Genomic DNA, 55,969 nt, shown 5'->3' on the forward strand with positions numbered 1-55,969 from the left:
GGTGGGTGATGACGGGATCGAACCGCCGACATTCTGCTTGTAAGGCAGACGCTCTCCCAGCTGAGCTAATCACCCTTCACGTTCGGTGTGGCGCGCATTCTACGGAGCAGCCCTACCTCTGGCAAGCACTTTTTAAAATAATTTTTTCAGGCCTTCCAAAGGCTTAGCTGAGGGTTGGCCTATGGCGCTGCGCGGAGAATAATGCCCCCCTTTGCATAAAGGAGAGACTCACCCCATGTGGTTCAAAAACCTGCTTATCTATCGCCTGACCCAAGATCTGCCTTTTGATGCTGAGGCGTTGGAAACTGCACTGGCCACCAAACTGGCGCGTCCATGTGCAAGCCAGGAGTTGACCACCTACGGTTTCGTCGCGCCGTTTGGCAAAGGCGAAGATGCGCCCCTGGTGCATGTCAGCGGAGACTTCCTGCTGATCGCCGCACGTAAGGAAGAACGCATTCTGCCGGGCAGCGTCGTACGTGACGCACTCAAGGAAAAGGTCGAAGAGATCGAAGCCGAACAGATGCGCAAGGTCTATAAGAAGGAGCGTGATCAGCTCAAGGATGAAATCATCCAGGCTTTCCTACCTCGCGCCTTTATCCGCCGCTCGTCGACCTTTGCCGCCATCGCACCGAAACAGGGCTTGATCCTGGTCAACTCCGCGAGCCCGAAACGCGCCGAAGACCTGCTCTCCACCCTGCGCGAAGTGATCGGCACGCTGCCGGTACGTCCGCTGACTGTAAAAATGTCCCCGACCGCCACCATGACGGAGTGGGTCACTACCCAGAAAGCCGCTGACGACTTCTTCGTCCTCGACGAATGCGAACTGCGCGACACCCACGAAGACGGCGGCATCGTCCGTTGCAAGCGTCAGGACCTGACCAGCGAAGAAATCCAGTTGCACCTGAGCACGGGCAAAGTGGTCACCCAACTGTCCCTGGCCTGGCAAGACAAGCTGTCTTTCGTCCTCGACGACAAAATGGTGGTCAAGCGCCTGAAGTTCGAAGACCTGCTGCAGGATCAGGCAGAACAGGACGGTGGTGATGAAGCCCTCGGCCAACTGGATGCCAGCTTCACGCTGATGATGCTGACCTTCGGCGAATTCCTCCCGGCGCTGGTTGAGGCACTGGGCGGCGAAGAGACTCCGCAAGGTATCTAAAGTAAAGTCGAAAGTTGCCCCTGTGGGAGCGAGCTTGCTCGCGATAGCGGAGTTTCAGTCAACATCATTGTTGAATGTCAGTCCCTCATCGCGAGCAAGCTCGCTCCCACATTGGTTTTAAGGCTTCATTTGAATAACAAGGAACAGGTCATGCGTGCACTGGCAGCACTGAGTCGCTTTGTCGGCAACACCTTCGCTTACTGGGTCTTGATCTTCGCGGTGGTGGCCTTCCTGCAACCTGCGTGGTTCATCGGTTTGAAAGGCGCGATCGTACCGCTGCTGGGGCTGGTGATGTTCGGCATGGGCCTGACCCTCAAACTCGAAGACTTCGCTGAAGTTGCCCGCCATCCGTGGCGCGTGGCGCTGGGCGTGGTCGCACATTTCGTGATCATGCCCGGTGTGGCATGGTTACTCTGCCAGGCGTTCCACCTGCCGCCGGAAATCGCCGTCGGGGTGATTCTGGTCGGTTGCTGCCCGAGCGGCACCTCCTCGAACGTGATGACCTGGCTGGCCCGCGGTGACCTGGCACTGTCGGTGGCGATTGCCGCCGTCACTACCCTGCTCGCCCCATTGCTGACGCCGGCGCTGATCTGGCTTCTGGCCTCGGCCTGGTTGCCGGTATCGTTCATGGAATTGTTCTGGTCGATTCTGCAAGTGGTGTTGCTGCCAATCGTGCTCGGCGTGATCTCCCAGCGTCTGCTGGGAGATCGGGTGCGCCACGCGGTGGAGGTGCTGCCACTGGTTTCGGTGGTGAGCATCGTGATCATTGTCGCCGCCGTTGTCGCCGCGAGTCAGGCCAAGATTGCCGAGTCCGGCCTACTGATCATGGCCGTGGTGATGTTGCATAACAGCTTTGGCTTCCTGCTGGGTTACTTCACCGGACGCATGTTCAAGCTACCGCTGGCGCAACGCAAATCCCTGGCCCTGGAAGTCGGCATGCAGAACTCCGGCCTGGGTGCAGCGCTGGCCAGTGCCCACTTCTCGCCACTGGCGGCGGTGCCGAGCGCACTGTTCAGCGTTTGGCACAATATTTCCGGGGCGTTGCTCTCGACGTATTTGCGCAGGATGAGCGAGAGGCAGGACCGCGAACTGGCCGCCCGACAAGCAACCGACTGACTGCCCCTGGAACTTGATCCTCAGGTTAATAATGGGCACTATAGTGCGCATCGTGAGGACGACCTCACGGCTCGATCGAGTTATTCATCTGGGGACGACCCCGTCAATCGATGGAGGTCTTCATGCCTTGGATCATTCTGTTTTTCGCGGGTCTGTTTGAAGTCGGCTGGGCCGTCGGCCTGAAATACACCGACGGCTTCAGCCGCCCTCTTCCCACCGTCCTGACTATCGGCGCCATGTTGATCAGCCTGGGGCTGCTGGGTCTGGCCATGAAGGATCTGCCGCTGGGCACTGCCTACGCGATCTGGACCGGCGTCGGCGCAGTCGGCACAGTCATCGCCGGAATCATCCTGTTTGGTGAATCCATGGCGCTGTTCCGCCTGGCCAGCGTTGCGCTGATCATTGCCGGATTGGTTGGGCTCAAAGTCAGCGCTTAGGCCTCTACCGTTATCGCGAGCAGGCTCGCTCCCACATTGGTTCTGTGTCGTTCACAGATCAAGTGTGGGAGCGAGCCTGCTCGCGATAATTACCTAACGGTGCCACGCAACTCGCCGACCAACACTTGCAACTGCGCCGGCTGCGCGACCTCAACCGCCACCGCCGGTCCGGCCACCACAGTCACTCGCGACCAGAGGCGGTGGAAGAAACCCTTGTCCGGATCGCGACTGAAGAAGCTGCCCCACAACCCTTGCAAGGCCAATGGAATCACCGGCACCGGTGTCTCTTCCAGTATCCGCGTCAGCCCGCCCTTGAACTCATTCATTTCGCCATCGGCGGTCAACTTGCCTTCCGGGAAGATGCACACCAGTTCGCCATCCTTCAGGTACTGGGCGATTCGCTTGAAGGCCCTTTCGTAGATCTGGATGTCTTCCTGGCGTCCGGCAATCGGAATCGTCCCGGCGGTACGGAAGATGAAGTTCAGCACCGGCAGGTTGTAGATCTTGTAATACATCACAAAGCGAATCGGCCGACGCACTGCGCCACCAATCAGCAAGGCGTCGACGAACGACACGTGATTGCAGACCAACAGTGCCGCGCCTTCATCGGGAATCAGCTCCAGGTTGCGGTGCTGCACGCGGTACATGGAATGGCTGAGCAGCCAGATCATGAAGCGCATGCTGAACTCGGGCACGATGCTGAAGATGTAGGCGTTTACACCGATGTTCAGCAGCGACACCACCAGGAACAACTGGGGAATCGACAGTTTGACGATGCTCAACAGCACAATCGAGACAATCGCCGAAACCACCATAAACAGCGCGTTGAGAATGTTGTTGGCCGCGATCACCCGCGCCCGCTCGTTTTCGGCGGTGCGCGACTGAATCAACGCGTACAGCGGCACAATGTAGAAGCCGCCGAAGATCCCCAGCCCGAGAATATCGAACAGCACCCACCATGTGTGGCCAAAGCCAAGTACTTCGATCCAGCCATGGCCTTCAAGACTTTCCGGAATACCGCCGGAGTGCCACCAGAGCAGCAGCCCAAACACCGTCAAACCGAAAGAGCCAAACGGCACGAGGCCGATCTCGACTTTGCGTCCGGAAAGTTTCTCGCAGAGCATCGAACCCAGCGCAATACCGACCGAGAACACCGTCAGAATCAGCGTCACTACGGTCTCGTCACCGTGCATCCACTCTTTGGCGTAGGCCGGGATCTGCGTCAGATAAATCGCCCCGACGAACCAGAACCACGAGTTGCCGACAATCGAACGTGAGACTGCCGGCGTTTGCCCCAGGCCCAGACGCAAGGTCGCCCAGGACTGACTGAAGATATTCCAGTTCAGCCGCAGCTCAGGCGTGGACGCCGCAGCGCGCGGAATGCCGCGGCTGGCCAAATAGCCCAACACCGCAACACCGATGATCGCCGTGGAGACGATCGGTGCGTAGTGACTGGACGACATCATGATCCCGGCGCCGATGGTCCCGGCCAGAATCGCCAGGAAAGTGCCCATTTCCACCAGCCCGTTGCCGCCCACCAGTTCTTCTTCGCGCAAGGCCTGCGGCAGGATCGAGTACTTCACCGGGCCGAACAGCGCCGAGTGAGTGCCCATGGCGAACAACGCCACCAGCATCAGCGACAGGTGATCGAACAGGAAGCCGACTGCGCCAACCGACATGATCGCGATTTCACCGAGCTTGATCAGACGAATCAGCGCGTCCTTGGCGAACTTTTCACCGAACTGGCCGGCCAGCGCCGAGAACAGAAAGAACGGCAAAATGAACAGCAGCGCACACAGGTTGACCCAGATCGAGCGGTCGCCCTCGATCGTCAGCTTGTACAAAATGGCGAGGATCAACGACTGCTTGAAGATGTTGTCGTTGAACGCCCCGAGGGACTGCGTAACAAAAAACGGCAGAAATCGCCGCTTGTGAAGCAAGGTGAACTGCGAAGGGTGGCTCATCTTCCATGTCCCTGAGTGGCTTGGATGCTGTTATTGGAATGTCGCACAGCGATCCAGGCCACAACCTTACCTAAACTTTGCGAATTATTTCGTTAATCCGGCAATACACGGCGAAACAAACAACTCACCGCGCCAGGCGCCTTGAACGGTGCGCTTGGAGACAATCAGCCACATGATCGCCAGCGCGACGACCAATACGCTGCCAAAGAGGCTGAAAAAGGTCAGGTTCAAGGTGCTCGCCAGCTTCAGCGTGGCCAGCGAGTAAACACCCAGCGGGAAGGTAAACCCCCACCAGCCGAGGTTGAAGGGAATCCCGCCACGCAGGTAACGCAGGGTGATCAGCACCGCCATCAACATCCACCACAAGCCGAAGCCCCACAGCGTGATCCCGGAGACCAGGCCCAGCCCGGCGGCGATTTCACCGATACCCGGCAAGCCGTTGGCGGCGAAAATCGCGGGGGCGTCGCTCCCCAGCAGCAACATGCCCAGCGCACCGGTGCCGATCGGCCCCAGCGCCAGCCAGCTCGACGCGGCCATGTTTTCGTGGGGCAGTTTGTGCAGGGCCATGCGCAGCAGCAGGATGGTCAGGATGCTGAACGCCACCGGCAGCGAGAATGCCCACAACACGTAACTGGTCACCAGCACCACCAGTTGCGAGTGGGCATCGGTCAAGTGCGGTGCGAGCAAACCACCGCTGGCCGCCGCGACTTCCGCAGCCACCACCGGCAGCAGCCAGACAGCGGTCATCTGGTCGATACTGTGTTCCTGGCGAGTGAACATCATGTACGGGATCAAGATGCCGCAGGCCAACGACATGGCAACATCCAGCCACCACAACACCTCAGCCACGTGCACGACGCCCTCCCCCCACCGCGGTAAACCGAACAGCAAGAAGCCATTGATGATGGTCGCCAGGCCCATGGGAATGGTGCCGAAAAACATTGAAACCGTGGAGTGGCCGAAAATCCGTCGCGCCTCATCGAAGAAAAACGCCCAACGTGCGGCGTACAACCCGCTGAACAACAGGAACAGGAAAATATTGAACATCCACAGGCCTTCGGCAAAGGCGTGCCTGCCTGGGATCGTCACCGGCAATTGAGCGAGCGCGAGGGCCAGGACCCCAGTGCCCATGGTCGCGGCGAACCAGTTCGGGGTGAACTGGCGAATCGCTTCGCGAGGGTGCTGCAAATGGCTCAAAGGCCGATTAGCGGTTTTGTTGCTGTTGGGGCATTGCATCGCGAACTCCTGTCCTCGGGTGAGGTGGAACTCATGGTAGAACCGAATCGAATATCTATATAACGGGTAATATCTCTAACTATTATCTGTTTTGCAGATATAGGCATTAAACACTGCTTCCCGTATCAATTTGCACGGAAGTATCTCTGCCGCACTAGGATTTACCCGCTGCCCCACAGAGCTTGGCCGGTCGCTGACGCATCACCCCCACCAACGCCCCCAGCGACAACACTATCAACACCACGCCATAGCCATCGGTGGTAGCGATCAGGCCAAAGGTCCGGGTCAGGTTCCCTGCCAACAGCGACGGCAGGCAGAACGCCAGGTAGCTCAGCACATAGAACGCCGACATCAACCCCGCACGCTCATGAGGCAAGGCCAGCGGTACCACACTGCGCAAGGCACCGAGAAAACCGGCGCCAAAACCACTGCCGGCTACCAGAGTTGCGAAGAAAAACAGCGGCAGGCTGGCGCTGTGCACGGCTATCAGAATCAGGGCGATGCCGATCGCCAACAAGCTCGCGCCCAAGCGCAGGACTTTGTCTGCCGGACGATTGCGCAAGGAGAAGATCATCAGCGCGCCGCTGACCGTCAACACGGCCACCAGAGTTCCGCCGATCAGGTTCGAGGTCGAACCGGTCGCCGCACGAACCAGGGACGGTGCCAGCGACAGAAAGAACCCACCCACCGCCCAAACCGCCACATCCACCGGCAGCGCCAACCAAAGCGCCCGTCGCGCCTGAGATGGCACATGCAAGGTGGGACGCAGCGACGCCCAGGCACCGGGTTGCCGACTGACGCTTTCGGGCAGACGCCAGACATACAGGGCTTGCAGCAGGAACAACCCGAACAGAATCCAATAGGCCAACCGCAACGGTTGTGGTGCGTATTCCGCCAGCATCCCGCTGCCCAATGCCCCGCACGCCATGCCCAACAGCGGTGCAACGCTGTTCACCAGCGGTCCTTGCTGCCGGTCAGTATCGAGCAATGCCGCGCCAAGTACGCTGGTGGCCATGCCGGTGGCGAAACCCTGAAGCACACGCGCGGCAATCAGCCAGGCCACACTGTCAGCGTTGATAAACAGCAGCATCGCCAGCATATCCAGCAATAACGCAGCGAAGATCACCGGTTTGCGCCCCAGATGATCCGACAGCGAGCCAACCGTCAGCAGCGCCGCCAGCAGGCTCAAGGCATACACGCCGAAAATCAGCGTCAGGGTCGCCGGAGAAAACTGCAGCGCCTCCTGGTACAGATGATAAAGCGGCGTTGGCGCACTGGAAGCGGCGAGAAAACTCAACAAGGTGATCGCCAGGAACACCAGACTGGAACGATTTGAGACAGAATTGGACATGGACACACTCCACAAAAGCTAACTTTTTGCTTTTGCGGAGTGTGCGACTGGCTTCGGCTTAAAGCAAATTCTTTGTGTTAAGGTCCGCTGCATGGCTATTAAAGAAGCGTTACGCCCCGGCGGCCGAAGTGCCCGGGTGCAGGAATCAATTCACACGGCAGTGCGTGAACTCCTCGAAGAGCAGGAGCGTTCAAGCGTGACCGTGCCGCAAATCGCCACCCGCGCAGGCGTTACACCGTCGACGATCTACCGACGTTGGGGCGATTTGTCGGCACTGCTGGCGGACGTCGCGCTGGCACGCATGCGTCCCGACAGCGAACCGACCAACACCGGCAGCCTGCGTGGCGATTTGCGCGCCTGGGCCGAGCAGTATCTGGACGAGATAAGTTCGGAGCCCGGACGCAACATGATGCGCGACGTGCAATCGAGCGCCACGCCGGGGTATTGCGTGAGTATTCTCAGCGGTCAACTGCAGACAGTTCTGGAGCGTTATCCGGATGAGCCGAAGCCGAGTGTCGACCGACTGATCAACATGCTGGTGGCGCCAACGGTGTTCCGCATCCTGTTCGCGTCCGCGGCGCTTGAAGCGGAAGAACTGCACCAACTGATCGACATCGCGCTGGCCCCGTAGCTACCGAAGGCTGCGATCTTTGCAATCGTCGCAACCGCAAGATCAAAAGATCGCAGCCTTCGGCAGCTCCGGGGGAGATTACGATCTACCGCGAAAACACGTGCGTATCCCCCTGCGACACCCCACCACGCCACGACCTTAGTCGACGCTGACTAACCGAGAGGGTCGTGCGAGACTGTCAGATCGGGCTTGCGTCCCGGATGTCTTTTGCCTGGAGTTCCCATGTCGCTGTCCAGCGGGCTGATTGCCGCCGTCGCCCTGGCCTATATGGCCGTCATGTTCGCCATCGCCTTTTACGGCGACCGCCGCAGCGCGCCGCTGCCGCCGCGAATGCGTGCCTGGGTGTACAGCCTGTCGCTGGCGGTCTATTGCACCAGCTGGACATTCTTTGGCGCCGTTGGTCAGGCGGCCGAACAACTCTGGTCGTTTTTGCCGATTTATCTGGGACCGATCCTGCTGCTGGTGTGCGCGCCGTGGGTCCTGCAAAAAATGGTGATGATCAGCAAGCAGGAAAACATCACCTCGATTGCCGACTTCATCGCCGCCCGCTACGGCAAATCGCAGTCGCTGGCGGTGGTGGTGGCGCTGATCTGTCTGGTGGGTGTATTGCCCTACATCGCCTTGCAGCTTAAAGGCATCGTCCTCGGGGTAAACCTGTTGATCGGCGCCGGTCCTGACGCCATGGGCACCCGTGCCCAGGACACGGCGCTGATCGTGTCGCTGATTCTGGCGCTGTTCACCATCGTCTTCGGTACCCGCAACCTCGACGCTACGGAACACCACCGAGGCATGGTGCTGGCGATTGCCTTCGAGTCGCTGGTCAAGCTGTTCGCCTTTCTCGCAGTCGGCGCCTTCGTCACTTATGGTTTGTACGACGGTTTCGACGACCTGTTCGATCAGGCCATGCTCGCACCACGCCTGGAGGAATACTGGAAAGAAACCGTCAACTGGCCATCGATGGTGGTGCAGACCGGCGTTGCGATGATGGCGATCATCTGCCTGCCCCGGCAGTTCCATGTGACCGTGGTGGAGAACATCGAGCCACAGGATTTGCGCCTGGCCAAATGGGTGTTTCCCGTTTACCTCGCACTCGCCGCACTGTTCGTGGTGCCGATTGCGCTGGCCGGGCAAATGCTGCTGCCGAGCTCGGTACTGCCCGACTCCTTCGTCATCAGCCTGCCACTGGCCCAAGCCCATCCGGCGCTGGCGTTGCTGGCGTTCATCGGCGGTGCATCGGCCGCTACCGGCATGGTCATCGTCGCCAGCGTGGCGTTGTCGACCATGGTCTCCAACGACATGCTGCTGCCTTGGCTGCTACGCCGGAAAAACGCCGAGCGGCCGTTCGAGGTGTTCCGCTATTGGATGCTATCGGTGCGTCGGGTGAGCATCGTGGCGATTCTGCTGCTGGCCTATGTCGCCTATCGCCTGCTCGGTTCGACCGCCAGTCTGGCGACCATCGGGCAGATCGCTTTCGCCGCCGTGACCCAACTGGCGCCGGCAATGCTCGGCGCGCTGTACTGGAAACAGGCTAACCGCCGCGGGGTATTCGCCGGTCTCGCCGCCGGGACGTTCCTCTGGTTCTACACCTTGATTCTGCCGATCGCCGCCAACAGCCTGGGCTGGTCGCTGCACAGCTTCCCAGGGCTGGGCTGGCTGCACGGCAACCCGCTGAACCTGCCGATTACCCCGCTGACCCAAGGCGTGGTGCTGTCGCTGGCCGGTAACTTCACCTTGTTCGCCTGGGTGTCGGTATTGTCCCGTACGCGGGTCTCGGAACACTGGCAGGCCGGGCGCTTCATTGGTCAGGAGATCAGCGCACGGCCGAGCGCCCGTTCGCTGCTGGCGGTGCAAATCGACGATCTGCTGCAACTTGCGGCGCGTTTTGTCGGCGAAGAACGGGCACGCCAGAGCTTCATCCGCTTCGCCTACCGCCAGGGCAAAGGCTTCAACCCGAACCAGAATGCCGACGGTGAATGGATCGCTCACACCGAGCGTTTGCTCGCCGGTGTACTGGGGGCTTCATCGACCCGCGCCGTAGTAAAAGCGGCCATTGAAGGTCGGGAAATGCAGCTCGAGGACGTGGTGCGAATCGCCGACGAAGCCTCGGAAGTGCTGCAATTCAACCGTGCCTTGCTGCAGGGCGCTATCGAGAACATCACCCAAGGCATCAGCGTGGTCGACCAGTCGCTGAAACTGGTGGCCTGGAATCGTCGCTACCTGGAGCTGTTCAACTACCCTGACGGCTTGATCAGCGTCGGCCGGCCGATTGCCGACATCATTCGCTACAACGCCGAACGTGGCCTGTGTGGCCCTGGCGAAGCGGAAGTCCACGTTGCCCGGCGTCTGCACTGGATGCGTCAGGGACGCGCCCACACCTCAGAGCGGTTGTTTCCCAATGGTCGGGTGATCGAGCTGATCGGCAATCCAATGCCGGGTGGCGGGTTTGTCATGAGTTTCACCGACATTACCGCGTTTCGCGAAGCCGAGCAGGCGCTGACCGAGGCCAACGAGGGCCTGGAGCGACGCGTCACCGAGCGCACCCATGAACTGTCGCAGTTGAACGTCGCGCTGACCGAAGCCAAAGGCACCGCCGAGTCGGCCAACCAGTCGAAAACCCGCTTCCTCGCAGCCGTCAGCCACGACCTGATGCAGCCATTGAACGCCGCACGCCTATTCTCCGCGGCCCTCTCCCACCGGGACGACGATCTCTCCAGTGAGACCCGGCAACTGGTGCAACATCTGGACAGTTCACTGCGCTCGGCCGAGGACTTGATCAGCGACCTGCTCGACATCTCGCGCCTGGAGAACGGCAAGATCAACCCGGATCGCAAGCCGTTTGTGCTTAACGATTTGTTCGACACCCTCGGCGCCGAATTCAAGGCTTTGGCGCAGGAGCAAGGGCTGAAATTTCGCCTGCGCGGCAGCCACTTGCGGGTCGACAGCGATATCAAACTGCTGCGGCGGATACTGCAAAACTTCCTGACCAACGCCTTTCGCTACGCCAAAGGTCCCGTGCTGCTGGGCGTGCGGCGCAAGGGCGATCACCTGTGTCTGGAGGTCTGGGACCGTGGCCCGGGGATTCCGGAAGACAAACGCCAAGTGATCTTCGAGGAATTCCAGCGCCTCGACAGCCACCAGACCCGCGCCGAAAAAGGTCTGGGCCTGGGCCTGGCGATTGCCGACGGCTTGTGCCGGGTGCTCGGCCATCAACTGCAAGTGCGTTCCTGGCCAGGCAAAGGCAGTGTGTTCAGTGTTAGCGTGCCACTGGCCCACGCGCAAACCAGTGCGTCGAGTAAAGTTGCCGAGCTCAATGGCCGACTGCCGACGGGTGCGCAGGTGCTGTGTATCGATAACGAGGACAGCATTCTGATTGGCATGAACAGCCTGCTCTCGCGCTGGGGCTGTCAGGTGTATACCGCGCGCAACCGCGATGAATGTGCCGTGCTGCTCGGCGACGGCATGCGCCCGCAATTGGCGCTGGTGGATTACCACCTCGACAATGGCGAAACCGGCACCGAGTTGATGGCCTGGCTACGCACCCAACTGGGTAAGCCGGTACCAGGTGTAGTGATCAGCGCTGACGGGCGACCGGAGATGGTTGCCCAAGTGCATGCGGCGGGCCTGGAATACTTGCCGAAACCGGTGAAACCGGCGGCGTTGCGGGCGTTGTTGAGTCGGCATTTGCCTTTGTAATGGCCGCCTCGATATTTACTCTGGCAACTCCGCCAACCCATCGACATCGGTCATCGCCCGCTCCAGCAGATCTGCCGGCAAACTTTTGCTGGCCCGTGCGCCGAGCAATTTGAGCTGTTCGCTGCGGCTGACCAGATTGCCGCGGCCTTCCGTCAGTTTGTTACGTGCAGCACTGTAGGCTTTGTCCAACTGCTGCAAGCGATTGCCGACCTCGTCCAGATCCTGAATAAACAGCACGAACTTGTCGTACAGCCAACCTGCGCGCTCGGCGATTTCCCGGGCGTTCTGACTCTGACGCTCCTGCTTCCACAGGCTGTCGATGACGCGCAATGTGGCCAGCAAGGTGGTCGGGCTGACGATGACGATATGGCGGTCAAAGGCTTCCTGAAACAGATTCGGCTCGGCCTGTAATGCGGCGGAAAAAGCCGCCTCGATGGGCACGAAGAGCAAGACGAAATCCAGGCTGTGCAGACCGTCCAACCGCTTATAGTCCTTATCGGACAGGCCTTTGACGTGATTACGCAACGACAGCACATGCTGTTTTAGCGCCGCCTGGCCGATTGCGTCGTCGTCAGCCGCCACGTATTGCTGATAGGCCGTCAGGCTGACCTTGGAGTCGACCACCACCTGCTTGTCGCCCGGCAGATAAATCAGCACGTCGGGTTGGAAGCGCTCGCCATCCGGGCCTTTGAGACTGACTTGAGTCTGGTACTCGCGACCCTTCTCCAGGCCTGCGTGTTCCAGCACTCGTTCGAGAATCAATTCGCCCCAATTGCCCTGGGTTTTCTGTCCTTTGAGCGCGCGTGTGAGGTTGGTCGCCTCGTCGCTCAAGCGCAGGTTCAGTTGTTGCAGACGCTCCAGCTCCTTGGCCAGCGAGAAGCGCTCGCGGGCTTCAGCCTGATAGCTTTCCTCGACGCGTTTCTCGAAAGATTGAATGCGTTCTTTCAACGGATCGAGTAACTGACCCAGGCGCTGCTGGCTGGTTTCGGCAAAGCGCTGCTCGCGCTCATCGAAAATTTTCCCGGCCAGCTCGGCAAACTGCGCCCGCAGCTCGTCCCGCGAGCCTTGCAGGTCGCTCAGGCGTTGCTGATGGCTTTCTTGCTGCTCACGCAGCTCGGCATTGAGTGATGCTGCCTGAGCGTCCAGCCGCCGCAACTCGGCTTCTTTGCTGCTGCGCTCCAGGTTCCAGGCATGGGCCGCGTCACGGGCGTTGTCGCGCTCGATCTGCAACAGCTCGACTTCACGGCGCACGGCAGCCAGATCGGCTTGCTTGGCGGCATTGGCCTGGCTCAGGTCACTGATTTCATCGCGGCAGGCATCGAGTTGCGCATTAAGACCGTCCTGCGCCAATTGCGCAGTACTCAGGCGCTCTTCAAGCAGCGCCAGCTCGGACTGCCCGGTGCTCAGGCGCCGCTGCAGTTGCCACGCCAGCACCAACAACGGCAGCGCAGCACCCGCCAGGCCGAACAATACACTGGTCAAGTCCATAGCCATGACGACTCCTGCCGATGAATTAAGGCTCGAAGGTTAACCAAGCCGTAAGGGCTTGGACAGCTCAGTCTTCGATCTGACCAAGTTCCCGCTGGGCGCGCCGGTCGCCGGCACGCGCGGCCTGGCGCAGCAGGTCCTGACCAATGCGTCGATCGCGGGCATTACCGCATTCGCGGCACATCAATTGCCCCAGACGACTTTGCGCAGCCACCACTCCTTCACGGGCAGGAGCCTTGAGCAAACGCCCGGCGAGATGTTTGACGTTGGGATTTTCGCCCAGGCGTGGATTGTCGAGCAGCCATTCGGCGATTCGCATCGAAAAACGCTTGGGTGGAGTAACACCTGAGGGTGTGGAGGTAGCAGAGGTTGATACTGGGCGAAACTTCATAAAGTACTGTGGGGCAGATCGGAAGGCGCGCCACTCTACTCCTTTTTTCGTACGGGTAAAGTCGAAAAAAAGCCTGCACGCCCGTCCTAGAGCAAGCGCTTGGGACAATCCACAGAAGCTGTGGATAACTCAGTGGACAACCCATCCGGAACTCGCCAGAAGCCCTGTGGAATGGGGCCCGCAGTCAAACTGACGATTTTTTCACCAGTAAAAAAAAGCGATGTTTTTCATTGACTTAAATTTCCACTACAGGCACCCACTGCACTTGAAGATGAAATGACAGGCGGGTGACAGCGCGCGCAACTAATGTGCACAAGTACCTTTGAGGTGGCTATATCACCGCCCTTTTTTCGTGCGCTTCGTAGGAAATCAGTCACAACGAGCCTCACCGCACCAGCGTTTCAAGCGAGGTGATGGCTGACGCCACCGGACACTTGGCGACCCAATTGTGTGCTTTACTGTTGCCGCGATGTTTTACCCGCGACTGCGGATGCTCCAGGTACGACACATTCCCGCCAACGAGCAGAGCGATTCAAGCACGAACAAAAGTTTTTTGCCCAACACACTTCCTTTCCTGGATTCAATCCGTTAGTATCCGCGGCGTTAGTACCAAGCTGAAAGTCAATTCTGGTCGAACAACTCCTGCGGTATACCTTCCCTAAAGAGAAGCCTCTACCGACATCACGGGACCGACCACCTCGATGGTTTCCAGGTAACGCTTGCGACAACACTGCCTTTGAATCGAATGCAAAGGGTGTTGCGAAGCTCACTTACTCTGACCGAACCAACCTGCAAATTGATCAGGATCTTCACCCCGGGCCCAGAACCTTTGCCCTTGATGTGTTGCCTGCCCTCCTAAGTACCTACCTGCCGGCCCAAACGCGCAAAAATCATAGCGCTTCAACTGGCTGCTTTGTTCCAGTCGGGTTCTTCGTTCGATCAATGGTGATCGACGTTACTGGAACGCTTTAACGTTGCACGGTTCTTATCCGTGTCATTTGTAGGAACACCCAATAACCATGTCTACTCAAATCCATACTCAGGATGCCATTCGCACCCTAACCAACGCTTTTGCACCAATGAACTGCCTGATCATGGCTGCTCGCAAAGGCTGCTTCAGCTTCACTCTGGTCAATGAACACGGCATCGCTCGTCACAGCGAACGCCTGTACCCCGATCAATACTCCAGCGCCGAGCCGCTGCAGGCCGTGATCGAGCGTACCCGTCAGGCACTGGTTGCCTGAAACGCCAGAAAAGCTGAAAACTTCGAAAGCCCTGCCCAAAAAGCAGGGTTTTTTATTGCCTGATATTTCTCCATTCGCTGTACCGGCTTAAGCACCAAGCGATATAACGGTTATAACTCGAAGCCAGAAATATTTTAAAAACAGAACTTTACAGCGCGAATATGACACTACACTTCAACTCAAGCGGCTTGATCCGCTTCCGGCGATCCTGAACCGATCCAACGCTGCCAAGCTCCCTGTCAGGAATCGCCGCCCACTTCACGTTTCGAGGGCTTTATGGGTATCGCCGCCAGCGAACTGTGCCGTTATGTGATCCGTCCGACGTTGATATACCTCGGACGCCACAGCACGATAGCCGAATCCCTGCTACTGGGCGTCGCCGCCAGTCAGTCCGCTCTCGGCTCCGCCCTGCATGACCGCCGCGGACATGGCCTGTACCGGATTGCCGAACCTCGCCACCAGGCGCTTTGGGATCACTACCTGGCGCTGGACCCGGAACGCGCCAGCCTGGTTCGCGGCCTTGCCAGCCAGCATGCATTTCTCAGCGGCCCGCACCTCGAACTGACCGTCAACCTGCGCTACGCCACGGCCATCGCCTGGCTGTTAATAGAAGAACAAAACACCCCGCTCCCCGAAGCAGATGACCTGCTGGGCATGGCCCGAATCTGGCGCCAGACCTTCCAGCCGCAAGGTCGTCTGCGCGACTTCACCTGTGCCTGGCAAACCTGTGTGTCACCGCTGAATCAGATCGCCTGTTAACCGGGCAATTTGCAAGATCGCGCATATAGACGCGAATTTGGTCTGATTGTCCTACAAAAGCGCTCTATCTCAAGCCATACAGCCTATAGCGCTGGAACGAAAATGTTGGTAATTTTCGCCCCGGTGATCACCAGGAGTTCTAATAATGAAAAAAGTAATACTCAAAACCACCCTTAGCCTCGCCGTTACCTTGGCATCCACCCAGATCTTCGCAAGTGGCTTTGCCCTCAACGAACAGAGCATCAGTGGGATGGGGACTGGTTTTGCGGGACGCTCTTCATCTGCCGATGATGCAAGTACTGTATTTGGTAACCCTGCCGGCATGTCGCGAATCAAGCGCCAGGAAGTCACTGGCGGACTGGCAGCTATCGATGCCTCGTCTGATATCACGGACGCCCAAGGCGCCCATCCGGGCACCAACAAAGGCGACATGGTGCCACTCACAGCCGTTCCGATGGGCTATTACGTCAAGCCGATAGATGATCACTGGGCATTCGGCCTCGGCGTCTATGCACCTTTTGGTCTGATTACCAACTATGAAAGTGGCTTCCAGGGTGGCGGCTTCGGCAGCAAGAGTGAAGTCAAGGTTGTCACCTTCCAGCCGACCGTCAGCTACGCCTTTAACGATAAAGTATCGATCGGTTTCGGCCCGACCATTAACCGCATTGGCGGCACTCTCGAGTCGGATGTACCTCTTTTTGGCGACACACACGTCAAAATCAAAGGGGACGATACCGCTCTGGGCTACAACTTCGGGGTCTTGGTACAAGCTACCGACACAACTCGCGTCGGCCTGACCTATCACTCGAAAGTGAAATACAATCTCGAAGGTCATACCGATATCACCGCAGGCGCAAATGCTCCTTCCGCCTTCCTGAAAAGCAATCGATACGATGCTTCGCTGAAAATCGAAACACCTGAATCGGTCGACTTCTCCGTGACACAACAGCTGACGGATGCGTGGACTCTGTATGCAGGTTCCACCTGGACTCGCTGGAGCCGTCTGAAAGACATCACCGTCGACAACGATGGCGTAACCGCGGCACAAGGTGGTGCATTGTCCCCAGCCCTGTTCGGCACCATCAAGGAAGAGCAGAACTGGCACAATACCTGGGCCTACGCCATCGGTACGTCCTACCAGTTGAACAAGCAGTGGGTATTGCGCACTGGCCTGACCTTTGACCAGTCGCCTACCAACAATACTGACCGCTCCCCACGCATTCCTGTTGGTGACCGCACGATCTTCAGCCTTGGCGCTGGCTACAACGTCACCGATGATCTGACCATCGACGTCGCCTACTCCTACCTCAAGGAAGAAGCTGTCACGGTGAATCGCACCAACCAGGTAGACAGTTACAGCGCCAAGTACGAAAACAGCGCCAATGGTTTTGGTGTCGGCGCGACCTACCGCTTCTGATTCACAGCGAGCCTGAACGGTTCGCCTGCTGAATTGAAAAAGCCCCGCTCTCTTGTACAGAGACGGGGCTTTTTAGTGGGCACTGACTCAGCAAGAACCCATACCGAGTTGCATCAATGCCAGACCACCCTGATGCCAGCCCCACCAGACCAGCGCCAACAGCAGCGCGCCAGCTCCGGCAGCGAACCACACTCCGACTCTGTTCATGCAGCACTCGCCTGAGCCTGCAACCGCGCCACCGGGCGCTCGCGCACTGGCCAGTTCAAGGCTGCCGCCAATAGACTCAAAAGAATCGCCACCTGCCAGATCAAGTCATAACTTCCTGTTCGATCGTAAACCACCCCACCCAACCAGCCGCCAAGGAACGAGCCCAACTGATGGAAGAGGAAAACGATACCACCGAGCATAGAGAGGTTTCGCACACCAAACAGTGTCGCTACCGTGCCGTTGGTCAAAGGCACCGTCGACAGCCAGAGAAACCCCATGGCCATGCCGAACAGATAAGCACTGGCCTGCGTCACTGGTGCCCAGAGGAACAGGCCGATCACCACCGCACGCAGCAAGTAGAGGCCGGTCAGAAGACGCGGTTTGGACATGCGCCCGCCGAGCCAGCCAGCGGTGTATGTACCGAAGATATTGAACAGACCGATCAACGCCAACACCGTGGTGCCGACGCTGGCGGGCAGGTGCTGATCGACCAGATAGGCTGGCAAATGCACACCGATGAACACCACTTGAAAACCGCAGACAAAAAAGCCGAACGCCAGCAGCCAGAAACCCGAGTGCGAACACGCTTCGTGCAGCGCCTCGGACAGGGTTTGCTCATGACCGAGCACTGGCAATGGTTTGTCTTTGAGCATGCTGACCAGCGGCACAATCAGCGCCACCAGCATGCCCAACACCAGCAGCGCGGTCGACCAACCGAGCCAGCCGATCAACCCCAGCGTGCCAGGCACCATGGCGAACTGGCCAAAGGAGCCGGCAGCACTGGCGACTCCCATACCCATGCTGCGTTTCTCTAGCGGCAGGGCACGCCCCACCACACCTAGAATCACCGAGAACGAGGTACCGGACAGACCGATGCCGATCAACAGCCCGGCACTCAACGACAGCGACCAGGCCGAGTCGGACAAGCCCATGAACACCAAGCCAACGGCATACAGCACACCACCGACCAGCACCACTTTCGCCGCGCCGAAGCGGTCCGCCAAGGCCCCTGTGAATGGCTGAGCCAGCCCCCAGATCAAGTTTTGCAGGGCGATGGCAAAGGCGAACACTTCACGTCCCCAGCCGAACTGCGCGCTCATCGGCGGCAGAAACAACCCGAAGCCATGTCGTACGCCAAGCGACAACGCAAGAATCAGCGCGCTCCCGAGTAGAACCCAACCACTGGTACGCCACATTGATGTCATTCTTATTCTCCGGTAGCGGGTATATACCCGCTTAAGTTCGAGCTTACATTTGGAAAGGCCCGCCGCCTAAGGCGAGTTCATCCAGCAAGGCCAGCAAGGTTGCGCGCTTCTCCGCGCCCAGACGATCAATCAGCCGCTGTTGTGCCGCTTCCCAGGCCGGTAAGGCCGCTGCCAAGCGTTCCCGGCCGGTTTCGGTCAGCTCCACGATGCGATTGCGCTGGTCTTCCCCCTCAACCATCTTCACCAGCCCCTGCCCCTCCAGCACCCGCAGATTACGCCCCAAAGTGCTGCGATCCAGACCCATGGCTTCCGCCAGGGTCGAAATGCTCGGTTGATCGAGACGCTGCAAATTGCACAGTAAGGAATACTGCGCAACATTGATCCCGAAGCCGTCGAGGGCGCCGTCGTAATGCCTGCTGACGCCACGAGCGGCGCGACGCAGGTTGGTGCATAAACATTGAGAGGCTAGCATGGTGCGTGTATATACCCGCGATTAACTTAAAGCAAGTTTGATTATCAAACGGCCGTTAGGCTGCGCACGTCGAAGGTTACTCTCAGAGCAGCGCCAGCCCCACCAGCACCGTCACTTCCAGCAGCTCCAGCAACGCCCCTGCCGTATCGCCGGTGGTCCCGCCCAGACGCCGCAACATCACCTGACGCAACCAGAAGAACATCAGCGTCGCCAACACCAGCGCAAGGACACCGCTCCAACCGCCGATCAGCACGCAGGCCAGCGCGCTGAGCAACAACACCTGCAGACCGGCCTTGCGCGGCAGATGGTCGGCCAGCGCCTGCCCCAGACCGCCAGCGCGCACATAAGGCGTACCCAGAAACAACCCGAGCAAGGCGCTGCGACCGATCAACGGTGCGAGGATCAAACCAACGATGGAGTGCTGATCGATCAACGCCACTAACGCCGTGAACTTGAGCAACAGCACCAGCACCAGCGTCACCACTGCGATCGGCCCACTGCGCGGGTCCTTCATGATCGTCAATGTGCGTTCACGATCACCAAAGCCACCGAGCCAGGCGTCGGCGCTGTCGGCCAGACCGTCGAGGTGCAAACCACCGCTGAGCACCACCCAAACACTCAACAGCAACGCCGCATGCAGCAATGTTGGCGTACCGAGCAACAGCCCATTCAGCGCCCACAACAGCCCACCAAACAGCAGCCCCACCAATGGATAAAACAGCAGCGAACGCCCAAGCTCCTGAGGCGCGGGCATGCCCGGCAGACGAATCGGCAAGCTGCTGAGAAATTGCAGAGCGATCCAGAACGGCAGCATGTTCAGCCCTCTTCCCTGAGCACGACATCCGCCTCGACGCGCAGCGAAAACAGCGCGCCATGACCAACTTCAACATTGAGCAACTGTTCACGCGGCAATCCACGCGCCTGGGCCAGCAACAAACGCATGACCCCACCGTGACTGATCAGTAGCACTCGCTCGCCTGCGTAGGCCTGATGCAAGCGCTCGACGGCCGCCAGCACCCGTACGGAAAACACGCTCACCGGCTCACCGTCAGGAGGCGTGAACCCGTAGGGATCAGCCCAGAACAGCCCCAGCGACTCAGCGTCGGTTTCCATCAATGCCGCCGCGCTCTGCCCTTCCCAGACTCCGAAGTGCAGCTCTTGCAGGTTTTTGTCCAGCTCGACCGGCACACCCAACCGCTCGGCCAGTTCCTCGGCAAAGCGCGCGCAACGTTGCAGCGGCGAGCTGACCAAGCGATCCCACGGACCTCGGTCAATCACCGCCGCGCGCATCTGCTCCCAACCTTTAGCGGTCAGCGCGTCATCCAGGCTGCCGCGCAAACCGCCACCGAGTTCGGTTTCACCGTGGCGCAGCAGGTCCAGGTGCAACGTCATGCCGGGCGATCGGCTACAGCCGCTTCAGCGAAGGTCGCCATTCGCCCGTGCAGGTCACAGGCCAGACGCAGCAACGGCACCGCCAGCGCCGCACCACTGCCCTCGCCCAGTCGCAAGCCGAGATCCAGCAAAGGCTCGGCATTCAAGGTTTCCAATACATGCCGATGACCTGGCTCAGCCCCGCGATGGCCAAACAGCAACCACTCACGGCAAGCCGGATTCAGGCGCACTGCGACCAATGCTGCAACGCTACAAATAAAGCCGTCGACCAGCACCGCCAAACCTTCTTGAGCACAGGTCAGATAAGCGCCGACCAACGCGGCGATTTCAAAACCACCGAGGTTGAATAACGTCTGCAACACGTCACCGCGCTGAGCAGCATGCAACGCCAAGGCGCGTTCAATCACCTGAGTTTTATGGGTCACACCTACTGCGTCCAAACCGGTGCCCGGCCCAGTCAGATGTGCCACCGGGCAATCGAGCAGTGCACAGGCCACAGCGCTGGCGGCGGTGGTATTGCCGATGCCCATCTCGCCGCCAATGAACAGCTCGGAACCTTCAGCAATCGCCCGCAGCACGCTGTCGCGGCCGGCCTGCAAGGCTTGCTCACCCTGAGCTTGCGTCATTGCCGGGCCGTGCACGAAGTTTGCGGTGCCCGGACCGATATGCAAATGGCGTACGCCCCGCAGATTCAACGAAGGCGTAACAGTACCGAGGTCGACCACTTCCAGCCGTGCCTCAAGTTGCCGCGCCAATACGCTGATCGCCGCGCCACCGCTGACGAAGTTGTGCAGCATCTGCCCGGTGACTTCCTGCGGGAACGCCGAAACGCCTTCGGCGACCACCCCGTGATCACCGGCAAAAATCGCAATCCACAGCTGATTCAGGCTCGGTTTGACCCGACCTTGCAGCCCCGCCAATTGCACCGCTGCCGACTCCAGTTGCCCGAGAGAGCCAGCCGGTTTGGTCAGTTGTTGCTGCCGGGCCGCCGCCTGCTCATGGGCTTGCATATTGATCGGCTTGCACGGGTTCAGCCACCAGGAGTGAGTCATAACGCAGTTCCTTTCAAAGTCAGGGGCAGGCCGGCGACGGTCAACACGACACGCTGACAGCGCTCAGCCAGGGCTTGATGCAACCAACCGGCTTCATCGACATAGCGGCGAGTCAATTCGCCCAGCGGCACGACACCCAGACCGGTCTCGTTGCTGACAAAAACAATTTCCCCCGGCAGCGACGCCAGGCAATCCAACAGGGCTGTACGCTCATGTGCCAGACGCTCAGGATCTTCAAGCATCAGCAGATTGGTCAGCCACAAGGTCAAACAATCCACTAGCAGGCAACGCTCGGCGCTGGCGGTTTCGCGCAGCACCCGGGCCAGTTCCAGTGGTTCTTCAATCAGTGCCCATTCAGGCGGGCGACGCTCGCGGTGATGAGCCACGCGGGCATTCATTTCGCCGTCCAGCGGCTGGCTGGTGGCGATGTACGTCACTGCCAGGCCACTTTCGCTGGCGAGTTTTTCAGCCAGAAGGCTTTTACCGGAACGGGCGCCGCCGAGAATCAGTTGCAACATGGTCATAACCTTTTAATTGGCGGTGTAACGACAGGTCTCATCGCGAGCAAGCTCGCTCCCACAGGGGGAGTTGTATTGATCACAAAATGGAGCAACACCTCGCATCCAATGTGGGAGCGAGCTTGCTCGCGATGGGGCCAGCGCAGCCACCTCAAAAACCACAGAGCTCACGCAGCAGCCCGGTGTCCAAATGCTGCTCCACCAAATCAGCCAACCGCTCGATATCGCGCTCGCGCAAGGCGTGGTAATCGACTTCCTGTACGTTCTGCAAACCAGCCCAACGCAACAGCGCACTGCACGCCGTCGGGGATTCGAACAGGCCGTGCAAATAAGTGCCGAGCACCTGTCCATCGGCACTTTGAGCACCGTCGCTGCGACCGTCATCCAGCAACACCGCTGCCTGTTCCAAAGCAACACCGGTGGTAACGCCGGCATGAATTTCATAACCGCTGACTTCGGCGTTTTCCAGGGCCAGACGTCCGCGCACATTACGCAGCTGTTTCTCTTCTTCGAGCACGGTTTCAAATGCCAGCAAACCGAGCCCTGCACTGGAACCCGCTGCGCCTTCCAGCCCTAGTGGGTCATGCAAATGCTCGCCGAGCATTTGCAGACCACCACAGATACCCAGCAGCTTTCCGCCGTAACGCAAGTGACGGGTAATGGCCGTGTCCCAGCCGTTGGCGCGCAGGTAGACCAGGTCGCTACGCACGCTCTTCGAGCCCGGCAGGATGATCAGATCGGCAGGTGGAATCGCCTGCCCCGGCCCGATGAATTGCAGGTCGACCTGCGGATGCAGGCGCAGTGGATCGAAGTCGGTGTGGTTGCTGATACGCGGCAACACAGGCACCACGACTTTGAGCACCTGCTCGGCTTTATCGGTCTGCCGCTGATCGATGCCGTCTTCGGCTTCCAGGTGCAGGTCCATGACATACGGCAGCACGCCGATCACCGGTTTGCCGGTGCGTTCTTCCAGCCAGTCGAGGCCCGGTTGCAACAAGGCGATATCGCCACGAAAACGGTTGATGATGAAGCCTTTGACCCGCGCCTGCTCAGTGGCTGACAGCAGTTCCAGCGTGCCCACCAGGTGCGCGAATACCCCGCCGCGATTGATGTCGGCGATCAGCACTACCGGGCAATCCACTGCTTCGGCGAAGCCCATGTTGGCAATGTCACCAGCGCGCAAATTGATCTCGGCTGGCGAACCCGCGCCTTCGACCATCACCACCGGATAGACTGCACTCAAACGTTCATGGGAGGCGAGCACCGCTTGCATGGCGATGGCTTTGTAGTCGTGATAGGCGACCGCGTTCATGGTGGTCACGGCACGTCCGTGAATGATCACTTGCGCGCCGGTGTCGCTGTTGGGTTTGAGCAGCACCGGGTTCATGTCGGTGTGCGGCTCAAGGTTGGCCGCCTGGGCCTGCACGGCTTGAGCGCGACCGATTTCGCCGCCGTCGGCGGTCACCGCGCTGTTGAGTGCCATGTTCTGCGGTTTGAACGGCACCACGCGAACCCCCTGGCGCGCCAGCCAGCGGCATAGCGCCGTTACCAGCGTACTTTTGCCGGCGTCCGAGGTGGTGCCTTGTACCATCAGCGTGGTCATAGGGTTTCCTTGGCGTAGGCGTCGAAAGCGTGTTCGAGGCGCAACCAGTCGGTTTCATCGGCCGGCAAACCAAAACGCAGGCTGCTGTTGTGGGTGAACAGACGCAGCAAAATGCCGTGCCGGGCCATGAATTCATGCAGGTGCTCAGCGCGCTCGGTGATCAACCATTGAAACAGCGCGCAGCCACCTTGCGGCTTGAAGCCATGGCGCTCGAGGACTTCAGCCAGACGCAGACTCGCCTCTTCACTGCGCAAGCGTTGGCGCGCGTGCCCTTGGGTGTCGCGCAAACAGACCTGACCCAACACCCGAGTCGGTCCGCTGACCGCCCAAGGACCGATCTGCTCGGCGAGCAATTTGAGCAACTTGCGCTCAGCCAGTACGAAGCCCAATCGCACCCCGGCCAGACCGAAAAATTTGCCGAACGAACGCAAGACGATCAAGCCAACCTGATTGGCATACGACGACAGGCTCAACTGTGGGGTGTTGTCCATGAACGCTTCGTCGACCACCAACCAGCCGCCGCGCTGCGCCAGGCGGGCATGCCAATCGAGCAAGCGTTCCGGGGTCAGGCTCAGGCCCGTGGGATTGTTCGGGTTAACCACCACCAGCACGTCGAGGCTATCGAGGAAAAAGTCGACTTCCTGCTCCAGCACTTCACGCACGACGTAGCCGTTGCGGCGCCAGGCCTCGGCGTGCTCGGCATAACACGGCGAGAGCACGCCGACTTTGCCGGCGCGACGCAGACGCGGCAGCAACTGGATGGCTGCCTGGGAACCGGCGACCGGCAACACCTGTGTGGCGCCGTAGTATTCGCGTGCGGCCTGCTCCAGACCGTCATCGGTTTCCGGCAAGCGCGCCCAGGCCCGCAATGGGATGTCCGGGATCGCCCACGGCCAGGGTGCCAGACCGCTGGACAAGTCGAGCCAATCGGCTTCGGCGATGCCGTAGCGCAACGCCGCCTTGCGCAAACGACCACCGTGCTCAAGCATAAAACTCGGCTCCCACACAGAGAATCAGCAGCCACAACCAAACCCCGCGCTGAACCAGTTGCCAGCCGCGATCAATGGAGTTGGCGTCTGCTGGCAGACCTTCGCCCAACTGTGGACGCTGATGCAGTTCACCGTGATAGATCGCCGCCCCACCCAGCTCGACCCCTAGAGCGCCGGCGCCCGCAGCCATCACCGGCCCGGCGTTCGGGCTGTCCCAGGTCGGCCCCTGGGTGCGCCAGCATTTGAGTGCCAAGCGGGTTTTGCCCAGCAGCGCATAGGTCAACGCCACCAGACGCGCCGGAATATAGTTGAGCACATCATCGATTTTCGCCGCCGCCCAGCCGAAGCGTTCAAAGCGTTCGTTGCGATAACCCCACATGGCGTCCAGGGTATTGCTCAGACGATAGAGCACCACCCCCGGCGCACCGGCGACAGCAAACCAGAACAGCGCGGCGAATACTGCATCGCTGCCATTTTCCAGCACTGATTCAGTGGCGGCCCGGGCCACTTCGGTTGAGTCCAGCTCACTGGTCTGACGGCTGACCAGATAGCCGACACGCTGGCGTGCTTCATCCAGGTCGTCGCTGCGCAGGGCCTGAGCCACCGGTTCGACATGTTCACCGAGGCTGCGCAGACCGAGGGCGCAATACAACGCAAGTATCTCAACGATCCACCCCATGTAAGGCAGCCAGGAAAATGCAGTGATCAACAGGGTCAGCGGCAGTACCGCCATCACCCAGGCGGTGACGCCGTGACTGCGCCAGCCACGGCCGGCGGAGTTGAAACGTTGCTCGATACGATCGGCAAAACGGCCGAACGCCACCAGCGGATGCCAGCGCTTGGGTTCGCCCAGCAGCGCATCCAGCGCTACCCCGGCGACACTCAGCAACGCCACACTCATTGACTCACTCCCCAAAAATTCTCGTACAACAGTTCACTCAGCGGACGCGCCTGCGCCCAGCCTTCAAGGACCAGCATCGGCGCCGGGTAAAATTCCTTGACCGGTCCCAGGCACAACACCGCCAACGGTTTGGCCCCTGGCGGCAAGCCGAGCAGATCCGCCAATGCCTGCGGCTCGAACAACGAGACCCAGCCCATGCCCAAACCCTCGGCACGGGACGCCAGCCACAGATTCTGGATCGCGCAGGACAACGACGCCATGTCCATTTCCGGCAAGGTCCGACGGCCAAAAATATGCCGCTCGCGATCATCCATCAACGCGGCGACCAGCACTTCGGCGCAGTCGTTGATGCCTTCGACTTTCAACTTCATGAACTCGTCGGAGCGTTCGCCCAGCGCTTCGGCGGTGCGTACCCGCTCCTCCTCCACCAGTTGCTGGATCTGGCCGCGTAACGCTCGGTCGCTAATGCGGATGAACCGCCAGGGCTGCATCAAGCCGACACTCGGCGCCCGATGCGCCGCTTCGAGCAAACGCCGGAGCAGCTCGGGTTCGACGTTGCCACCGCTGAAGTGACGCATGTCACGACGTTCGGCAATCGCGCGATAAACCGCTTCGCGCTCGGCCTCGGAAAATGCGTTGTCTGTCATGGCCTCTTCGCGGGCAAGCCCGCTCCCACAGGGTTCAGGTCTGGCGCAAACAGCGCGGCGATGGCTGATGGATTTGAAGGAAAATAGAAGTGCACATACGAGGCCGTCATCCGTCCTTCACGGTAAACCGCCTCGGCGCCGCGCCCACCGTTAGGGCTCAGACCACGGGCGATCGGCTCAAGCTCGGTACTGGTCAACGAATGATGGTACGTGTGGCCACGCAGCGCGCCTTCGGGTAGCTCGACGGCTTGCAGGGCCAACGCGGCCAGACGCTTTTGCATCACCGCATCACCAGCCAACAGCCCCACCAACTCAGCACGCGTACCGTCGACATCAGTCAGGGAATCGAGCAGATACAGCATGCCGCCACATTCGGCCAGCAACGGCTTGCCTGCGGCGTGATGCGCGCGAATGGCGTCGAGCATTGTGCTGTTTTCAGCCAACGCCACATGGTGCAATTCCGGATAACCACCAGGCAGATACAGGCTGTCAGCTTCTGGCAGTTTGCGGTCATGGATCGGCGAGAAGAATCGCAATTCAGCGCCCATCGCTCGCAGCAAGTCGAGGTTCGCGCCATACGTGAAGGCAAAAGCTTCGTCACGAGCCACGGCAATTCGCACACCCGCCAACAATGGCTCGGCAGCGATCACGTCAGGCACGGTGAACTCGACAGCGGGCGGCAACGCCACTTCGCAGCTGCTGGCCAAGGCTTCGGCGGCGGCATCGAGTCGCAGGTCAAGGTCGTTCAATTCACTGGCCTGGACCAAACCGAGGTGACGGCTGGGCAGTTCGATCCCGGTTTCCCGAGACAAGGCGCCATACCAGCGCAGGCCTTCAGTGAGGCTGCCTTCGAGCAGTTGCGCGTGACGCAAGGTGCCGACGCGGTTGGCCAATACACCGGCGAACGGCAAGTCCGGCTGATAACGCGCCAGCCCCAACGCCAGCGCGCCGAAGGTCTGGGCCATGGCGGTGCCGTCGATCACGCCCAGCACCGGCACGCCGAAGTGCCGCGCCAGATCGGCGCTGGATGGCGTGCCATCGAACAGGCCCATGACGCCTTCGATCAAGATAAGGTCAGCCTCAGCGGCCGCTTCCCACAACAATCGACGACTTTCCTGTTCGCCGACCATCCACATGTCCAGCTGATACACCGGCGCACCGCTGGCGCGCTCGAGAATCATCGGATCAAGAAAGTCCGGGCCGCATTTAAACACCCGAACCTTACGCCCCTGATTGCGATGCAAACGGGCCAGCGCGGCGGTGACGGTGGTCTTGCCCTGACCGGAAGCCGGCGCGGCAATCAATACCGCCGGGCAGTAACGACTACTATTCATATAAAGAGGCTCACAGCTCAACGCCTTTCTGCGCTTTGATCCCGGCCTGGAAGGCGTGCTTGATCATGCCCATTTCGGTGACCGTGTCGGCCAGTTCGATCATTTCCGGCTTCGCGCCACGACCGGTGACCACCACGTGTTGCATCGGCGGACGCGCCTGTAAATCGCTGAGCACCTGATCGAGATCCAGGTAACCGTGCTTGAGGGCAATGTTCAGCTCATCGAGCACCACCAGGCCAATGTCCGGGTCACGTAGCAGTTCACGGGAGACTTCCCACGCGGCCTCGGCGGCGGCGATATCGCGCTGGCGATCCTGGGTTTCCCAGGTGAAACCTTCGCCCATCACATGGAAGCGCACCTGGTCCGGGAAGCGGCGGAAGAACAGCTCCTCGCCGGTACTGTTACGCCCTTTGATGAACTGCACCACGCCACACTGCATGCCGTGGCCCATCGCCCGGGCGAGCATGCCGAACGCTGAACTGCTTTTGCCCTTGCCGTTGCCGGACAGAACCAGCAGCAGGCCGCATTCGTTCGGCGAATTGGCAATGCGCTCATCGATCACGGCTTTCTTGCGCAGCATGCGCGCCAGATGGCGTTCGTCACGCTCAGGGGAATCAGTCATGGGGGAGCTCTCCGTTGAGGCTGGATAACGGCGGGCAGGCATAGAAATAGACGGCAAGAAGCCTGGCATCGCCCACCGTGATGCCGCTGGATGGATCAGGCCGGTCTCCGGACTCATGAGCGGCTTGCGCCGGACTGCGCGCCTTCCCATGCCATTTCGACACAGTGGCTCAAAGCGCAGTTTTTACTCATTTACCGTTGCGGGGGCAGCGCCGGGATCGTCGCCCGCTCTGTCAAAGAACGCGCCCTCACCGGCTTCCCTGTTTCACTCGGTCGACCACTGGGTCACAGAGCACCTGAAACAAGTCGCGAAGGTTAGAGGGTTGGGGGTGGAGCGTCAATTAAAGCCGGGGGCTCATCGATAGATAGAAACCGACCTCAATCAATAAACTGGCGCCAATCTTGTGCCACACTGAAAGCAGTGATATCAAAGAGCCACAACCTTACACCACAAGAACAAAGGGTGAGCAGCATGCAAGGCATGATCATCAGTAATCCCAAGCTGGAATTCCTGCGTCCGGTGCTGGAACGCTGGTTCGAGTGTATCGACCGCTACAACGCGGTACGCGGCGATAATGAAAGCCCTTACTGGTTTGACGAACGCGCCAACCTGAGCCTGCTTTCGGCAGCGGCATGGATGGCAGAAATGGTCACCCTTGAACAGACTCCGACGAAAAAGCAGATCGAGGAAGGCGAGCGCAATGGCCGCGCCGATCTGTTTATCGCCAGTGGAGAAGAGCGTGCCTATCTTCAGGCCACCCAACGCTGGCCACGGGTCAATAACCTGAACCTCACCCAGGCCCTGCTTGATGCCGTGAGCGATGCGAAAAAAATCAGCTATGCCAGCGACCTGAAGCTCGGCTGCCTGTTCGTCGCCCCACAAAAGACCCAGCACAGCGCTACCCCGGAAGAACTCCAGGACATGGTCGACGACCTGCAAAAGGAACACACCTGCGCCGTGGCCTGGTACTTCCCCTACGCCTACCGCAAATTGCACAACGAAGCCGGCAACTACCATCCGGGCATCGCACTATTGCTCAAAGAGGCACGCGGCTGACAGGTTGAACCTTACGGCGATCAGGGCCTAGCGCTTGCGGCACAAGGTCAGACCATCGCCCAGCGGCAACAACGACAGATCGACACGCGAGTCATCCTTCAAGGCACGATTAAGCGCCTGGATGGCTCGGGTGTCTTCGCTCGCGGGATTTTCTTCCAGTACTCGCCCACTCCACAGCGTGTTGTCGAATACCGCCAGCCCACCGCTACGCAGCAGCCGCAAAGCGCTTTCCAGATAAGCCGGATAGTTGGCCTTGTCGGCATCGATGAAGATCAGATCGAAGCAACCGCCCTGCCCTTGTTGCTCAAGTTGAGCCAGGGTTTGCAACGCGGGCGCCAAACGCAAATCGATGCGCTCAGTAAGGCCTGCCTCCTGCCAGTAACGGCGCGCCGTGGCGTTGTACCCTCCGGGAATGTCACAGCAGATCAGCGAACCGTCATCCGGCAAGGCGGCCGCCATGCACAAAGCGCTGTAGCCGGTGAAAGTGCCTACTTCGAGCAAACGCCTGGCGCCCGTAAGCTTGACCAGCAAAGCGAGAAACTGTCCCTGCTCGGGCGCTACCTGCCAGCGTGCCATTGGCAGCGCCTGGGTTTCGTCACGCAAACGGCGCAAGAGCGGCGTTTCGCGCAAGGATACGTCGAGCAGGTAGTTATAGAGGGAATCGTCGAGATTGAGTGTGCGAGCGGTCATGACAACCTCTGCAGGCTACGGATTATGCGCTAGATGTTCTGGCTGAATAACACGCTTGGCGCTCAGGTAGGCTCTCTGCCAATAGGCCTTGGACAAGCTGTCCAGCTTCACTGTACCCCCGGTGGCTGGTGCATGCACGAAACGACCTTCACCGACGTAGATCCCGGCGTGGCTGACGTGCGAACCGCCATTGGTGGCAAAGAAGATCAGGTCACCGGTTTGCAACGCTTCTTGGCCGATTTCCGGCGCTTGCATGCCGATCATCTCGCTAGTCGAACGCGGCAGGGAAATACCCGCTGCATCGCGATAGACGTAGCCGATCAGGCCGCTGCAATCAAAACCCGAGTCCGGCGTATTGCCGCCCCAACGATAAGGCGTGCCGACCAGACCCAACGCGCGAATCAGCACGTCTTCAGCGGCAGGCGAGAAAGATTGAGCGGGAGCAAAAACCGGGGCGCGGACGACTTTAACAGGCGGCGGAGTACGGCTGGCACAGGCGCTGAGCAGCGCTGCGAAGAAGATAAGTGCGAGGCGGGCCGACATCGTCATATACAGAGCATCCTGATCTGGCTGCGGCTTTCTCTGCCGAGAGGCTGAAAACAAAACCGCGCAAGCAGGGCTTACGCGGTTAGTTAGTCAACAATAGATCAGGATTCTAGCGGCTACGCGCCAAACTTCAAGTAAGACTTTAAGTTAGCCTTACAAGTAGTCCGCTTACTTGCGTGCCGTGACTGTCGTTGGCGCCATGGCGAGTGCTCGCTTGGCTTCAATGAAGGTCTTGCTCCAGTAGCTGTCGCCCAGGTTATCGACCCGGACACCACCGCTGCGGCGGCTGCTGGAATGGATGAACTGGTCATCACCCAGGTAGATCCCGGCATGGCTGACGCGACCGCGACGACCATTGGTGGCGAAGAACAGCAAGTCACCAGGCTTAAGGTTGTTGCGAGAAACCAGCGGGGCATCCACGTTGATCATTTCGCGAGTGGAGCGCGGCAAGTTCATGCCAGCCTCTTCGCGAAACAGATAACCGATGAAACCGCTGCAATCGAAACCGGCTTCAGAGGTACCGCCCATACGGTAACGGGTACCGACCAGGGACAGACCACGTTCGAGGATGCTGTCGGCCAGAACTGGAAGCTGGTAAGGCTTGCGGCCGGCGAAATCGGCCAGTTCTTTTTCGGTAGCCAGTTCTTCCTGGTAAATAACGGAAGACTGGGCAGTCGCTGAATTTTTAATCTGCTGATCGTTTTGTTGCGAGACCGGGGAATGAACCGCGCAACCAAAAAGCAGGGTGACAAGTGCGAGAGGCACGAGGGGTGCGAAGCGATTTAGCATGGGCACGACCGTGGCTGAAGTTATAAAGAAGGCGAGACTATGCCTTCTATCGCCCTCATTTGCAAATTCAATCGATCCAAATGTGACTTATCGGTTTCTCGTTAACATCTAAGCGCTTAAGCCCATTTTAAATCTGCACGCGCCGTGAATACCTTTCCGGAAGCGGGTTTTCTGACGCCTTAAATATGCCGAAACGCGCTACAGGCCGCGGAATTACCAGCCCAGGGTTTCTTTGAGGAAGGGGATCGTCAGCTTGCGCTGAGCCTGCAGGGAGGCCTGATCGAGGCGCTCAAGGAGCTCGAACAAAGCGCTCATGCTGCGAGTACCGCGAGTCAAAATAAAATGTCCGACTTCGTCGGTCAGGTGCAGACCGCGACGCGACGCGCGCAATTGCAATGCACGCAACTTGTCTTCATCGGACAGCGGCCGCATCTGAAAAATCAGCGCCAGGGTCAAGCGGGATTTGAGGTCAGCCAGTTTTACCGGCAACTCACGTGGCGAGGTTGACGCGGCGATCAGCAGGCGCCGACCACTGTCACGCAGGCGATTGAACAGGTGGAACAACGCCTCTTCCCAATCAGCCCGCCCCGCCACTGCCTGCAAGTCATCCAGACAGACCAGTTCGTACTGTTCAAGGTTATCGAGGATTTCGATACCGCGATCCAGCAACTCGGCCAACGGCAGGTACACCGCCGGCTCCCCCAACTGCTCGAAGCGCAAGCAAGCGGCTTGCAGCAAGTGCGTACGCCCTACGCCGTCCTTGCCCCAGAGATAGATCAGGCTTTCGGTCCAGCCGGCGTCGGCTTCGCACAACCGCTCGACATAGCCGAGTGCAGCGGCATTGGCGCCGGGGTAGTAGTTGATAAAGGTAGCGTCATCACGCAGACGCACACCTAGGGGCAGCTGAATCGGTTTCATGCTGACTGAACAGTTCCAAACGAACCGTTAGTGGCCTCTGTGTAAAGTTTGCAAAGTTTATACCCGTGACGCCGGCCGCACAATGCAGCAGACCATAAGCAAAATCAAAGGTTTGCGTTAACTTGCGGGTATCGGCGAGGTTTGTTTGACGGCGTATGTGACAGCCAGGAGTGCTCTACAGGCCTGCCCGGCAACGCGCCGGGCAACCTTGAGCACTTAATCGACGGCGCTGATCAATCAGAATCTTCCGCACCGCTGTACATACCAGAATCTTTATACAAATCATGCACATGGCGCACCAGCACCATAATCACCGCAGCCACCGGCAATGCCAGCAAGATCCCGGTGAACCCAAACAACTCACCGCCCGCCAGGATCGCAAAGATCACCGCCACCGGATGCAGACCAATCCGATCCCCCACCAACAGCGGCGTCAGCACCATGCCTTCCAATGCCTGACCGACCATGAACACTGCGACAATCCCGATCATCGGATACAGATCGCCACCAAACTGAAACAACCCGGCGATCAACGCCGCGCCGATCCCGATCACAAAGCCCATGTACGGCACAATCGCTGCCAGACCGGCAATCAAGCCAATCAACAGCCCCAGCTCCAACCCGACCAGCATCAGACCGGCCGCGTAGATCACACCCAACGCCAGCATCACCAGCAACTGCCCACGAACAAATGCCCCAAGCACCTCATGACACTCGTCCGCCAGCGATACCACTTGCTCTTCGCGATTACGTGGCAACAGGCTGCGCAGCTTCGCCATCATCAGGTCCCAATCGCGCAACAGGTAAAAGCTCACCACCGGAATCAGCACCAGATTGGCCAGCCAGCCGATCAACGCCAGACCCGACGCCGTGGCGTGGCTGAGCACAATACCGACGATGTCCGTGGTCTGCGCCATATGTTCGCTGATCGCAGCCTTGACCTTGTCAAACTTCCAGAAGCCGTCCGCCAACCCGAGTTTCGACTGCGCCCAAGGCATCGCCGTGTGCTGCAACCAGTCGAGCATCTGTGGCGCCAGTTCATACAAGCGAAACAGCTGTTTTGCGAGCATCGGCACCAACACCAGCAACAGTGTCATGACGATCAAGGTGAACAGCGCAAACACCGCGACCACACCCCAGGTGCGCGACAGGCCGAGTTTCTCCAGGCGATCCACCAGCGGGTCGAACAGATAGGCCAGCAACAACGCCACCAGGAACGGCGTGAGGATAGGATGCAACAGGTAGACAAACGCGCACAGCAGGGCCACCCCACCAAGCCAAACCCAACGCCGTGTATCGGCCATGAACCACTCCTGCTTCTATATAAGGAAAGAAAAACCTACCAGCGGAAACTCAGCTGCGCTTTTGGCGCGGGTGCCGGGGCGACCGCAGGTGTCGAACCGCCAGCCGCTGGCTGAACCGGAGCCGGTGCAGCGCCCGCTGGCACCTCTTGTAACTTCGCCAGATTCAACTGCGCTCGCAGCTGCTCGGCACTGCCGTTGACGCGATACACAATCCGGTCACCGTCGACGCTTTGCGGGTGCCCACCAAACGGCTCCAGCAAGTGCCCCAGCACCGCGTATCGCTCCAGATTCATGCCTTGAACCTCAAGCAACTGCTCGCTGGACGTTCCCGGCCTGGCAACAAACCGCAGCGCCAGACGCTGACTCACTGCCAGCAATACCGCATCGGCCAAAGCCGCAGTGTCAGCCCCTTGCACACTGCCTTGCTCACGCTGATCGCCCAGCCACAAATGCCACTTGGCCTGCCACTGACCGCCCTCTTGATGTGCGTGCACTGCCAGCAAAGCATCCGCGCCGTAACGCTCGGAGATGTCATGCAGCGGCGCCGGGTCGTTGCCTTCAAGATGCGGCGCGGTGGCGACGATCTGCTCATTCAGGTCACCCAGCGGCAGGCGCAACGGCAGACCACGATGTTGAGCCGCACGCCGCAACGGCGCGGCACTGGCCTGACCGTCGCCCACCAGATTTGAGCCTTCGGCTGAATCGTTCAGCCACCAACCGAGAATCGACGGCCGATTGGCGCCCCACAAGGCCAGCCCGGCCTGACGCAGCGCCCGATCGGTACTCACCGGGTCAAAGTCGACTTGCAGGCTCTCCGGCGGTCCGGCGTCATAGCCATATCGGCTGATGATCTGCTGCGGGTCCTTGCGAATCGCCGCCAGCCCTGGGTTCTGCGCAGCCTTGGCGTCACCGGTCAGGCGCAGCACCAGGGTTTCCAGCGCACGCTGGGTGGCCTGATCGCGCTCCTCGGGGGTCTGATTGCTGACCGGCTCGCGCACTTGATAAAGACTGTTAACAGTTTGGGCATGACTCGCCAGGCTGACCAATGACAAACAGCCCACAAAAAGAAATTTACACAAGCGCATGGAGGATTCCCGACGACAAAAAGCGGCTGGAACAGACCGCATGAACAGACTTGAGCAAGGCTGTGACCACACGCCTGCGCAAAACATTCACGCAATCGATGGAAGATTTCACTCTGTCATAACGATAGCCGGTTAACGGCTATACCTTATACAGCCACGAGCGAGCTCACCAGCACGGGCATTTTCGGTTTTTTTAATGCGATATGCCTCTGCCCGTCGGCCCGAGGATGGCCGCTGCCCCTCAAGCCTGATAAAATCGCGCGCCTTCGTAGACCGGCAACGGCTGGGTACTCTGAAATGCTTGCGCGGCAATCGCGCCACACGTATTTCAGCGCACTCGCCGAACTCGGTCGTTACCCCTGAATCCCCCCTAAAGGCCTGGATCATGAGCAAGCAACCCTCCCTGAGCTACAAGGACGCCGGTGTAGACATCGACGCCGGTGAAGCATTGGTCGAACGCATCAAGAGCGTCGCCAAGCGCACTGCGCGCCCGGAAGTCATGGGCGGCCTGGGCGGTTTCGGCGCCCTCTGCGAAATCCCGGCTGGCTACAAGCAGCCCGTGCTGGTCTCCGGCACCGACGGCGTTGGCACCAAGCTGCGCCTGGCTCTGAACCTGAACAAGCACGACACCATCGGCATCGACCTGGTTGCCATGTGCGTCAACGATCTGGTGGTTTGCGGTGCCGAGCCGCTGTTCTTCCTTGACTACTACGCCACCGGCAAACTGAACGTCGACACCGCCGCTCAAGTCGTCACCGGCATCGGTGCTGGCTGCGAACTGTCCGGCTGCTCGCTGGTTGGCGGCGAAACCGCTGAAATGCCTGGCATGTACGAAGGCGAAGACTACGACCTGGCCGGCTTCTGCGTGGGCGTGGTGGAGAAGTCGGAAATCATCGACGGTTCGAAAGTCGCGGCGGGCGATGCCCTGCTCGCCCTGCCGTCTTCCGGTCCGCACTCCAACGGTTACTCGCTGATCCGCAAGATCATCGAAGTGGCAGGCGCAGACATCGAAAACATCCAGCTCGACGGCAAGCCGCTGACCGACCTGCTGATGGCGCCAACCCGTATCTACGTCAAACCGCTGCTCAAGCTGATCAAAGACACTGGCGCCGTCAAAGCCATGGCCCACATCACCGGTGGCGGCCTGCTCGACAACATTCCTCGCGTCCTGCCAAAAGGCGCTCAGGCCGTAGTTGACGTAGCGAGCTGGACCCGTCCAGCCGTGTTCGACTGGCTGCAAGAGAAAGGCAACGTTGACGAAACCGAAATGCACCGCGTGCTGAACTGCGGCGTCGGCATGGTTATCTGCGTTGGCCAGGAGCACGTTGAAACCGCGCTGAACGTACTGCGTGAAGCCGGCGAGCAGCCTTGGGTCATCGGTCAGATCGCTACCGCTGCCGAAGGTGCTGCACAGGTCGAACTGAAGAACCTCAAGGCACATTGATGCAACAGCGGATGCAAGAGCAGATGTCCGGCACCTGTGATGTTGTGGTGCTGTTGTCCGGCACCGGCAGCAACTTGCAGGCCTTGATCGACGACGCGCAAAACGCGGACAACCCTGTCCGCATTCGCGCAGTGATCTCGAACCGCGCCGATGCCTACGGCCTTCAGCGCGCCAGGGACGCGGGTATCGACACCCGCACGCTGGATCACAAGGCTTTCGAAGGTCGTGAGGCCTTCGATGCTGCCCTGATCGAATTGATCGACGCCTTCCAACCCAAGCTTGTGGTACTGGCCGGATTCATGCGCATTCTCAGCGCTGATTTCGTCCGCCACTATCAGGGTCGCCTGCTCAATATCCATCCTTCGCTGCTACCCAAATACAAAGGGTTACACACTCATCAGCGAGCGCTGGAAGCCGGCGACGCTGAACATGGCTGCAGCGTGCACTTCGTCACCGAGGAACTCGATGGCGGACCACTGGTCGTACAGGCAGTAATACCGGTAGAGTTGCACGATTCGCCGCAGAGTCTGGCGCAACGGGTTCACACCCGCGAACACCAGATTTACCCGATGGCCGTGCGCTGGTTTGCCGAGGGCCGACTGAGCCTTGGCGAACAGGGTGCTTTACTGGATGGTCAGTTACTCGCGGCCAGCGGTCACTTGATTCGATACTAGGAGATTTTATGCGTCGCGCCTTGCTCTTCGCTTGTGCTCTGTTCGCCCTGCCCCTTGCGCAGGCGGCAGACCTTCAACCGTTCTCCGCCAGCTACACCGCCGACTGGAAGCAGCTCCCGATGAGCGGTTCGGCCGAACGCAGCCTGTCGAAAAATGCCAACGGCTCCTGGACCCTGAATTTCAAGGCCTCCATGCTGGTTGCCAGTCTGACCGAGGAAAGCACCCTGAAGCTGGACAAGGACGCTTTGCTGCCCCAGTCATATAGCTTTGAACGCGGCGGTCTGGGCAAAGCCAAGAAGGTCAATCTGGACTTCGACTGGACCAACAAGATGGTCACCGGCACTGATCGCGGTGATCCGGTCAAGGTACCGCTCAACACCGGTATGCTGGACAAGTCCACCTACCAACTGGCCCTGCAGCGTGATGTGGCAGCCGGCAAAAAAAGCATGAGCTACCAAGTGGTCGAAGGTGAAGACACCGACACCTATGACTTCCGCGTAATTGGCCAGGAAAAAGTCCAGACCAAAGCGGGTTCGGTCGATGCGATCAAGGTCGAACGTGTTCGCGACCCGACACAGAACAAGCGCATCACCGAAATGTGGTTCGCCAAGGACTGGGGCTACATCCTGGTAGCCCTGCGCCAGGTCGAGACCGACGGCAAGGAGTACAACATCATGCTCCTCGACGGTACGGTTGACGGCAAGGCTGTCAAAGGCAGCTAAGCAGATCGAAATGAAGAAGCCTCGCGAATGCGGGGCTTTTTTTCGTCTTGAGATGGGTCGTGGCCCAAAAAGATCGCAGCCTGCCGCAGCGCCCACAAACCACAAACCCCGCCAATGAGCGGGGCTTGTGGTTATTAAGCCGCGGTGTTTACCACATCAGATCATCAGGGATCTGATAGGCCGCGTACGGATCGTCCGCATCGACTTCTTCGGTCTGGGTGTTCAGTTGCACGATGCGCTGTGGATCGCGCTCCTGGATCTTCAGCGCCGCCTCACGAGGGATCACTTCGTAGCCGCCGGCGTGATGCACGATCGCCAGGGAGCCGCTGCTGAGCTTGTTGCGCATCAAGGTGTTGACGGAGATGCGCTTGACCTTCTTGTCGTCAACGAAGTTGTAGTAGTCCTCGGTGGTCAGTTTCGGCAAGCGCGAGACTTCGATCAATTGCTTGACCTGCGCGGCGCGGGCCTTCTGCTCGGCTTTCTCCTGCTGCTGACGATTGAGTTCCTGATCGCGCTTGACCTTCTCGGCCATGGCCTCCTGGGCCGCACGCTGCTGGGAATCATCGAGCTCGATCTGACCTTTATGGACCAGCCGTTGCTGCTTCTGTTTGTCTTTGCCGACCTGCTTGGCCTGCTTTTGGTTGACCAGCCCTGCTTTGAGCAACTGGTCGCGTAGGGAAAGGCTCATGGTGCTTACTCACTTAGGCAACAGCTCAGCCGCAGCTGGGCAAATTCTTTTCCTGACGTTTGGCTTCGCCCCACAAGGCGTCCAACTCTTCGAGGGTGCAATCTTCTATGGGACGACGGGTGTCGCGCAATGCCTGTTCGATAAATCGGAACCGTCTTTCAAACTTGCTGTTGGCGCCGCGCAATGCGGTTTCTGGATCGACCTTCAGATGACGCGCCAGATTGACCACGGAAAACAGCAGATCGCCGACTTCATCACTGATGGCCGCCGAGTCGTTATCCGCCATGGCTTCGAGCACTTCATCGAGCTCTTCGCGGACCTTATCGAGCACCGGCAACGCGTCCGGCCAGTCAAAACCCACCTGCCCCGCACGCTTTTGCAGCTTGGCCGAACGCGACAGCGCCGGCAGCGCCGCGGGTACATCATCAAGCAAGGACAACTGTTCAGGGGCCTGGGACTTCTCGGCCCGCTCCTCGGCCTTGATCTCTTCCCAACGCTGCTTGACCTGCTCTTCACTGAGCCGCGGGATATCCAGCGGCGCGTACAGATCACCGGTCGGGAATACGTGAGGATGACGACGAATCAGTTTGCGGGTGATGCTGTCCACCACACCGTCGAACTCGAAACGTCCCTCCTCCCGCGCCAGTTGGCTGTAATACACCACCTGGAACAGCAGATCGCCCAACTCACCCTGCAAGTGATCGAAGTCGCCGCGCTCGATGGCGTCGGCCACCTCGTACGCTTCTTCCAGGGTATGCGGGACGATGGTCTGCCAGGTTTGCTTGATATCCCATGGGCAGCCGAACTGCGGGTCGCGCAGCCGGTTCATCAGATGAAGCAAGTCTTGAAGTGAATACATCTATCAATCTCTTCACAAAACCCATGTGGGAGCGAGCTTGCTCGCGATAGGGCCGGCACATCCAGCATAACTGTTGACTGGACAACCGCCATCGTCGGATCGCCGCCCGGAGCAAGCTCGCTCCCACATAAAGCAGCTCCCACATCGATTATCATCATGGGGTGCGGTTACGCCGGGTTTCGATGATGTTCGGCAATTGGGAAATACGCCCCAACAACCGCCCCAATGCATCCAGCCCCGGAATCTCGATGGTCAGGGACATCAACGCCGTGTTGTCCTCTTTGTTCGAGCGGGTGTTGACCGCCAGCACGTTGATCCGCTCATTGAGCAGCACTTGCGACACGTCACGCAGCAGACCGGAACGATCGTAGGCACGAATGATGATGTCCACCGGATAGGTCAACACCGGCACCGGCCCCCAGCTGACCTGGATGATCCGCTCAGGCTCGCGCCCGGCCAGTTGCAGCACCGAGGCGCAGTCCTGACGGTGGATGCTGACGCCACGCCCCTGAGTGATGTAACCGACGATCGCATCGCCCGGCAACGGCTGGCAGCAGCCGGCCATCTGGGTCATCAGGTTGCCGACGCCCTGGATCTGGATATCGCCGCGCTTGCCGGGCTTGTAGCCGGTGGCTTTGCGCGGGATCAGCTCCAGCTGTTCGTTGCCGCGTTCCGGCTCGACCAGTTGCTGTGCCAGGTTGACCAGTTGCGCCAGACGCAAATCGCCGGCACCTAACGCGGCAAACATGTCCTCGGCGGTTTTCATGTTGGCCTTTTCGGCCAGCTTGTCGAAATCCACCTGCGGCAGACCGAGGCGATTGAGTTCGCGTTCGAGCAGGGTTTTACCGGCCGCGACGTTCTGGTCGCGTGCCTGCAATTTGAACCAGTGAACGATCTTCGCCCGCGCCCGCGAGGTAGTGATGTAGCCCAGGTTCGGGTTCAGCCAGTCACGGCTCGGCGTGCCGTGTTTGCTGGTGATGATCTCGACCTGCTCACCGGTCTGCAGGCTGTAGTTGAGCGGGACGATCCGCCCGTTGATCTTCGCGCCCCGGCAGTTGTGACCGATTTCGGTGTGCACGCGGTAGGCGAAGTCCAGCGGTGTTGCGCCTTTTGGCAAGTCGATCGCGTGACCGTCGGGGGTGAAGATGTACACCCGATCCGGCTCGATATCGACCCGCAGCTGTTCCGCCAGACCACCGATATCCCCCAGCTCTTCGTGCCACTCGAGCACCTGACGCAGCCAGGAGATTTTCTCTTCGTAGTGATTGGAACCGGATTTGACGTCGGTGCCCTTGTAGCGCCAGTGCGCGCAAACGCCCAGCTCGGCCTCTTCGTGCATCGCGTGGGTGCGGATCTGCACTTCCAGCACCTTGCCTTCAGGGCCGATAACCGCTGTGTGCAAGGAACGGTAGCCGTTCTCTTTCGGGTTGGCGATGTAGTCGTCGAATTCTTTCGGGATGTGCCGCCACAAGGTGTGGACGATGCCCAGCGCGGTGTAGCAATCGCGCATTTCCGGCACCAGCACGCGCACCGCACGCACGTCGTAGATCTGGCTGAATTCCAGCCCCTTGCGCTGCATTTTTCGCCAGATCGAATAAATGTGTTTGGCCCGGCCGCTGATGTCGGCATCGACGCCGGTGGCCTGCAATTCGTTTTTCAGCTGGCTCATCACATCGCTGATGAACCGCTCGCGATCAAGGCGCCGCTCGTGCAGCAACTTGGCGATCTGCTTGTATTGGTCCGGCTCCAGGTAACGGAAGGACAAGTCCTCCAGCTCCCATTTGATATGACCGATGCCGAGGCGGTGAGCCAGCGGCGCGTAGATGTCGAAGACTTCCCGGGCGACCCGGTTGCGCTTTTCATCATCGGCGGTTTTCACCGCACGGATCGCACAGGTGCGCTCGGCCAGTTTGATCAGCGCGACGCGGACGTCGTCGACCATGGCCACGAGCATCTTGCGCAGGTTTTCCACCTGAGCCTGAGAGCCCAGCACCAACGACTGGCGCGGGCTCAGACTCGCGCTGATCGCCGCCATGCGCTGCACGCCATCGATCAGTTTGGCAACCACCGGACCGAAGCGCTGGCTGACGGCCGGCAACTGGATATGACCTTCGCGTACGCCACGGTAAAGAATCGCCGCGACCAGCGAGTCCTGATCGAGCTTGAGGTCGGCGAGAATCTCCGCGATCTCAAGGCCCGTACGAAAACTCGACGTACCTTCGGACCAGAGATTCTTCGCCGCATTGTCTTGCTGTTCGGTCTGACGAGCGAACTCGCAGGCCTCTTTCAAGGCTTCGCGATCCAGTGCCTGATCGACACTGACCGCATGATCGAGCCAAGCCTCGAGATTGATACTGCCGTCGGTGTTGATCGGCTGGTGTGCTCTCACCTGTACCATCTTGCTTACCTTCCCTACGACGCAGATTCAATGCGTCAAATCGCTGACCTTCGCTGCCCACGCGCCCTCACTGGGCTGACGCGACTGATGCATGGGAGGTCTAGTCGGACCAGACGAGCCATCCTAGCTCGCTTCAAATAACGCCATGGCCTCGACATGTGCCGTCTGAGGAAACATATCGAGGATCCCGGCACGTTTTAACCGGTAGCCCTGCTTGATCAATTCGACCGTGTCGCGCGCCAAAGTCGCCGGGTTGCACGACACATAAACCAACCGCTTGGCGCCCAGGGATGCGAGCGTGCGCACCACCTCGAAAGCACCGTCGCGCGGTGGGTCCAAGAGTACCGCAGAAAAGCCCTCGCTGGCCCATTCGGCATCAGCCAAAGGCTGGGATAAATCGGCCTGAAAAAACTTCGCGTTATGCAGATTATTGCTAGCGGCATTCGCGGCAGCGCGCTCGACCATGGCCTGCACGCCTTCCACCGCCACCACTTCACGGACCTTCTGCGCCAACGGCAAGGCAAAGTTACCCAAACCGCAGAACAGATCGAGCACGCGCTCGTCAGCCGCAGGTTTCAGCCACTCCAGTGCCTGAGCGACCATCGCCTCGTTGACCCCGGCGTTCACCTGAATGAAGTCACCCGGGCGATACGCCAGTTCAAGATTCCATTGTTCAAGTCGGTAACCCAGCGCCTGTTCAGCGTCGACCGGTTGCGGCTCACCTTCGCCATGCAGCCACAATTGGGCGTCATGGAATGCGCAGAATGCCTTGAGAATGTTCAGGTCGTTTTCAGACAATGGCGCCATGTGCCGCAGCAACAGCGCCAGAGATGAACCGGCGAACAATTCCACATGCCCCAACGCCTGAGGTTTGCTCAAACGCCGAAGCATTTCCGCCAAGCGGCTCATGATCGGTTGCAAGGGCTGTACCAGTACCGGGCAATCGTTGATACCGACGATGTCCTGACTGCCGGCTGCGCGAAAACCCACTTCGAGTTTTTTCGCTTTCACATCCCAACGCACCGCCACTCGGGCGCGACGCCGGTAGGCGAACTCAGGACCACTCAAAGGAGCAGCCCACTGTTCGGGTTCGACACCGGCCACCCGCGACAACTGCTCGGCGAGCATGCGCTGTTTCAGGGCGAGCTGGTCGTTGTGGGGCAAATGCTGCACGCTGCAACCACCGCAGCGCCCGGCATGGGCGCACGGTGCCGGGCGACGCAACTCATTGGCCACAAAGACGCGCTCGGTGCGCGCCTCGACGACTTTGCCGTGGGCACCCAGGACTCGCGCCTCGACTTCTTCACCGGCCAAAGCACCGATGACAAACCAGGTACGACCTTCGAAAAACGCGATACCGCGACCGTCATTGGCCAGGCGTTCGATGGTCAAACGCTGCTTTTTGCCAGTCGGGACTTGCGGGGCCTTGCTGCCGCCAGTGGGTTGGAAGCGCAAACCTCTCTCTTGCTTGGCCATCAGTTGGGCGCGTCGAAAATGCCGGTCGACAAGTAACGGTCGCCACGGTCACAAATGATCGCGACCATCACCGCGTTTTCAACTTCCCTGGACAGGCGCAGCATCGCTGCTACAGCACCGCCCGAGGACACGCCACAGAAGATGCCTTCTTCGCGCGCCAGTCGACGGGTCACGTCTTCGGCTTCGCTTTGGGCCATGTCGACGATCCGGTCAACCCGATCGGCTTGATAGATCTTTGGCAGGTATTCCTTCGGCCAGCGACGGATACCCGGAATCGCCGAGCCTTCCATCGGCTGCAAACCAACGATCTGCACGGCCGGATTCTGTTCTTTCAGGTAGCGCGAGACACCCATGATGGTGCCCGTGGTACCCATGGAGCTGATGAAGTGGGTGATGGTGCCCTGTGTCTGGCGCCAGATTTCCGGGCCGGTGCCGGTGTAGTGCGCCTCGGGGTTGTCGCCGTTGGCGAACTGATCGAGCACCTTGCCACGGCCGTCGGCCTGCATCCGTTCGGCGAGGTCGCGAGCCCCCTCCATGCCCTCTTCCTGAGTCACCAGAATCAGCTCGGCGCCATAAGCGGTCATCGCGGCCTTGCGCTCGGCGCTGGAGTTGTCGGGCATGATCAGGATCATCTTGTAACCCTTGATCGCCGCAGCCATGGCCAAGGCAATCCCGGTGTTGCCGGAGGTCGCCTCGATCAGCGTATCGCCAGCATGGATCTGTCCACGCAGCTCGGCACGGGTAATCATCGACAGCGCCGGACGGTCCTTGACCGAACCCGCCGGGTTATTACCCTCGAGCTTGAGCAGCAGGGTGTTGCTGGTGGCGCCAGGCAGGCGCTGCAAACGAACCAGCGGAGTGTTGCCGACGCAATCGGCGATGGTTGGGTACTGCAAGGTCATGGCGTATTCGCAATCCAGACTGCGGGGATGCCCATCATACCGGCAAACGTGCGCAGGCCATATCACGCAAAGTATGGGGCTTATGGCTTATAGGAATAAGCCATTGCTTGTACTGGATGGAAGGGCCTCTTCGCGAGCAAGCTCGCGCCCACAGGGGATCGGCGAGGCTCACTCTCCCGGCACGAAGCATCCACTGCGCATTGCAGTTGCTCGGCGGGCCAGCCGCTTTCGTCGCAGGCACCCGAGACCTTTAAACCGTCACAAAGCGCTGGGTAATTTGCCGAGATTGCCCGCAAGCAAATCGCTACACTGCGCGGGTAGCGCGTGCCGGATGCACGCGCAGGCCATCTATAAACAGCGTGATAGCAGGAGAGTGACGTGCTGAAAAAACTGGGGATCAAAGGTCGCGTCATGTTGTTGACCTTGTTGCCGACCAGCCTGATGGCCTTGGTTCTGGGCGGCTATTTCACCTGGATGCAACAGTCCGATCTGCAAACCCAACTTCTGCAACGCGGCGAAATGATCGCCGAACAACTGGCACCTTTGGTCGCCCCGGCCATGGGCCACAAGAATGACGACCTGCTGGAACGCATCGCGACCCAGTCACTGGAGCAACCGGACGTGCGCGCCGTGTCGTTCCTGGCGCCGGACCGCACGCAACTGGCGCACGCCGGCCCGCTGATGCTCAACCAGCCGCCCACCGGCGACAGCACTCACATGTTGCAACGCACCGGCAGCGACGCCACCCGTTACCTGTTGCCGGTGTTCGGCAAACATCGCAACCTGGCCGGCGAGCTGATCCCTGATGAGTCCGATCGTTTGCTGGGCTGGGTCGAACTGGAACTCTCCCACAATGGCATGTTGCTGCGCGGTTACCGCAGCCTGTTCGCCAGCGTGCTGTTAATCGCCGCAGGTCTGGCCGGCACTGCGCTGCTGGCATTGCGTATGGGGCGCACCATCAATTCACCGCTCAACCTGATAAAACAGGCCGTGGCGCAACTCAAGGACGGTCATCTCGAAACCCGCCTGCCACCGCTCGGCAGCCAGGAGCTGGACGAGTTGGCCTCGGGTATCAACCGCATGGCCAGCACCCTGCAAAATGCCCAGGAAGAATTGCAGCACAGCATCGATCAAGCCACCGAAGACGTCCGGCAGAATCTGGAAACCATCGAGATCCAGAACATCGAGCTGGACCTGGCGCGCAAGGAAGCCCTGGAGGCGAGCCGGATCAAGTCCGAGTTCCTCGCCAACATGAGCCACGAGATTCGCACGCCGCTCAACGGCATCCTCGGTTTCACCCATTTGCTGCAAAAAAGCGAACTGACGCCGCGTCAGCTCGACTACCTGGGCACCATCGAAAAATCCGCCGACAGCCTGCTGGGGATCATCAACGAGATTCTCGACTTCTCGAAAATCGAGGCCGGCAAACTGGTACTCGACAGCATTCCGTTCAACCTGCGCGATCTGCTCCAGGACACCCTGACCATCCTCGCCCCGGCCGCCCACGCCAAACAGCTCGAACTGGTCAGCCTGGTGTACCGCGACACCCCGCTGTCACTGGTTGGCGACCCGCTGCGGCTCAAGCAGATCCTCACCAACCTTGTGAGTAACGCGATCAAGTTCACCCGCGAAGGCACCATCGTCGCCCGCGCCATGCTTGAAGAAGAACACGAAGACAGCGTGCAACTGCGCATCAGCATTCAGGACACCGGCATCGGCCTGTCGAATCAGGACGTGCGTGCGTTGTTTCAGGCCTTCAGCCAGGCCGACAACTCGTTGTCGCGGCAACCGGGCGGTACAGGTCTGGGACTGGTGATTTCCAAGCGATTGATCGAGCAGATGGGCGGCGAGATTGGCGTCGACAGCACGCCGGGAGAAGGCTCGGAATTCTGGGTCAGCCTGAGCCTGCCGAAAACCCGCGACGACGCCGAAGACCTGCCCTCGCCGCCGTTGCTCGGGCGCCGCGTTGCGGTGCTGGAAAACCACGAGCTGGCACGTCAGGCCTTGCAGCATCAACTGGAAGACTGTGGTCTTGAAGTGACCCCGTTCAACACCCTCGAAAGCCTGACCAATGGCGTCACCGGCGCGCACCAGACCGAGCAGGCAATCGACCTTGCCGTGCTCGGCATCACCTCCAACGACATGCCGCCGGAGCGGCTGAATCAGCATATCTGGGACCTCGAACACCTGGGTTGCAAAGTGCTGGTGCTGTGCCCGACCACCGAGCAGACGCTGTTCCATCTCTCGGTGCCCAACCCTCACAGCCAGTTGCAGGCCAAACCGGCCTGCACCCGCAAGTTGCGCCGCGCGCTGGCGGACCTGGTCAACCCGCGTCAGTTACGCAATGAACCGGGCGAACCAATTTCCAGCCGCGCGCCCAAAGTGCTCTGCGTCGACGACAACCCCGCCAATCTGCTGCTGGTGCAAACACTGCTCGAAGACATGGGTGCCAAGGTACTGGCAGTCGAAAGCGGTTACGCAGCGGTCAAGGCCGTGCAGACCGAAGCCTTCGATCTGGTGCTGATGGACGTGCAGATGCCGGGTATGGACGGACGACAGAGCACCGAAGCGATTCGCCAATGGGAAAGCGAACGGCATTGCACGCCGCTGCCGATCGTCGCCCTCACCGCACACGCCATGGCCAACGAAAAACGCGCCTTGCTGCAAAGCGGCATGGACGATTACCTGACCAAACCGATCAGCGAACGCCAACTGGCGCAGGTGGTGTTGAAGTGGACCGGGCTGGCCCTGCGTAACCACGGTCCGGAGCGGGCCGACGTTTATGGCAACAACAGCGACCTGCTGGTGCTCGATCCCGATGAAGGCCTGCGCCTGGCGGCCGGCAAAGCCGACTTGGCGGCCGACATGCTGGCGATGTTGCTGGCCTCACTGGAAGCTGATCGCGAGGCGATTCGCGTCGCTCGTGAAAGCAATGACCAGAATGCCCTGATCGAACGGGTCCACCGCCTGCACGGGGCGACACGCTATTGCGGCGTTCCGCAGTTGCGTGCGGCCTGTCAGCGCAGTGAAACCCTGCTCAAGCAACAAGACCCCAAAGCCATCGTGGCACTGGAAGAGCTTGAGCGGGCGATCAACCGCCTGGCCTCGCAAGCGCGTATTGGCGCTTGACCCAGCGCAATGGCGCGGCAGGCGTTGAGGGTTAAACTCAACGCACTCAAGCACAAGGACGACGCCATGCGCACAATTCTCTTCAGCAGCCAGACGTACGACCGCGAGAGTTTTCTCGCAGCCAAAGTGCCCGCCGGTATCGAGTTGCACTTCCAGCCCGCGCGCCTGAGTCTGGACACGGCGGCGCTGGCCGAGCGGCATGAAGTGGTCTGCGCCTTTATCAATGACGACCTGAGTGCGCCGGTGCTTGAACGACTGGCCGCTGGCGGTACGCGCCTGATAGCTCTGCGCTCGGCCGGTTACAACCACGTTGACCTGGCTTGCGCGAAACGCCTGGGTTTGAGCATCGTCCGCGTACCGGCCTACTCGCCCCACGCCGTGGCCGAGCACGCGGTGGCGTTGATCCTGGCACTGAACCGACGCCTTTACCGCGCCTACAACCGGACCCGCGAAGGCGATTTCAGCCTGCACGGGCTGACGGGTTTCGACCTGTTCGGCAAGACCGTCGGCGTGGTCGGCACCGGCCAGATCGGCGCCGCCTTCGCGAAAATCATGGCCGGGTTTGGCTGCAAGCTGCTGGCCTATGACCCTTACCCTAATCCTCACGTCCAGGCCCTCGGTGTCCGTTATCTGCCATTGCCGGAGCTGTTGGCCGAGGCGCAGATCATCAGCCTGCACTGCCCGCTGACCTCCGAGAGCAAACACCTGATCAACAGCCAGTCGCTGGCGCATCTGCAACCCGGCACCATGCTGATCAACACCGGGCGTGGCGGGCTCGTCGACACGCCTGCGCTGATCGGTGCACTGAAAAGCGGTCAGCTAGGGTATTTGGGGCTGGATGTCTATGAAGAAGAAGCACAGCTGTTCTTCGAGGATCGCTCCGATCTGCCGTTGCAGGACGATGTGTTGGCGCGGCTGTTGACCTTCCCCAACGTGATCGTCACCGCGCACCAGGCTTTCCTGACCCATGAAGCGTTGGCCGCAATCGCCACGACCACCTTGCAGAACATCACCGATTGGGCCGCTGGCACACCGCACAATCAGGTCGAAAACTGATTTGGCCTGATCGAAGGTCGCAACCATGGACCATGCCTGATTCTTTCGCGTGCTAGCATACCGCGCATATTTGGAGGACCCATGGTCGAACACGATTTCCGCTACAGCCTGATGAACCCGCAACACACCTTGACCGAATGCCGCGCGTTGACGCCGGGGCGTTATCAAGTCACCGGCAACGGCGGCTCGATCCGCGCCGACGACGTGTTGTTGGTCACCCTCAAAGGCAGCAAGGACTTGTCCATGCGCCTGACCGTTGAAAACGTTCGTCACCTGCTCAAGCCCATGGGCCAATGGGTGGCGGTGGCCAGTGGTCCGGTGTTTGGTGAACTGGCGATCCACAACTGGCAAGTGAACTGCGACAGCTGCGCCAAAGAGCTTAAATTCGAGTTCGCGGTCGACGCCAAGCTGGGCAACAAGGCCGAAAAACCGGCCGCCACTGCACGGATTGCCGAACTGGGCTGGACCACCGCCCTCGAGAAGCACCTGTGCCCGAAATGCCAGGAGCCCGCGTAATGAAACACCTTGTTCTGGCCGCGATGGTGGGTGTTGGCCTGTTGGGTTGCGCCGCTGAACCGGTGCAATTGCAACAGGATCGCAGCTATGTTCTGGAGTGGATCGGCGAACGTCCGCTGATTGACTACAGCCATCTGACCATCACCTTGGGTGAGGACGGTCGGGCTTATGGCAATGGTGGCTGCAACCACTGGTTCGCGCCCTACACTCTGGACGGCGACAAGCTGAGTTTCGGTAAAGTCGGCAGCACCCGCAAAATGTGCGCCCCGGCCTTGATGGAACAGGAAAAACGCTTCCTGCAAGTGCTGGAAACCGTGCAACGCTGGGACATCTCGCCAATCGAGCAAATGCGCTTCTGGCCTGCTGAAGGCAAGCCGCTGCGCTGGTGGCTTGAAGAGGGTTAACCCCCCTCGGCGAACACCGTTCCTGTGGGAGCGAGCCTGCTCGCGATGACGGCATTACATTCAACATCAATGTTGACTGACCCAACGCTATCGCGAGCAGGCTCGCTCCCACAGGGATTGCCCATAACTGAATGGCATTGGGGCTTGCCCCCCTCGCCACAGGTGGGCGCTCGGCCCGCCGTCAGTTCTTCGCCTGCAACGCCGCAAGCTTCGCCATCACCCCCGCCGCCGTCTGCTCTCCCATCAACTGCTCACGCACCTTGCCCTTGTCATCGATGATGTAGGTCACTGGCAGCGCCTCGCTATGCGGCAATTCGAAGCGGTCCGCCGGATCCTGTGCCAGCACGGTGAACTTGATCCCGAGTTTTTCACTGGCGCTCTTGAGGTCTTCGCCCTGCACGTTGTCGAAGTTCACCCCGAACACGTTGACTTTCTGACCCTTCAGTTGATCGGCCAAGGCGTTGAGCTCAGGTATCTCGGTACGACACGGGCCACACCACTCGGCCCAGTAATTGAGCACAAACCATTGGCCGTCCAGGCGCCCGGACGCCACTTTCTGTCCCAGTTGATCGGTGCCGTAGTCATAGCCACAGCCGCCAAGCAGCAAGGTTGCGAAGAGGGCCAATGCTGCTGTCAGTCGCCTTGTCATGGGGTCATCCTTACTCAAAAAAATAGGTTCTGCTGCGACCCATCGCCTCCCAAGGTTCAGGACTGCTCGCTGCACAGGTAGAATAGCCGCCACCTTACGCAAGATGCGAACCGCACATGACCGATCTGACGCTTTATCACAACCCGCGCTGCTCGAAATCCCGCGGTGCGCTGGAACTGCTGGAGGCCCGTGGCCTGACGCCTGCCGTAGTCCGCTATCTGGAAACCCCGTTGAACGCCGCGCAGCTGCAAAGCCTGCTGGGCAAGCTCGGCATCAGTGCCCGCCAACTGCTGCGCACTGGCGAAGACGAATACAAAACCCTGAACCTGGCCGACAACAGCCTGAGCGAAGCGCAATTGATCGCCGCCATCGCCGAACATCCAAAGCTCATGGAGCGACCGATTCTTGAAGTCGGCGACAAAGCCATCATCGGCCGTCCGATAGAGATCATGCTGGAGATTCTGCCGTGAGTGCGCCGTACATTCTGGTTCTGTATTACAGCCGCAGCGGCTCGACCAATGAAATGGCCCGACAGATTGCCCGTGGCGTGGAACAGGCCGGGATGGAAGCGCGCCTGCGGACGGTGCCGGCAATCTCCAGCGAATGCGAGGCGGTGTCACCAGACATTCCCGACGAAGGCGCGCTCTACGCCAGCCTCGACGACCTGAAAAACTGCGCGGGCCTGGCCCTCGGCAGCCCGACCCGTTTCGGCAACATGGCGGCGCCGCTGAAGTACTTCCTCGATGGCACCAGCAACCTGTGGCTGACCGGCGCTCTGGTGGGCAAACCGGCCGGGGTCTTCACCTCGACGGCCAGCCTGCACGGCGGCCAGGAAACCACCTTGCTGTCGATGATGCTGCCCTTGCTGCACCACGGCATGCTGATCACCGGCCTGCCCTACAGCGAATCGGCACTGCTCGAAACTCGCGGTGGCGGCACACCTTACGGCGCCAGCCATCACGCCGGCGCTGACGGCAAAAGCGGCTTGAACGAGCATGAAGTCGCGCTGTGCCGGGCCTTGGGCCTGCGTCTGGCGAAAACCGCCCTGAAACTGGAGCGCTAACGTGGCCAAAAAGCCGAAGATTCTGCCCTCCATCGAATGGCTCGAACCGCGAGTTCGGGCGATGCGCGCCATCAGCCTGCTGTGCTACTTCGGTTTGGTGGGATTGCTCTGCGCCTACTACCTGGTGATCGCCGACCTGCATGGTGCCCGACCGTGGGTCATCCTGCTGATTGAACTGGTGCCCTTGTTGTTGCTGGCACCGGGCATGATCAGCGGCAGCGCGCGCGGGCATTCATGGATGTGCTTTGTGGTGAACCTGTATTTCATCAAAGGCGCGATTGCCGCGTTCGACCCGAATCGACAGGTGTTTGGTCTGCTGGAGATGGTCGCAAGCCTGGCGGTGTTCTGTTCGGCGCTGCTGTATGTGCGCTGGCGGTTTCAGCTCAATCGCAAGCTGGCCGGCGAAGGCGAGATCTCTGTCGCCTAAGTGAAAAAGATCGCAGCCTTCGGCAGCTCCTACAGAGATGGTGTGCGTAGGAGCTGCCGAAGGCTGCGATCTTTTGGGATCACCTCGGTCTCAATGATTCACTGTGTAAGCCAGCATCATCGAAATCTGGCACATCGGCCGGCCGCTCTCGGCGTGCCACTGGTTGAAGGCGTTCTGCACCGTCGCCAGATCCCGTAGGCTGGTCGGTACCTTGTCGATGATCTCTTGCGCATTCAGTGCCGCGACTACGTCATAACTCGGCACGAACGTGTCCTTGCCGATCATCCGCAGAAACCGCGGTGCCGACAACCCGCCCAGCTGATGCCCGTGTTTGGCGAGGTACTTCCACAGGCCAACGATGTCGGTCACCGGCCACTCGGCGATCAATTCGCCGAAGCTGCCCTTCTCTTTCGCCACGTCCAGCACGAACTGCGCATTGCGCGGCACGCTCTTGAGCTTGCCCAGGTGGCGGATGATCCGTGTGTCCTGCATCAGTCGCTCAAGGTGCTCGGCGCCCATCAGCACGACCTTTTCCGGATCGAACCTGAAGAACACTTCTTCGAACGCCGGCCATTTGGCGTCCACCAGACTGTGCTTGAGGCCTGCGCGAAACACCCGCAACGCCAGGGTCGACAGGTAGCGATCGTCACTGATCTTGCGCAGTTGTGCCGGGGTCTTGGGCACGGGCAGATGGGCTTCCAGTTCGGCTGCCGAACCAAAACGGTTCAGACAGTATTCATGCAGCCACTTGTAATCGCGCATGCCCTCTCCTGAGGATTGAATTGAAAACGGCCTGCCATAAGAACCTGTGGGAGCAAGCTCGCTCCCACATTTTGTTCAGAGGTTGACGACGTTGACGAAACGCGACGCAGCAGTTTCGTCGATGCGCAGGTTGGTGAAGTCGAACAGGTTTCGGTCCGCCAACTGCGACGGGATGACGTTCTGCAAACCACGGAAAATGCTTTCGGTGCGGCCCGGGGTCTTGCGTTCCCAGTCCTGAAGCATGTCCTTGACCACCTGACGTTGCAGGTTTTCCTGAGAACCGCAGAGGTTGCACGGGATGATCGGGAACTGCTTGAAGTCCGAGTAAGCCTGAATGTCTTTCTCATTGCAGTAGGCCAGCGGGCGGATCACTACGTTACGGCCGTCGTCGGCGCGCAACTTCGGCGGCATGGCCTTGAGCGAACCGTTGTAGAACATATTCAGGAAGAACGTCTCGACGATGTCGTCGCGGTGATGACCGAGGGCCATTTTGGTCGCGCCGATTTCGTCGGCGAAGGTGTAGAGCGTGCCGCGACGCAGGCGTGAGCACAGCGAGCACGTGGTCTTGCCTTCCGGTATCAGCTCCTTGACCACCGAGTAGGTGTCCTTTTCGACGATGTGGTATTCCACGCCCAACCCTTTCAGGTAGGCCGGCAGCACATGCTCAGGGAAACCCGGCTGCTTCTGGTCCATGTTCACCGCGACGATCTCGAACTTGATCGGCGCCACCTTCTGCAAATGCATCAGCACATCGAGCATGGTGTAGCTGTCCTTACCGCCGGACAGGCAGACCATGACCTTGTCGCCCTCTTCGATCATGTTGTAATCGGCAACGGCTTCACCGGCCAGCCGGCGTAGACGTTTTTGCAGTTTGTTCTGATTGACCGTAAGAGTGCCCATGGCGCTTGAAATCCGCGAGGTGTGACGAAAAGCCGACATTTTACGCAAAAACACAGACCGGGCGAAGAGCTGAACAGATCTCAAGACACAACCGCAATTAAGGCCCGGGTTTACAGCGCGATTTGCTCTAAAGCCCTCCACCTGTGACAGCCAGTACTTCCTATACTGCGACATAAGGTCGCACGCTTTTCAGACCTCTACTTACTTGGCCGCTGGCCCGTAGGCGCTCCGCTGGGGGGCGATAGCAATCACGCAGGAGTGACTGACTATGATCCATCACGTCGTGGGGCTTTTTACCCACCCTGATCAAGAATGGAAAGAAATTCGTGGCGACCAAGAGGAAAGTATCAGCCACATGTACCTCACCCACACGCTGATTCTGGCGGCAATACCGGCTATTTCGGCGTTTATCGGCACCACTCGGGTCGGCTGGGTCATCGGTAGCCGTGCGCCGGTCATGCTGACCCAGGAAAGCGCGTTGTGGATGACCATCATGTCGTACCTGGCGATGCTCGGCGGGGTTGCGGTGATGGGTGCGTTCGTTCACTGGATGGCCCGCACCTATGACGCCAGCCCAAGCCTTGCACGCTGTGTCGCGTTTGCCACCTACACCGCCACGCCACTGTTCATCGGCGGTCTGGCGGCGCTGTATCCGCACATGTGGCTGGGCATGGTCGTCGGCACTGCAGCCATCTGCTACACCGTGTACCTGCTGTATGTGGGGCTGCCGACCTTCATGAACATTCCGTCTGATGAGGGTTTTCTATTCTCAAGTTCAGTGCTCGCAGTAGGGCTGGTGGTGCTGGTTGCAATCATGGCATTCACCGTCATTGTCTGGGGCCTGGGCGTTGGCCCGGTCTACACCAACTAATAAAAGGGGCAATTGAAGCCTGAAACTCGAGCCGCTGAAGCGAGCCAAGGACGCCGCCAACAAAACAAACAAGGATCTGTCAACACAGGCCGCCGCAAGGCGGCCTTCTAACTTCTGAATTGTGCGACGACCATTCGGCGCCTGAGCGATTCGCAATGAACAGGGTTTGCAGCATACTCGACGCCTCTGGAGATCCGTTAAGCATGCCTCAGCAACTCAATACCCGCGTCGAAGACTGTTTCCAACAAGCCGAATCCTTTTTCAAACGATCCTTCAAACGCCCGGTGGTCAGCCTCAAGTTGCGCGGCCAGAAGGCCGGCGTTGCGCACCTGCATGAAAATCTGCTGCGCTTCAATCCGCAGTTGTACCGGGAAAACGCCGAAGACTTCCTCAAGCAGACCGTGGCCCACGAAGTCGCGCACCTGATTGCCCACCAGCTATTTGGCGAACGCATCCAGCCGCACGGCGAAGAATGGCAATTGATCATGCGCGGGGTTTACGAACTGCCGCCCAATCGTTGCCACACCTATGCAATCAAACGCCGCAGCGTGACCCGCTATATCTACCGTTGTCCCTGCGCCAACAGCGATTTCCCGTTCTCGGCCCAGCGTCATAGCCTGGTGCGACAAGGGCGACGGTATTTGTGTCGGCGTTGCCGCAGCACCTTGGTCTTCAGTGGGGAAATGCGGGTCGAGTAGTGAGATTTCCGGTGTTCATTCGGACGCCATCGCGAGCAAGCTCGCTCCCACAAGGATGGCGATAAACCTGTGGGAGCGGGCTTGCTCGCGAAGAGGCCCTCAAAAACCCTACAAAACCACCTTGTTACGCCGCAATTCCTCGATGCGCTGAGCGCTGTACCCCAACTCACCCAACACCTGATCGGTATGTTCACCCAACGCCGCGCCGATATGTCGTGGCTCGGGCAACCCGTCTGAAAACTTCAAGGGACAGGCCATCTGCGCCTGCGTGGTACCGTCGTTGCGCGGCACCTGGGTCACCAGCTCACGAGCCCTCAACTGCGGGTGCTCGACCGCTTCGGCCAGGCTCAACACCGGCTCAACGCACGCATCGAGCCCGGCAAACAGTTTGCAGAGCTCGGCAAAGTCATGTTTTTCGAACTCGATCTGAAACGCCAGCTTGAGCGCCTTTTGCTGCTCGGGACTGGGCGACAAACCCAGTACTGCCAGCTCCGGCTGCCCCAGCGCCGTGCACAGCGGCTGCATGAAATCCGGTTCCAGGCTGCCCACTGACATCCAGCGACCATCGCGGGTGCGGTAATAGTCGTAGAAGCTACCGCCATTGAGCATTTGATCTTCGCGCCCCGGCGTCACACCGCAGGCCAGAAACCCCGCGCCGGCCATGGCGTTCAGGCTGAATGCGCAGTCGGTCATGCTCACGTCCAGGTGTTGCCCCTGGCCACTGTGCTGACGGGCAATCACCGCCGCCAGCAGACCGATCACCCCATGCAGCGAACCGCCGGCAATGTCCGCGACCTGAATGCCCAACGGCAACGGCCCGCTGTCCTCGCGTCCGGTGTAGCTGGCCTGACCTGCCAGCGCCAGATAATTGATATCGTGACCGGCGCGGTCCTTGTAGGGGCCCGTCTGGCCGTAACCGGTGATCGACACGTAGATCAGCCGTGGATTGATCGCCTTCAGGGCCTCATAACCCAGCCCCAGACGCTCCATCACCCCAGGGCGAAACTGCTCAAGGAGGATGTCGTGGTCTTGCAGCAGTTGTTTGACCACCTCTAGCGCTGCTGGCTGCTTGAGGTCCAGCGCCAGACTGCGCTTGTTGCGATTGAGGTAGGCGTGGCTGGCAGAAGTGCCCTGATCATGGGGCGGCAGGATCCGCAGCAGGTCCATGCGGGTCGGCGATTCGATGCGCAACACCTCAGCACCCATGTCCGCCAGTAACAGCGAGGCAAACGGCCCCGGCAACAGTGTCGAGAAATCCAGAACCTTGAGTGATGCCAATGGCCCGAGCATGTGCGTTCTCCTTAGGCGATACCTCAAGCCTAGGCAGCCGATGGCCTGGCGGCAATCACCTTAACCATCAGCCGGACTGACCTTTGCGCTCAAACCGCTGACAATAAAAAACCCGCCGAAGCGGGTTTCTTATCAACTCGATGAATTACTTCACCGAAGTCGGGGTTTGGCCTTCAGCCACCTGCAGATCGTCTTCGCCATGGGTGTTGGTGATTGAGCGACCACCGGAAGCCAGTTCCGTATGCATCTGGTCGACATCCAGCTCCTTGACCCACTTGGCCACGACCAGAGTCGCAACCGCGTTACCCACCAGGTTGGTCAGGGCGCGGGCTTCGGACATGAAGCGGTCGATCCCCAGGATCAGCGCCAGGCCGGCAACCGGCAGGTGACCGACCGCCGACAGCGTGGCGGCCAGCACGATGAAGCCGCTACCGGTCACACCGGCGGCGCCTTTGGAAGACAACAGCAGCACGATCAGCAAGGTGATCTGGTGCATGATGTCCATGTGGGTGTCGGTCGCCTGAGCGATGAACACCGCGGCCATGGTCAGGTAGATGGCAGTGCCGTCCAGGTTGAACGAGTAACCGGTCGGGATCACCAGACCCACAACGGATTTCTTCGCGCCCAGACGCTCCATCTTGATCAGCATGCGTGGCAGTACCGACTCCGAAGACGAAGTACCCAACACGATCAGCAGCTCTTCACGGATGTAGCGGATCACTTTCAGCACGCTGAAACCGTGAGCGCGAGCGATGCTACCCAGCACGACCAGAACGAACAACAGGCAAGTGATGTAGAAGCACGCCATCAACTGGCCCAGTTGCACCA

54 protein-coding genes, 1 tRNA gene and 1 riboswitch (1 of these 56 cut by a window edge) are annotated in these 55,969 nt (G+C 59.8%); of the genes, 21 read left to right on the top strand and 34 right to left on the bottom strand.

Going from position 1 to position 55,969, the window contains the following annotated elements; all coding sequences use genetic code 11:
* Positions 1-2 precede the first annotated feature (2 nt).
* A tRNA-Val gene (locus AC1RPZ_RS21205) sits at positions 3-75 on the bottom strand.
* Positions 76-235: 160 nt separating this feature from the next.
* Here AC1RPZ_RS21205 and rdgC point away from each other — a divergent pair.
* From rdgC to sugE, 3 genes are all read left to right on the top strand, one after another.
* Positions 236-1,156 carry a recombination-associated protein RdgC gene (gene rdgC / locus AC1RPZ_RS21210; protein WP_493139138.1) on the top strand — a complete coding sequence of 307 codons (921 nt, stop codon included), beginning with the start codon at positions 236-238 and terminating at the stop codon, positions 1,154-1,156.
* 150 nt (positions 1,157-1,306) lie between these two features.
* Positions 1,307-2,272: a bile acid:sodium symporter family protein gene (locus AC1RPZ_RS21215; protein WP_493139140.1), complete on the top strand. Its 966-nt coding sequence runs from the start codon at positions 1,307-1,309 to the stop codon at positions 2,270-2,272.
* A 122-nt stretch (positions 2,273-2,394) separates the two neighbouring features.
* Positions 2,395-2,709: a quaternary ammonium compound efflux SMR transporter SugE gene (gene sugE / locus AC1RPZ_RS21220; protein ID WP_493139142.1), complete on the top strand. Its 315-nt coding sequence runs from the start codon at positions 2,395-2,397 to the stop codon at positions 2,707-2,709.
* Positions 2,710-2,798: 89 nt separating this feature from the next.
* Here the strand turns inward: sugE and AC1RPZ_RS21225 are convergent, their stop codons facing one another.
* The 3 genes from AC1RPZ_RS21225 to AC1RPZ_RS21235 all read right to left on the bottom strand — a co-directional run bounded on the left by AC1RPZ_RS21225 (position 2,799) and on the right by AC1RPZ_RS21235 (position 7,260).
* Complete coding sequence (locus tag AC1RPZ_RS21225; protein ID WP_493139144.1) at positions 2,799-4,673, bottom strand: MFS transporter; 1,875 nt, start codon at positions 4,671-4,673, stop codon at positions 2,799-2,801.
* An 84-nt stretch (positions 4,674-4,757) separates the two neighbouring features.
* Positions 4,758-5,909: a TDT family transporter gene (locus AC1RPZ_RS21230; protein ID WP_493139145.1), complete on the bottom strand. Its 1,152-nt coding sequence runs from the start codon at positions 5,907-5,909 to the stop codon at positions 4,758-4,760.
* Positions 5,910-6,063: 154 nt separating this feature from the next.
* Positions 6,064-7,260, bottom strand: a complete 1,197-nt coding sequence (locus AC1RPZ_RS21235; protein ID WP_493139146.1) for an MFS transporter — start codon at positions 7,258-7,260, stop codon at positions 6,064-6,066.
* 91 nt (positions 7,261-7,351) lie between these two features.
* Between AC1RPZ_RS21235 and AC1RPZ_RS21240 the strand changes: the two genes are divergently transcribed.
* On the top strand, positions 7,352-7,891 hold the full coding sequence (locus tag AC1RPZ_RS21240; RefSeq protein ID WP_493139148.1) for a TetR/AcrR family transcriptional regulator: 540 nt from the start codon (positions 7,352-7,354) through the stop codon (positions 7,889-7,891).
* A gap of 222 nt (positions 7,892-8,113) precedes the next feature.
* Entirely contained in the window at positions 8,114-11,584 is a 3,471-nt protein-coding gene (locus AC1RPZ_RS21245) for a hybrid sensor histidine kinase/response regulator (RefSeq protein WP_493139149.1), read from the top strand.
* A 15-nt stretch (positions 11,585-11,599) separates the two neighbouring features.
* Here the strand turns inward: AC1RPZ_RS21245 and AC1RPZ_RS21250 are convergent, their stop codons facing one another.
* Positions 11,600-12,964 (bottom strand): DNA recombination protein RmuC, encoded by a 1,365-nt coding sequence (locus AC1RPZ_RS21250; RefSeq protein ID WP_493139330.1) that lies wholly within the window; start codon positions 12,962-12,964, stop codon positions 11,600-11,602.
* A 175-nt stretch (positions 12,965-13,139) separates the two neighbouring features.
* Positions 13,140-13,463, bottom strand: a complete 324-nt coding sequence (locus tag AC1RPZ_RS21255) for a sel1 repeat family protein (protein WP_493139151.1) — start codon at positions 13,461-13,463, stop codon at positions 13,140-13,142.
* A 1,019-nt stretch (positions 13,464-14,482) separates the two neighbouring features.
* Between AC1RPZ_RS21255 and AC1RPZ_RS21260 the strand changes: the two genes are divergently transcribed.
* The 3 genes from AC1RPZ_RS21260 (at position 14,483) to AC1RPZ_RS21270 (ending at position 16,883) form a co-directional block, all read left to right on the top strand.
* Positions 14,483-14,707 carry a hypothetical protein gene (locus AC1RPZ_RS21260; protein WP_007898912.1) on the top strand — a complete coding sequence of 75 codons (225 nt, stop codon included), beginning with the start codon at positions 14,483-14,485 and terminating at the stop codon, positions 14,705-14,707.
* Positions 14,708-14,983: 276 nt separating this feature from the next.
* A complete protein-coding gene (locus AC1RPZ_RS21265; protein WP_019693082.1) occupies positions 14,984-15,466 on the top strand; it encodes a hypothetical protein in 483 nt (160 codons plus the stop codon).
* A 145-nt stretch (positions 15,467-15,611) separates the two neighbouring features.
* On the top strand, positions 15,612-16,883 hold the full coding sequence (locus AC1RPZ_RS21270) for an OmpP1/FadL family transporter (RefSeq protein WP_493139153.1): 1,272 nt from the start codon (positions 15,612-15,614) through the stop codon (positions 16,881-16,883).
* 203 nt (positions 16,884-17,086) lie between these two features.
* On the opposite strand, the gene AC1RPZ_RS21275 is transcribed toward AC1RPZ_RS21270, so the two are convergent.
* The 12 genes from AC1RPZ_RS21275 to cobO all read right to left on the bottom strand — a co-directional run bounded on the left by AC1RPZ_RS21275 (position 17,087) and on the right by cobO (position 27,825).
* Positions 17,087-18,295 (bottom strand): MFS transporter, encoded by a 1,209-nt coding sequence (locus AC1RPZ_RS21275; RefSeq protein ID WP_493139155.1) that lies wholly within the window; start codon positions 18,293-18,295, stop codon positions 17,087-17,089.
* Between the two features lie 43 nt (positions 18,296-18,338).
* Positions 18,339-18,767 (bottom strand): MarR family winged helix-turn-helix transcriptional regulator, encoded by a 429-nt coding sequence (locus tag AC1RPZ_RS21280; protein WP_493139157.1) that lies wholly within the window; start codon positions 18,765-18,767, stop codon positions 18,339-18,341.
* 82 nt (positions 18,768-18,849) lie between these two features.
* A complete protein-coding gene (locus tag AC1RPZ_RS21285; protein WP_493139159.1) occupies positions 18,850-19,581 on the bottom strand; it encodes an adenosylcobinamide-GDP ribazoletransferase in 732 nt (243 codons plus the stop codon).
* A 2-nt stretch (positions 19,582-19,583) separates the two neighbouring features.
* Entirely contained in the window at positions 19,584-20,159 is a 576-nt protein-coding gene (cobC, locus tag AC1RPZ_RS21290) for an alpha-ribazole phosphatase family protein (RefSeq protein WP_493139161.1), read from the bottom strand.
* Complete coding sequence (gene cobT, locus AC1RPZ_RS21295) at positions 20,156-21,211, bottom strand: nicotinate-nucleotide--dimethylbenzimidazole phosphoribosyltransferase (protein ID WP_493139164.1); 1,056 nt, start codon at positions 21,209-21,211, stop codon at positions 20,156-20,158. The genes cobC and cobT overlap by 4 nt, the downstream gene beginning before the upstream one ends.
* Positions 21,208-21,729, bottom strand: a complete 522-nt coding sequence (cobU, locus tag AC1RPZ_RS21300; RefSeq protein WP_493139165.1) for a bifunctional adenosylcobinamide kinase/adenosylcobinamide-phosphate guanylyltransferase — start codon at positions 21,727-21,729, stop codon at positions 21,208-21,210. The genes cobT and cobU overlap by 4 nt, the downstream gene beginning before the upstream one ends.
* A gap of 151 nt (positions 21,730-21,880) precedes the next feature.
* Entirely contained in the window at positions 21,881-23,332 is a 1,452-nt protein-coding gene (locus tag AC1RPZ_RS21305; protein ID WP_493139167.1) for a cobyric acid synthase, read from the bottom strand.
* Entirely contained in the window at positions 23,329-24,321 is a 993-nt protein-coding gene (gene cobD, locus AC1RPZ_RS21310; protein ID WP_493139169.1) for a threonine-phosphate decarboxylase CobD, read from the bottom strand. The genes AC1RPZ_RS21305 and cobD overlap by 4 nt, the downstream gene beginning before the upstream one ends.
* Complete coding sequence (cbiB, locus tag AC1RPZ_RS21315) at positions 24,314-25,222, bottom strand: adenosylcobinamide-phosphate synthase CbiB (protein WP_493139170.1); 909 nt, start codon at positions 25,220-25,222, stop codon at positions 24,314-24,316. The genes cobD and cbiB overlap by 8 nt, the downstream gene beginning before the upstream one ends.
* On the bottom strand, positions 25,219-25,869 hold the full coding sequence (gene bluB, locus AC1RPZ_RS21320; RefSeq protein ID WP_493139172.1) for a 5,6-dimethylbenzimidazole synthase: 651 nt from the start codon (positions 25,867-25,869) through the stop codon (positions 25,219-25,221). The genes cbiB and bluB overlap by 4 nt, the downstream gene beginning before the upstream one ends.
* Positions 25,866-27,203, bottom strand: a complete 1,338-nt coding sequence (locus AC1RPZ_RS21325; RefSeq protein ID WP_493139173.1) for a cobyrinic acid a,c-diamide synthase CobB — start codon at positions 27,201-27,203, stop codon at positions 25,866-25,868. Before AC1RPZ_RS21325 ends, bluB begins: the two co-directional genes overlap by 4 nt.
* 10 nt (positions 27,204-27,213) lie before the next feature.
* Entirely contained in the window at positions 27,214-27,825 is a 612-nt protein-coding gene (gene cobO, locus AC1RPZ_RS21330) for a cob(I)yrinic acid a,c-diamide adenosyltransferase (protein ID WP_493139175.1), read from the bottom strand.
* 81 nt (positions 27,826-27,906) lie between these two features.
* Positions 27,907-28,139: riboswitch (cobalamin riboswitch) on the bottom strand.
* 157 nt (positions 28,140-28,296) lie between these two features.
* On the opposite strand from cobO, the gene AC1RPZ_RS21335 reads away from it, so the two are divergent.
* Positions 28,297-28,881 (top strand): hypothetical protein, encoded by a 585-nt coding sequence (locus AC1RPZ_RS21335; protein WP_493139177.1) that lies wholly within the window; start codon positions 28,297-28,299, stop codon positions 28,879-28,881.
* Positions 28,882-28,908: 27 nt separating this feature from the next.
* Here the strand turns inward: AC1RPZ_RS21335 and AC1RPZ_RS21340 are convergent, their stop codons facing one another.
* From AC1RPZ_RS21340 to AC1RPZ_RS21365, 6 genes are all read right to left on the bottom strand, one after another.
* Complete coding sequence (locus AC1RPZ_RS21340; RefSeq protein ID WP_493139178.1) at positions 28,909-29,571, bottom strand: class I SAM-dependent methyltransferase; 663 nt, start codon at positions 29,569-29,571, stop codon at positions 28,909-28,911.
* A gap of 15 nt (positions 29,572-29,586) precedes the next feature.
* On the bottom strand, positions 29,587-30,120 hold the full coding sequence (locus AC1RPZ_RS21345; protein ID WP_493063046.1) for a C40 family peptidase: 534 nt from the start codon (positions 30,118-30,120) through the stop codon (positions 29,587-29,589).
* 165 nt (positions 30,121-30,285) lie between these two features.
* Positions 30,286-30,906 (bottom strand): C40 family peptidase, encoded by a 621-nt coding sequence (locus AC1RPZ_RS21350; RefSeq protein ID WP_123426837.1) that lies wholly within the window; start codon positions 30,904-30,906, stop codon positions 30,286-30,288.
* A 213-nt stretch (positions 30,907-31,119) separates the two neighbouring features.
* The gene (gene hda, locus AC1RPZ_RS21355; RefSeq protein ID WP_008033543.1) at positions 31,120-31,824 is read right to left on the bottom strand and encodes a DnaA regulatory inactivator Hda; all 705 of its coding nucleotides are present in this window, start codon (positions 31,822-31,824) and stop codon (positions 31,120-31,122) included.
* A gap of 233 nt (positions 31,825-32,057) precedes the next feature.
* Positions 32,058-33,128 carry an AI-2E family transporter gene (locus tag AC1RPZ_RS21360; protein WP_493139180.1) on the bottom strand — a complete coding sequence of 357 codons (1,071 nt, stop codon included), beginning with the start codon at positions 33,126-33,128 and terminating at the stop codon, positions 32,058-32,060.
* Between the two features lie 35 nt (positions 33,129-33,163).
* Positions 33,164-34,213 carry a DUF2066 domain-containing protein gene (locus AC1RPZ_RS21365; protein WP_493139182.1) on the bottom strand — a complete coding sequence of 350 codons (1,050 nt, stop codon included), beginning with the start codon at positions 34,211-34,213 and terminating at the stop codon, positions 33,164-33,166.
* A gap of 385 nt (positions 34,214-34,598) precedes the next feature.
* Between AC1RPZ_RS21365 and purM the strand changes: the two genes are divergently transcribed.
* The 3 genes from purM to AC1RPZ_RS21380 are packed head-to-tail and all read left to right on the top strand — an operon-like array spanning position 34,599 to position 37,053.
* Positions 34,599-35,657 (top strand): phosphoribosylformylglycinamidine cyclo-ligase, encoded by a 1,059-nt coding sequence (purM, locus tag AC1RPZ_RS21370; protein ID WP_493139186.1) that lies wholly within the window; start codon positions 34,599-34,601, stop codon positions 35,655-35,657.
* A 23-nt stretch (positions 35,658-35,680) separates the two neighbouring features.
* Entirely contained in the window at positions 35,681-36,331 is a 651-nt protein-coding gene (purN, locus tag AC1RPZ_RS21375; RefSeq protein ID WP_493139332.1) for a phosphoribosylglycinamide formyltransferase, read from the top strand.
* A gap of 8 nt (positions 36,332-36,339) precedes the next feature.
* Positions 36,340-37,053, top strand: a complete 714-nt coding sequence (locus tag AC1RPZ_RS21380) for a DUF3108 domain-containing protein (protein WP_493139188.1) — start codon at positions 36,340-36,342, stop codon at positions 37,051-37,053.
* A gap of 148 nt (positions 37,054-37,201) precedes the next feature.
* Here the strand turns inward: AC1RPZ_RS21380 and AC1RPZ_RS21385 are convergent, their stop codons facing one another.
* The 5 genes from AC1RPZ_RS21385 to cysM form a co-directional block, all read right to left on the bottom strand.
* On the bottom strand, positions 37,202-37,741 hold the full coding sequence (locus AC1RPZ_RS21385) for a DUF2058 domain-containing protein (RefSeq protein ID WP_493139189.1): 540 nt from the start codon (positions 37,739-37,741) through the stop codon (positions 37,202-37,204).
* A 25-nt stretch (positions 37,742-37,766) separates the two neighbouring features.
* Positions 37,767-38,600: a nucleoside triphosphate pyrophosphohydrolase gene (mazG, locus tag AC1RPZ_RS21390; protein ID WP_493139191.1), complete on the bottom strand. Its 834-nt coding sequence runs from the start codon at positions 38,598-38,600 to the stop codon at positions 37,767-37,769.
* Between the two features lie 154 nt (positions 38,601-38,754).
* Complete coding sequence (relA, locus tag AC1RPZ_RS21395; protein WP_493139192.1) at positions 38,755-40,998, bottom strand: GTP diphosphokinase; 2,244 nt, start codon at positions 40,996-40,998, stop codon at positions 38,755-38,757.
* 123 nt (positions 40,999-41,121) lie between these two features.
* Entirely contained in the window at positions 41,122-42,474 is a 1,353-nt protein-coding gene (gene rlmD, locus AC1RPZ_RS21400; RefSeq protein WP_493139194.1) for a 23S rRNA (uracil(1939)-C(5))-methyltransferase RlmD, read from the bottom strand.
* On the bottom strand, positions 42,474-43,376 hold the full coding sequence (gene cysM / locus AC1RPZ_RS21405; protein ID WP_493139195.1) for a cysteine synthase CysM: 903 nt from the start codon (positions 43,374-43,376) through the stop codon (positions 42,474-42,476). The genes rlmD and cysM overlap by 1 nt, the downstream gene beginning before the upstream one ends.
* 378 nt (positions 43,377-43,754) lie before the next feature.
* Here cysM and AC1RPZ_RS21410 point away from each other — a divergent pair, with 378 nt between their 5' ends.
* The 4 genes from AC1RPZ_RS21410 (at position 43,755) to AC1RPZ_RS21425 (ending at position 48,481) form a co-directional block, all read left to right on the top strand.
* Complete coding sequence (locus AC1RPZ_RS21410) at positions 43,755-46,505, top strand: response regulator (protein ID WP_493139197.1); 2,751 nt, start codon at positions 43,755-43,757, stop codon at positions 46,503-46,505.
* Between the two features lie 66 nt (positions 46,506-46,571).
* Positions 46,572-47,561 carry a 2-hydroxyacid dehydrogenase gene (locus tag AC1RPZ_RS21415; protein ID WP_493139198.1) on the top strand — a complete coding sequence of 330 codons (990 nt, stop codon included), beginning with the start codon at positions 46,572-46,574 and terminating at the stop codon, positions 47,559-47,561.
* A gap of 81 nt (positions 47,562-47,642) precedes the next feature.
* Complete coding sequence (locus AC1RPZ_RS21420) at positions 47,643-48,077, top strand: hypothetical protein (RefSeq protein WP_493139200.1); 435 nt, start codon at positions 47,643-47,645, stop codon at positions 48,075-48,077.
* Entirely contained in the window at positions 48,077-48,481 is a 405-nt protein-coding gene (locus tag AC1RPZ_RS21425) for an META domain-containing protein (RefSeq protein ID WP_493139203.1), read from the top strand. Before AC1RPZ_RS21420 ends, AC1RPZ_RS21425 begins: the two co-directional genes overlap by 1 nt.
* 181 nt (positions 48,482-48,662) lie before the next feature.
* Here AC1RPZ_RS21425 and AC1RPZ_RS21430 read toward each other — a convergent pair whose 3' ends face one another.
* A complete protein-coding gene (locus tag AC1RPZ_RS21430) occupies positions 48,663-49,130 on the bottom strand; it encodes a TlpA disulfide reductase family protein (RefSeq protein WP_493139206.1) in 468 nt (155 codons plus the stop codon).
* A 116-nt stretch (positions 49,131-49,246) separates the two neighbouring features.
* Between AC1RPZ_RS21430 and arsC the strand changes: the two genes are divergently transcribed.
* The 3 genes from arsC to AC1RPZ_RS21445 are packed head-to-tail and all read left to right on the top strand — an operon-like array spanning position 49,247 to position 50,620.
* Positions 49,247-49,600 (top strand): arsenate reductase (glutaredoxin), encoded by a 354-nt coding sequence (arsC, locus tag AC1RPZ_RS21435; protein WP_493139207.1) that lies wholly within the window; start codon positions 49,247-49,249, stop codon positions 49,598-49,600.
* Positions 49,597-50,193 carry an NAD(P)H:quinone oxidoreductase gene (gene wrbA, locus AC1RPZ_RS21440; protein WP_019693120.1) on the top strand — a complete coding sequence of 199 codons (597 nt, stop codon included), beginning with the start codon at positions 49,597-49,599 and terminating at the stop codon, positions 50,191-50,193. The genes arsC and wrbA overlap by 4 nt, the downstream gene beginning before the upstream one ends.
* 1 nt (position 50,194) lies before the next feature.
* Complete coding sequence (locus AC1RPZ_RS21445; protein WP_493139209.1) at positions 50,195-50,620, top strand: DUF2069 domain-containing protein; 426 nt, start codon at positions 50,195-50,197, stop codon at positions 50,618-50,620.
* A 90-nt stretch (positions 50,621-50,710) separates the two neighbouring features.
* Here the strand turns inward: AC1RPZ_RS21445 and AC1RPZ_RS21450 are convergent, their stop codons facing one another.
* Both AC1RPZ_RS21450 and ttcA read right to left on the bottom strand, forming a co-directional pair.
* Positions 50,711-51,382 (bottom strand): DNA-3-methyladenine glycosylase I, encoded by a 672-nt coding sequence (locus AC1RPZ_RS21450; RefSeq protein ID WP_123426818.1) that lies wholly within the window; start codon positions 51,380-51,382, stop codon positions 50,711-50,713.
* 75 nt (positions 51,383-51,457) lie between these two features.
* Positions 51,458-52,282, bottom strand: a complete 825-nt coding sequence (ttcA, locus tag AC1RPZ_RS21455) for a tRNA 2-thiocytidine(32) synthetase TtcA (protein WP_493139210.1) — start codon at positions 52,280-52,282, stop codon at positions 51,458-51,460.
* Positions 52,283-52,550: 268 nt separating this feature from the next.
* Here ttcA and AC1RPZ_RS21460 point away from each other — a divergent pair, with 268 nt between their 5' ends.
* Together AC1RPZ_RS21460 and AC1RPZ_RS21465 are read left to right on the top strand one after the other, a co-directional pair.
* Positions 52,551-53,153, top strand: coding sequence for a Yip1 family protein (locus tag AC1RPZ_RS21460; protein ID WP_401123712.1), 603 nt, complete (start codon positions 52,551-52,553; stop codon positions 53,151-53,153).
* 203 nt (positions 53,154-53,356) lie between these two features.
* Positions 53,357-53,851 carry a SprT family zinc-dependent metalloprotease gene (locus tag AC1RPZ_RS21465; protein WP_493139211.1) on the top strand — a complete coding sequence of 165 codons (495 nt, stop codon included), beginning with the start codon at positions 53,357-53,359 and terminating at the stop codon, positions 53,849-53,851.
* A 108-nt stretch (positions 53,852-53,959) separates the two neighbouring features.
* Here the strand turns inward: AC1RPZ_RS21465 and AC1RPZ_RS21470 are convergent, their stop codons facing one another.
* Positions 53,960-55,141, bottom strand: coding sequence for a CaiB/BaiF CoA transferase family protein (locus AC1RPZ_RS21470; protein WP_493139213.1), 1,182 nt, complete (start codon positions 55,139-55,141; stop codon positions 53,960-53,962).
* Positions 55,142-55,286: 145 nt separating this feature from the next.
* On the bottom strand, positions 55,287-55,969 hold the 3' portion of the coding sequence (locus AC1RPZ_RS21475; protein WP_493139214.1) for a dicarboxylate/amino acid:cation symporter. Its footprint extends 652 nt past the window's final position; the window shows 683 of its 1,335 coding nt (coding positions 653-1,335); the start codon falls outside the window, past its right edge; its stop codon occupies positions 55,287-55,289.

The sequence above is a fragment of the Pseudomonas sp. GW822-FHT02D10 genome (assembly GCF_058802345.1).

Excerpts from the sequence above, each read along its gene's own strand:
- rdgC (WP_493139138.1), top strand. The coding sequence starts at position 236 with ATGTGGTTCAAAAACCTGCTTATCTATCGCCTGACCCAAGATCTGCCT.
- AC1RPZ_RS21215 (WP_493139140.1), top strand. The coding sequence starts at position 1,307 with ATGCGTGCACTGGCAGCACTGAGTCGCTTTGTCGGCAACACCTTCGCT.
- sugE (WP_493139142.1), top strand. The coding sequence starts at position 2,395 with ATGCCTTGGATCATTCTGTTTTTCGCGGGTCTGTTTGAAGTCGGCTGG.
- AC1RPZ_RS21225 (WP_493139144.1), bottom strand. The coding sequence starts at position 4,673 with ATGAGCCACCCTTCGCAGTTCACCTTGCTTCACAAGCGGCGATTTCTG.
- AC1RPZ_RS21230 (WP_493139145.1), bottom strand. The coding sequence starts at position 5,909 with ATGCAATGCCCCAACAGCAACAAAACCGCTAATCGGCCTTTGAGCCAT.
- AC1RPZ_RS21235 (WP_493139146.1), bottom strand. The coding sequence starts at position 7,260 with ATGTCCAATTCTGTCTCAAATCGTTCCAGTCTGGTGTTCCTGGCGATC.
- AC1RPZ_RS21240 (WP_493139148.1), top strand. The coding sequence starts at position 7,352 with ATGGCTATTAAAGAAGCGTTACGCCCCGGCGGCCGAAGTGCCCGGGTG.
- AC1RPZ_RS21245 (WP_493139149.1), top strand. The coding sequence starts at position 8,114 with ATGTCGCTGTCCAGCGGGCTGATTGCCGCCGTCGCCCTGGCCTATATG.
- AC1RPZ_RS21255 (WP_493139151.1), bottom strand. The coding sequence starts at position 13,463 with ATGAAGTTTCGCCCAGTATCAACCTCTGCTACCTCCACACCCTCAGGT.
- AC1RPZ_RS21260 (WP_007898912.1), top strand. The coding sequence starts at position 14,483 with ATGTCTACTCAAATCCATACTCAGGATGCCATTCGCACCCTAACCAAC.
- AC1RPZ_RS21265 (WP_019693082.1), top strand. The coding sequence starts at position 14,984 with ATGGGTATCGCCGCCAGCGAACTGTGCCGTTATGTGATCCGTCCGACG.
- AC1RPZ_RS21270 (WP_493139153.1), top strand. The coding sequence starts at position 15,612 with ATGAAAAAAGTAATACTCAAAACCACCCTTAGCCTCGCCGTTACCTTG.
- AC1RPZ_RS21275 (WP_493139155.1), bottom strand. The coding sequence starts at position 18,295 with ATGACATCAATGTGGCGTACCAGTGGTTGGGTTCTACTCGGGAGCGCG.
- AC1RPZ_RS21280 (WP_493139157.1), bottom strand. The coding sequence starts at position 18,767 with ATGCTAGCCTCTCAATGTTTATGCACCAACCTGCGTCGCGCCGCTCGT.
- AC1RPZ_RS21285 (WP_493139159.1), bottom strand. The coding sequence starts at position 19,581 with ATGCTGCCGTTCTGGATCGCTCTGCAATTTCTCAGCAGCTTGCCGATT.
- cobC (WP_493139161.1), bottom strand. The coding sequence starts at position 20,159 with ATGACGTTGCACCTGGACCTGCTGCGCCACGGTGAAACCGAACTCGGT.
- cobT (WP_493139164.1), bottom strand. The coding sequence starts at position 21,211 with ATGACTCACTCCTGGTGGCTGAACCCGTGCAAGCCGATCAATATGCAA.
- cobU (WP_493139165.1), bottom strand. The coding sequence starts at position 21,729 with ATGTTGCAACTGATTCTCGGCGGCGCCCGTTCCGGTAAAAGCCTTCTG.
- AC1RPZ_RS21305 (WP_493139167.1), bottom strand. The coding sequence starts at position 23,332 with ATGACCACGCTGATGGTACAAGGCACCACCTCGGACGCCGGCAAAAGT.
- cobD (WP_493139169.1), bottom strand. The coding sequence starts at position 24,321 with ATGCTTGAGCACGGTGGTCGTTTGCGCAAGGCGGCGTTGCGCTACGGC.
- cbiB (WP_493139170.1), bottom strand. The coding sequence starts at position 25,222 with ATGAGTGTGGCGTTGCTGAGTGTCGCCGGGGTAGCGCTGGATGCGCTG.
- bluB (WP_493139172.1), bottom strand. The coding sequence starts at position 25,869 with ATGACAGACAACGCATTTTCCGAGGCCGAGCGCGAAGCGGTTTATCGC.
- AC1RPZ_RS21325 (WP_493139173.1), bottom strand. The coding sequence starts at position 27,203 with ATGAATAGTAGTCGTTACTGCCCGGCGGTATTGATTGCCGCGCCGGCT.
- cobO (WP_493139175.1), bottom strand. The coding sequence starts at position 27,825 with ATGACTGATTCCCCTGAGCGTGACGAACGCCATCTGGCGCGCATGCTG.
- AC1RPZ_RS21335 (WP_493139177.1), top strand. The coding sequence starts at position 28,297 with ATGCAAGGCATGATCATCAGTAATCCCAAGCTGGAATTCCTGCGTCCG.
- AC1RPZ_RS21340 (WP_493139178.1), bottom strand. The coding sequence starts at position 29,571 with ATGACCGCTCGCACACTCAATCTCGACGATTCCCTCTATAACTACCTG.
- AC1RPZ_RS21345 (WP_493063046.1), bottom strand. The coding sequence starts at position 30,120 with ATGACGATGTCGGCCCGCCTCGCACTTATCTTCTTCGCAGCGCTGCTC.
- AC1RPZ_RS21350 (WP_123426837.1), bottom strand. The coding sequence starts at position 30,906 with ATGCTAAATCGCTTCGCACCCCTCGTGCCTCTCGCACTTGTCACCCTG.
- hda (WP_008033543.1), bottom strand. The coding sequence starts at position 31,824 with ATGAAACCGATTCAGCTGCCCCTAGGTGTGCGTCTGCGTGATGACGCT.
- AC1RPZ_RS21360 (WP_493139180.1), bottom strand. The coding sequence starts at position 33,128 with ATGGCCGATACACGGCGTTGGGTTTGGCTTGGTGGGGTGGCCCTGCTG.
- AC1RPZ_RS21365 (WP_493139182.1), bottom strand. The coding sequence starts at position 34,213 with ATGCGCTTGTGTAAATTTCTTTTTGTGGGCTGTTTGTCATTGGTCAGC.
- purM (WP_493139186.1), top strand. The coding sequence starts at position 34,599 with ATGAGCAAGCAACCCTCCCTGAGCTACAAGGACGCCGGTGTAGACATC.
- purN (WP_493139332.1), top strand. The coding sequence starts at position 35,681 with ATGTCCGGCACCTGTGATGTTGTGGTGCTGTTGTCCGGCACCGGCAGC.
- AC1RPZ_RS21380 (WP_493139188.1), top strand. The coding sequence starts at position 36,340 with ATGCGTCGCGCCTTGCTCTTCGCTTGTGCTCTGTTCGCCCTGCCCCTT.
- AC1RPZ_RS21385 (WP_493139189.1), bottom strand. The coding sequence starts at position 37,741 with ATGAGCCTTTCCCTACGCGACCAGTTGCTCAAAGCAGGGCTGGTCAAC.
- mazG (WP_493139191.1), bottom strand. The coding sequence starts at position 38,600 with ATGTATTCACTTCAAGACTTGCTTCATCTGATGAACCGGCTGCGCGAC.
- relA (WP_493139192.1), bottom strand. The coding sequence starts at position 40,998 with ATGGTACAGGTGAGAGCACACCAGCCGATCAACACCGACGGCAGTATC.
- rlmD (WP_493139194.1), bottom strand. The coding sequence starts at position 42,474 with ATGGCCAAGCAAGAGAGAGGTTTGCGCTTCCAACCCACTGGCGGCAGC.
- cysM (WP_493139195.1), bottom strand. The coding sequence starts at position 43,376 with ATGACCTTGCAGTACCCAACCATCGCCGATTGCGTCGGCAACACTCCG.
- AC1RPZ_RS21415 (WP_493139198.1), top strand. The coding sequence starts at position 46,572 with ATGCGCACAATTCTCTTCAGCAGCCAGACGTACGACCGCGAGAGTTTT.
- AC1RPZ_RS21420 (WP_493139200.1), top strand. The coding sequence starts at position 47,643 with ATGGTCGAACACGATTTCCGCTACAGCCTGATGAACCCGCAACACACC.
- AC1RPZ_RS21425 (WP_493139203.1), top strand. The coding sequence starts at position 48,077 with ATGAAACACCTTGTTCTGGCCGCGATGGTGGGTGTTGGCCTGTTGGGT.
- AC1RPZ_RS21430 (WP_493139206.1), bottom strand. The coding sequence starts at position 49,130 with ATGACAAGGCGACTGACAGCAGCATTGGCCCTCTTCGCAACCTTGCTG.
- arsC (WP_493139207.1), top strand. The coding sequence starts at position 49,247 with ATGACCGATCTGACGCTTTATCACAACCCGCGCTGCTCGAAATCCCGC.
- AC1RPZ_RS21450 (WP_123426818.1), bottom strand. The coding sequence starts at position 51,382 with ATGCGCGATTACAAGTGGCTGCATGAATACTGTCTGAACCGTTTTGGT.
- ttcA (WP_493139210.1), bottom strand. The coding sequence starts at position 52,282 with ATGGGCACTCTTACGGTCAATCAGAACAAACTGCAAAAACGTCTACGC.
- AC1RPZ_RS21460 (WP_401123712.1), top strand. The coding sequence starts at position 52,551 with ATGATCCATCACGTCGTGGGGCTTTTTACCCACCCTGATCAAGAATGG.
- AC1RPZ_RS21465 (WP_493139211.1), top strand. The coding sequence starts at position 53,357 with ATGCCTCAGCAACTCAATACCCGCGTCGAAGACTGTTTCCAACAAGCC.
- AC1RPZ_RS21470 (WP_493139213.1), bottom strand. The coding sequence starts at position 55,141 with ATGCTCGGGCCATTGGCATCACTCAAGGTTCTGGATTTCTCGACACTG.